Origin of the sequence: Chitinophaga sp. RAB17 (assembly GCF_052114225.1) — a bacterium.
GTDB lineage: Bacteria > Bacteroidota > Bacteroidia > Chitinophagales > Chitinophagaceae > Chitinophaga.
The window spans coordinates 749,456-807,126 of record NZ_JBFREI010000002.1; the positions used below are offsets into that span (position 1 = coordinate 749,456).

49 protein-coding genes (1 of these 49 cut by a window edge) are annotated in these 57,671 nt (G+C 45.3%); 31 read left to right on the forward strand and 18 right to left on the reverse strand.

The genetic code is table 11. The features are described from left to right. Positions 1 to 88: 88 nt before the first annotated feature. The 4 genes from AB4Z08_RS09115 (at position 89) to AB4Z08_RS09130 (ending at position 4,753) form a co-directional block, all read left to right on the forward strand. Complete coding sequence (locus AB4Z08_RS09115; RefSeq protein WP_441573416.1) at positions 89 to 1,456, forward strand: alkaline phosphatase family protein; 1,368 nt, start codon at positions 89 to 91, stop codon at positions 1,454 to 1,456. A 5-nt stretch (positions 1,457 to 1,461) separates the two neighbouring features. Then, a complete protein-coding gene (locus AB4Z08_RS09120; protein WP_441573417.1) occupies positions 1,462 to 2,067 on the forward strand; it encodes a DUF6992 family protein in 606 nt (201 codons plus the stop codon). Between the two features lie 269 nt (positions 2,068 to 2,336). Next, a complete protein-coding gene (locus AB4Z08_RS09125; protein ID WP_441573418.1) occupies positions 2,337 to 3,674 on the forward strand; it encodes a Gfo/Idh/MocA family protein in 1,338 nt (445 codons plus the stop codon). Between the two features lie 296 nt (positions 3,675 to 3,970). Further along, the gene (locus tag AB4Z08_RS09130; RefSeq protein WP_441573419.1) at positions 3,971 to 4,753 is read left to right on the forward strand and encodes a sulfite exporter TauE/SafE family protein; all 783 of its coding nucleotides are present in this window, start codon (positions 3,971 to 3,973) and stop codon (positions 4,751 to 4,753) included. Here the strand turns inward: AB4Z08_RS09130 and AB4Z08_RS09135 are convergent, their stop codons facing one another. The 3 genes from AB4Z08_RS09135 to AB4Z08_RS09145 form a co-directional block, all read right to left on the reverse strand. Next, positions 4,754 to 5,110: an MmcQ/YjbR family DNA-binding protein gene (locus AB4Z08_RS09135; RefSeq protein ID WP_441573420.1), complete on the reverse strand. Its 357-nt coding sequence runs from the start codon at positions 5,108 to 5,110 to the stop codon at positions 4,754 to 4,756. Positions 5,111 to 5,491: 381 nt separating this feature from the next. After that, on the reverse strand, positions 5,492 to 7,282 hold the full coding sequence (locus AB4Z08_RS09140; protein ID WP_441573421.1) for a DUF885 domain-containing protein: 1,791 nt from the start codon (positions 7,280 to 7,282) through the stop codon (positions 5,492 to 5,494). Positions 7,283 to 7,397: 115 nt separating this feature from the next. Continuing rightward, the gene (locus tag AB4Z08_RS09145; RefSeq protein WP_441573422.1) at positions 7,398 to 8,765 is read right to left on the reverse strand and encodes a 3-keto-disaccharide hydrolase; all 1,368 of its coding nucleotides are present in this window, start codon (positions 8,763 to 8,765) and stop codon (positions 7,398 to 7,400) included. A 252-nt stretch (positions 8,766 to 9,017) separates the two neighbouring features. On the opposite strand from AB4Z08_RS09145, the gene AB4Z08_RS09150 reads away from it, so the two are divergent. The 5 genes from AB4Z08_RS09150 (at position 9,018) to scpB (ending at position 16,826) form a co-directional block, all read left to right on the forward strand. Next, complete coding sequence (locus AB4Z08_RS09150) at positions 9,018 to 12,026, forward strand: SusC/RagA family TonB-linked outer membrane protein (RefSeq protein WP_441573423.1); 3,009 nt, start codon at positions 9,018 to 9,020, stop codon at positions 12,024 to 12,026. A gap of 41 nt (positions 12,027 to 12,067) precedes the next feature. Next, positions 12,068 to 13,681, forward strand: a complete 1,614-nt coding sequence (locus AB4Z08_RS09155; protein ID WP_441573424.1) for a RagB/SusD family nutrient uptake outer membrane protein — start codon at positions 12,068 to 12,070, stop codon at positions 13,679 to 13,681. Positions 13,682 to 13,838: 157 nt separating this feature from the next. After that, on the forward strand, positions 13,839 to 14,420 hold the full coding sequence (locus tag AB4Z08_RS09160; RefSeq protein WP_441573425.1) for a DJ-1/PfpI family protein: 582 nt from the start codon (positions 13,839 to 13,841) through the stop codon (positions 14,418 to 14,420). A 168-nt stretch (positions 14,421 to 14,588) separates the two neighbouring features. Further along, entirely contained in the window at positions 14,589 to 15,473 is an 885-nt protein-coding gene (gene atpG / locus AB4Z08_RS09165; protein WP_441573426.1) for an ATP synthase F1 subunit gamma, read from the forward strand. Between the two features lie 120 nt (positions 15,474 to 15,593). Further along, positions 15,594 to 16,826, forward strand: a complete 1,233-nt coding sequence (scpB, locus tag AB4Z08_RS09170) for an SMC-Scp complex subunit ScpB (protein ID WP_441573427.1) — start codon at positions 15,594 to 15,596, stop codon at positions 16,824 to 16,826. Positions 16,827 to 16,899: 73 nt separating this feature from the next. Here the strand turns inward: scpB and AB4Z08_RS09175 are convergent, their stop codons facing one another. The 7 genes from AB4Z08_RS09175 to pheT form a co-directional block, all read right to left on the reverse strand. Then, complete coding sequence (locus tag AB4Z08_RS09175) at positions 16,900 to 17,526, reverse strand: hypothetical protein (RefSeq protein ID WP_441573428.1); 627 nt, start codon at positions 17,524 to 17,526, stop codon at positions 16,900 to 16,902. 106 nt (positions 17,527 to 17,632) lie between these two features. Beyond that, complete coding sequence (locus tag AB4Z08_RS09180) at positions 17,633 to 18,421, reverse strand: SDR family oxidoreductase (protein ID WP_441573429.1); 789 nt, start codon at positions 18,419 to 18,421, stop codon at positions 17,633 to 17,635. 14 nt (positions 18,422 to 18,435) lie between these two features. Next, positions 18,436 to 19,050, reverse strand: a complete 615-nt coding sequence (locus AB4Z08_RS09185) for a 3-keto-disaccharide hydrolase (protein WP_441573430.1) — start codon at positions 19,048 to 19,050, stop codon at positions 18,436 to 18,438. 109 nt (positions 19,051 to 19,159) lie between these two features. Beyond that, a complete protein-coding gene (rny, locus tag AB4Z08_RS09190; RefSeq protein WP_441573431.1) occupies positions 19,160 to 20,725 on the reverse strand; it encodes a ribonuclease Y in 1,566 nt (521 codons plus the stop codon). Positions 20,726 to 20,896: 171 nt separating this feature from the next. After that, positions 20,897 to 21,190: a cell division protein ZapA gene (locus tag AB4Z08_RS09195; RefSeq protein ID WP_441573432.1), complete on the reverse strand. Its 294-nt coding sequence runs from the start codon at positions 21,188 to 21,190 to the stop codon at positions 20,897 to 20,899. Positions 21,191 to 21,206: 16 nt separating this feature from the next. Continuing rightward, a complete protein-coding gene (locus AB4Z08_RS09200) occupies positions 21,207 to 21,515 on the reverse strand; it encodes a hypothetical protein (protein ID WP_441573433.1) in 309 nt (102 codons plus the stop codon). 9 nt (positions 21,516 to 21,524) lie between these two features. Next, the gene (gene pheT / locus AB4Z08_RS09205; RefSeq protein WP_441573434.1) at positions 21,525 to 23,954 is read right to left on the reverse strand and encodes a phenylalanine--tRNA ligase subunit beta; all 2,430 of its coding nucleotides are present in this window, start codon (positions 23,952 to 23,954) and stop codon (positions 21,525 to 21,527) included. Between the two features lie 554 nt (positions 23,955 to 24,508). Between pheT and dnaB the strand changes: the two genes are divergently transcribed. The 3 genes from dnaB to AB4Z08_RS09220 all read left to right on the forward strand — a co-directional run bounded on the left by dnaB (position 24,509) and on the right by AB4Z08_RS09220 (position 28,304). Then, complete coding sequence (gene dnaB / locus AB4Z08_RS09210) at positions 24,509 to 26,083, forward strand: replicative DNA helicase (RefSeq protein WP_441573435.1); 1,575 nt, start codon at positions 24,509 to 24,511, stop codon at positions 26,081 to 26,083. Between the two features lie 150 nt (positions 26,084 to 26,233). After that, the gene (locus tag AB4Z08_RS09215; protein ID WP_441573436.1) at positions 26,234 to 27,580 is read left to right on the forward strand and encodes an MATE family efflux transporter; all 1,347 of its coding nucleotides are present in this window, start codon (positions 26,234 to 26,236) and stop codon (positions 27,578 to 27,580) included. Positions 27,581 to 27,590: 10 nt separating this feature from the next. Then, a complete protein-coding gene (locus tag AB4Z08_RS09220) occupies positions 27,591 to 28,304 on the forward strand; it encodes a 16S rRNA (uracil(1498)-N(3))-methyltransferase (RefSeq protein ID WP_441573437.1) in 714 nt (237 codons plus the stop codon). A gap of 104 nt (positions 28,305 to 28,408) precedes the next feature. Here the strand turns inward: AB4Z08_RS09220 and AB4Z08_RS09225 are convergent, their stop codons facing one another. Beyond that, positions 28,409 to 29,173, reverse strand: a complete 765-nt coding sequence (locus tag AB4Z08_RS09225) for a TerC family protein (RefSeq protein ID WP_441573438.1) — start codon at positions 29,171 to 29,173, stop codon at positions 28,409 to 28,411. Positions 29,174 to 29,203: 30 nt separating this feature from the next. After that, positions 29,204 to 30,229 carry a quinone-dependent dihydroorotate dehydrogenase gene (locus AB4Z08_RS09230; protein WP_441573439.1) on the reverse strand — a complete coding sequence of 342 codons (1,026 nt, stop codon included), beginning with the start codon at positions 30,227 to 30,229 and terminating at the stop codon, positions 29,204 to 29,206. Between the two features lie 179 nt (positions 30,230 to 30,408). Here AB4Z08_RS09230 and AB4Z08_RS09235 point away from each other — a divergent pair, with 179 nt between their 5' ends. The 4 genes from AB4Z08_RS09235 to AB4Z08_RS09250 all read left to right on the forward strand — a co-directional run bounded on the left by AB4Z08_RS09235 (position 30,409) and on the right by AB4Z08_RS09250 (position 35,648). Further along, positions 30,409 to 30,939, forward strand: a complete 531-nt coding sequence (locus tag AB4Z08_RS09235) for an RNA polymerase sigma-70 factor (RefSeq protein ID WP_441573440.1) — start codon at positions 30,409 to 30,411, stop codon at positions 30,937 to 30,939. Between the two features lie 97 nt (positions 30,940 to 31,036). Then, positions 31,037 to 32,014, forward strand: coding sequence for a FecR family protein (locus AB4Z08_RS09240; protein ID WP_441573441.1), 978 nt, complete (start codon positions 31,037 to 31,039; stop codon positions 32,012 to 32,014). Positions 32,015 to 32,143: 129 nt separating this feature from the next. Continuing rightward, positions 32,144 to 34,783: a TonB-dependent receptor domain-containing protein gene (locus AB4Z08_RS09245; RefSeq protein WP_441573442.1), complete on the forward strand. Its 2,640-nt coding sequence runs from the start codon at positions 32,144 to 32,146 to the stop codon at positions 34,781 to 34,783. A gap of 4 nt (positions 34,784 to 34,787) precedes the next feature. Continuing rightward, the gene (locus tag AB4Z08_RS09250) at positions 34,788 to 35,648 is read left to right on the forward strand and encodes a DUF4249 domain-containing protein (RefSeq protein WP_441573443.1); all 861 of its coding nucleotides are present in this window, start codon (positions 34,788 to 34,790) and stop codon (positions 35,646 to 35,648) included. A 60-nt stretch (positions 35,649 to 35,708) separates the two neighbouring features. Here AB4Z08_RS09250 and AB4Z08_RS09255 read toward each other — a convergent pair whose 3' ends face one another. Then, the gene (locus tag AB4Z08_RS09255; RefSeq protein ID WP_441573444.1) at positions 35,709 to 35,969 is read right to left on the reverse strand and encodes a hypothetical protein; all 261 of its coding nucleotides are present in this window, start codon (positions 35,967 to 35,969) and stop codon (positions 35,709 to 35,711) included. A 463-nt stretch (positions 35,970 to 36,432) separates the two neighbouring features. On the opposite strand from AB4Z08_RS09255, the gene AB4Z08_RS09260 reads away from it, so the two are divergent. Then, entirely contained in the window at positions 36,433 to 36,771 is a 339-nt protein-coding gene (locus tag AB4Z08_RS09260; protein WP_441573445.1) for a DUF6686 family protein, read from the forward strand. Here the strand turns inward: AB4Z08_RS09260 and AB4Z08_RS09265 are convergent. Next, complete coding sequence (locus tag AB4Z08_RS09265; RefSeq protein ID WP_441573446.1) at positions 36,768 to 38,156, reverse strand: glutamate decarboxylase; 1,389 nt, start codon at positions 38,154 to 38,156, stop codon at positions 36,768 to 36,770. The two genes, AB4Z08_RS09260 and AB4Z08_RS09265, sit on opposite strands and share 4 nt — an antisense overlap. A 191-nt stretch (positions 38,157 to 38,347) precedes the next feature. Between AB4Z08_RS09265 and aspT the strand changes: the two genes are divergently transcribed. The 7 genes from aspT (at position 38,348) to AB4Z08_RS09300 (ending at position 46,686) form a co-directional block, all read left to right on the forward strand. Further along, positions 38,348 to 40,054 carry an aspartate-alanine antiporter gene (gene aspT, locus AB4Z08_RS09270; RefSeq protein WP_441573447.1) on the forward strand — a complete coding sequence of 569 codons (1,707 nt, stop codon included), beginning with the start codon at positions 38,348 to 38,350 and terminating at the stop codon, positions 40,052 to 40,054. Between the two features lie 96 nt (positions 40,055 to 40,150). Beyond that, positions 40,151 to 41,314: a DcaP family trimeric outer membrane transporter gene (locus tag AB4Z08_RS09275; RefSeq protein WP_441573448.1), complete on the forward strand. Its 1,164-nt coding sequence runs from the start codon at positions 40,151 to 40,153 to the stop codon at positions 41,312 to 41,314. Positions 41,315 to 41,337: 23 nt separating this feature from the next. Further along, entirely contained in the window at positions 41,338 to 42,342 is a 1,005-nt protein-coding gene (glsA, locus tag AB4Z08_RS09280) for a glutaminase A (RefSeq protein WP_441573449.1), read from the forward strand. 126 nt (positions 42,343 to 42,468) lie between these two features. Continuing rightward, positions 42,469 to 43,425 (forward strand): DnaJ C-terminal domain-containing protein, encoded by a 957-nt coding sequence (locus AB4Z08_RS09285; protein WP_441573450.1) that lies wholly within the window; start codon positions 42,469 to 42,471, stop codon positions 43,423 to 43,425. Further along, positions 43,418 to 43,765: a hypothetical protein gene (locus tag AB4Z08_RS09290; protein ID WP_441573451.1), complete on the forward strand. Its 348-nt coding sequence runs from the start codon at positions 43,418 to 43,420 to the stop codon at positions 43,763 to 43,765. Before AB4Z08_RS09285 ends, AB4Z08_RS09290 begins: the two co-directional genes overlap by 8 nt. Beyond that, the gene (locus AB4Z08_RS09295; protein ID WP_441573452.1) at positions 43,762 to 45,183 is read left to right on the forward strand and encodes a DHA2 family efflux MFS transporter permease subunit; all 1,422 of its coding nucleotides are present in this window, start codon (positions 43,762 to 43,764) and stop codon (positions 45,181 to 45,183) included. Before AB4Z08_RS09290 ends, AB4Z08_RS09295 begins: the two co-directional genes overlap by 4 nt. Before the next feature lie 51 nt (positions 45,184 to 45,234). Then, entirely contained in the window at positions 45,235 to 46,686 is a 1,452-nt protein-coding gene (locus AB4Z08_RS09300; RefSeq protein WP_441573453.1) for an ATP-binding protein, read from the forward strand. A 48-nt stretch (positions 46,687 to 46,734) separates the two neighbouring features. On the opposite strand, the gene AB4Z08_RS09305 is transcribed toward AB4Z08_RS09300, so the two are convergent. Beyond that, positions 46,735 to 47,568, reverse strand: a complete 834-nt coding sequence (locus tag AB4Z08_RS09305) for a CvfB family protein (protein ID WP_441573454.1) — start codon at positions 47,566 to 47,568, stop codon at positions 46,735 to 46,737. A 144-nt stretch (positions 47,569 to 47,712) separates the two neighbouring features. Between AB4Z08_RS09305 and AB4Z08_RS09310 the strand changes: the two genes are divergently transcribed. Next, positions 47,713 to 48,549, forward strand: a complete 837-nt coding sequence (locus AB4Z08_RS09310) for a sulfite exporter TauE/SafE family protein (RefSeq protein ID WP_441573455.1) — start codon at positions 47,713 to 47,715, stop codon at positions 48,547 to 48,549. Between the two features lie 3 nt (positions 48,550 to 48,552). Further along, positions 48,553 to 48,945 (forward strand): DUF1634 domain-containing protein, encoded by a 393-nt coding sequence (locus AB4Z08_RS09315; RefSeq protein WP_441573456.1) that lies wholly within the window; start codon positions 48,553 to 48,555, stop codon positions 48,943 to 48,945. 83 nt (positions 48,946 to 49,028) lie between these two features. Here AB4Z08_RS09315 and AB4Z08_RS09320 read toward each other — a convergent pair whose 3' ends face one another. Further along, positions 49,029 to 50,405 (reverse strand): alpha-L-fucosidase, encoded by a 1,377-nt coding sequence (locus AB4Z08_RS09320; protein ID WP_441573457.1) that lies wholly within the window; start codon positions 50,403 to 50,405, stop codon positions 49,029 to 49,031. A gap of 221 nt (positions 50,406 to 50,626) precedes the next feature. Continuing rightward, positions 50,627 to 52,141, reverse strand: coding sequence for a malate:quinone oxidoreductase (locus AB4Z08_RS09325; RefSeq protein WP_441573458.1), 1,515 nt, complete (start codon positions 52,139 to 52,141; stop codon positions 50,627 to 50,629). 212 nt (positions 52,142 to 52,353) lie between these two features. On the opposite strand from AB4Z08_RS09325, the gene AB4Z08_RS09330 reads away from it, so the two are divergent. Both AB4Z08_RS09330 and AB4Z08_RS09335 read left to right on the forward strand, forming a co-directional pair. Continuing rightward, the gene (locus tag AB4Z08_RS09330; protein WP_441573459.1) at positions 52,354 to 53,181 is read left to right on the forward strand and encodes a metallophosphoesterase family protein; all 828 of its coding nucleotides are present in this window, start codon (positions 52,354 to 52,356) and stop codon (positions 53,179 to 53,181) included. 39 nt (positions 53,182 to 53,220) lie between these two features. Then, positions 53,221 to 53,859, forward strand: coding sequence for an SMI1/KNR4 family protein (locus AB4Z08_RS09335; RefSeq protein ID WP_441573460.1), 639 nt, complete (start codon positions 53,221 to 53,223; stop codon positions 53,857 to 53,859). An 83-nt stretch (positions 53,860 to 53,942) separates the two neighbouring features. Here the strand turns inward: AB4Z08_RS09335 and AB4Z08_RS09340 are convergent, their stop codons facing one another. Next, the gene (locus tag AB4Z08_RS09340; RefSeq protein WP_441573461.1) at positions 53,943 to 54,338 is read right to left on the reverse strand and encodes an SRPBCC domain-containing protein; all 396 of its coding nucleotides are present in this window, start codon (positions 54,336 to 54,338) and stop codon (positions 53,943 to 53,945) included. A 58-nt stretch (positions 54,339 to 54,396) separates the two neighbouring features. On the opposite strand from AB4Z08_RS09340, the gene AB4Z08_RS09345 reads away from it, so the two are divergent. From AB4Z08_RS09345 to AB4Z08_RS09355, 3 genes are all read left to right on the forward strand, one after another. After that, complete coding sequence (locus AB4Z08_RS09345) at positions 54,397 to 54,765, forward strand: hypothetical protein (protein ID WP_441573462.1); 369 nt, start codon at positions 54,397 to 54,399, stop codon at positions 54,763 to 54,765. 28 nt (positions 54,766 to 54,793) lie between these two features. Next, positions 54,794 to 55,258, forward strand: coding sequence for a hypothetical protein (locus AB4Z08_RS09350; RefSeq protein ID WP_441573463.1), 465 nt, complete (start codon positions 54,794 to 54,796; stop codon positions 55,256 to 55,258). A gap of 139 nt (positions 55,259 to 55,397) precedes the next feature. Beyond that, positions 55,398 to 57,671, forward strand: the 5' portion of a protein-coding gene (locus tag AB4Z08_RS09355; RefSeq protein WP_441573464.1) for an ABC transporter permease. The gene runs 111 nt beyond the window's last position; 2,274 of the gene's 2,385 nt are visible here — the first part of the coding sequence; the start codon lies at positions 55,398 to 55,400; its stop codon lies beyond the right edge, outside the window.

Below are 57,671 nucleotides of genomic sequence, written 5' to 3' on the forward strand. Positions count from 1 at the left end.
TAACGGCTAAAAGCCAAGGCAACCGCCTCTTGGAATTGTCCATCGGGAATGATAGCTTTATGCCGGAATTGTAACAGCGATTGAATCTATGAGAAAGACAGTAGTAATTGATGTAGTGGGGCTCTCCGCTTCTCTGCTGGAGCACCTGCCTTTTATAAAGGCTTATACGCAACAGCACCACCTGGCTACGGTGAAACCCATGTTACCGGCACTTACCACGTCGGTGCAGAGTACGTATCTTACCGGTCAATGGCCCAGTGAGCATGGAATTGTAGGCAATGGCTGGTACGATAGAACAGATGCGGAAGTAAAGTTCTGGAAACAATCCAACAAACTGGTAGACGCGCCTAAAATATGGGATCGCGCCAGGAAGCTGGATCCTTCCTTTACCTGTTCGCAAATGTGCTGGTGGTATAATATGTATGCCAATGTAGATTACTCTCTCACACCACGTCCCAACTATCTTTCTGATGGCCGTAAAGTACCGGACTGTTATACTTCTCCGGCTACCCTAAGGGATTACCTGACCGAGCAATTGGGGAAGTTTCCCCTGTTTAACTACTGGGGCCCGACAGCGAGCATTAAATCCAGCCAGTGGATAGCTGATGCATCTATTCTCACAGATAAATTATATAATCCTACTCTTACCTTCATCTACCTGCCTCACCTGGATTACTGTTTACAGAAGTTCGGACAGGATCCGGTGCGCAATGCAAAGGAATTAAGCGAAATAGATGCGGTAGTGAAACAGTTAATTACTTACTATCAGCAACAAAATTGTGATCCAATCGTATTGTCTGAATACGGCATCACGAACGTGAATAATCCTATCCACCTGAACAGGATATTGAGACAGGAAGGTCTCCTGGCGCTGCGTGTGGAAAATGGTCTGGAATTGCTCGATGCAGGCGCTTCCAAAGCTTTTGCAGTAGCAGATCACCAGATTGCCCATATTTATATCAACGATCCATCCTGTTATAAAAAAGTACGTACCATCCTGGAAAATGTGCCAGGTGTACAACTGGTGCTGGACAGAGAAGGTAAACGTCAGCATCAATTGCACCACGCCCGTACCGGCGACCTGGTAGCGGTAGCGGATGCCAACAGCTGGTTTACTTATTACTACTGGGTGGATGATGCCAAAGCACCTGACTTTGCGCGTATTGTGGATATCTTCCGTAAACCAGGCTACGACCCGGTGGAAATGTTCATGAATCCTGCAGATCCGCTCATCAAACTGAAGGCTGCCGGCAAGCTCCTGAAAAAGAAACTGGGCTTCCGTTACCTCATGAATGTGATACCGCTGGATGCTACCTTGATTAAAGGCTCCCACGGCCGTCTGGAAGAGAATTCTGATTACCATGCAGTGGTCATCAGCCCTAATCCTGTTTCCAAAACCCAATTGCAGGCAACTGACGTATATGAGGTGATATGGAATCAGTTGACAGGTAAATAACTTGTATGCATAAATATGGTGGTACCCTGATAATCGCGCTGCTATTGGCTGTAAGGCTAATGGCGCAGGATAGTTTGTACCTGGAAAAATTTAACCGGGAACGCATACAAACTACTAAAAACGCTATGATCGTACTGGGAGGTTGGTCTGTTGCCAATATTGCTACAGGATTGATTGCCATGGGGCAAACCAACGGAGAAGCCAAATACTTTCATCAGATGAATGCCATCTGGAATGTAGTGAACCTGGGAATCGCCACCGCCGGTTACCTTGGCAACCGCAAACTCAATCCTGGCAACTATAATATGCAGGGCAGCATTAAAGAACAAAACAAGATAGAAAAGATATACCTGGTAAACGGTGCACTGGACGTTGCTTACATCCTGGGAGGCCTCTATGCCCGGGAATACGGAAAAAACCAAACCGGTAAAGAACAGGACCGCTGGAAAGGCTATGGTACCTCTATTATCCTGCAGGGTGGCTTCCTGTTGTTATATGATGCAGTGAACCTCACGATTCATCATCGTCATGGGAAAGCCCTCTATCAAAAGTTTGATGCCATGCAGGTGACCTTTGCTCCGGGGCGTGTTGCCGCGAGTCTGCGCTTTTAGTAGTTCCAGTGAAGATTGTCTTTCCCAGGATTATACTGATTATACTGATTTTTACTTTTATGATTTTGCAAGATGTGAGCGAAATTATCCGCTGATTTCTTAGCAAATCTTTTTTAATCCTTAAAACAGTATCTGGGAAATCAGTATAATCCTGGGAAAAACAAAATCCGCTTCCTCTCATCAAAATTTCTATAATTCCGGGAATTAATTTTCTACATTCATGCAACCGATTGTTTTTTCGAACAACCAAGAATAAATATCTGTCCGTTATGAAAAGAAGAGATTTTCTGAAAACCGGTAGCATGGCCGGTTTAGGAGCAGGACTCACCATTCTTAATTTTCCTGTTTTCGGGAAAAATGCACCCAGTAATAAACTGGTGCTGGGAGTAATGGGTGTCAACTCCAGGGGAAACTGGCTGGCACAATGCGCGGCTAAGCTGCCTGGTGCTGAAATTGGCTATATCTGCGATGTGGAAGACGGCGCTATTGCAAAGGGACTCAAAGCCGTTGCAGGCGCGCAGGATAGGAAGCCCACTGTTATTAAAGACATCCGCAAATTACTGGAGCGCAAAGATTTTGACGCGCTGATAGTAGCAGCACCAGACCATTGGCATGCACCGGCAGCCATAATGGCTACTGCCGCAGGTAAACACGTTTACGTGGAAAAGCCCTGTGCACACAATCCAGGTGAGGGAGAAATACTGTTAGCGGCCGCGAAAAAATACAATCGCCTTGTGCAAATGGGGAATCAGCGCCGTTCCTGGCCCAACCTTCAACAGGCAGTAAAGGAGGTAAAAGAGCAGCAGGTACTGGGAAAAGTATATTATGGAAGGGGATGGTATGTAAATAACCGGGAACCTATTGGTGTCGGTAAAAAGATCCCGGTGCCGGCTACACTGGATTGGGACTTATGGCAGGGCCCTGCACCACGCCGCGATTACCTGGATAATATTGTGCATTACAACTGGCATTGGCGCTGGAACTGGGGCACCTCTGAAACATGTAATAATGCCACCCATGAACTGGACTGTCTACGTTGGTTTATGGACGTGGAATTCCCTACCAAAGTAACTTCTGCAGGAGGGCGTTACGCTTATCCGAAAGATGATTGGGAAACACCAGATACACAAACCCTCAACTTCGAATTTGAAGGCGGCAAAGCAATTGCCTGGGAAGGCCGCAGCTGCAGCCCTTTTAACCTGGAAGGCAGTGGCCGCGGATTTGCATTGTTCGGTGAAAACGGAAGTCTGTATAATTCAGGTGGCGATAGCTACAAGCTCATCGATCCTAAAGGCAAAGTGATCAAAGAAGTAAAACAGGCAGCCAATCCTAATCAGAGTGTAACCAATACCGTTAGTCCTGCCGGTGAATTCTACGATGCCGTGCATATCAGCAATTTCCTGGAAAGCATTCGTGGTAATGCCTCGCTTAATTCCGAAATCAATATCGGCTACCGCAGCACCCTGCTCTGTTTGCTCGGCAATATCGCACAGCGCTCCGGCCGTATTCTTCATACCGATCCTACCAATGGTCATATCCTCAATGATAAAGAAGCAATGAAAATGTGGGAAAGAGAATATGAAAAAGGCTGGGCTCCCAAAGCATAAATAATGACGGAATTTTGAGTGTCGGTGACTGGAAAGTAAAAGTTGATTTTTGAAAAAATTACTCTTCCTTTCAATTATCGGATCTCAAAATTCCGTATCTTCACATATCTTCAAACCCCTTCTCCTATTACGTTTATAGACTAGCAATAAATATAATATCTTGTTATCTCCCATAACTTTTAGTTATCCATATTATTTGTTCGTGGAATGATGTTAGCCTATTTTTGGTGTACCTGTAATTTTTTATAACCAACCACACCAACCACGAAGTTGCGCGTTCCCGGAGGGATGATTGAATGGAGTTTTTACAACAATCTCAATACCTGTCAGTATTACTGATAGGCTTAGTAGTAGGCTATTTATCTGGTTTGTTGGGTAAAGGAGGCAGTGCCATCAGCACACCTGCCCTGCAGATATTTGCCGGTGTTAATCCTTTTTTTGCACTGGCATCGCCTTTACCGGCGTCTATTACCAGCACTTTATCTGCTACGGCAGTGTATCGCAAAGAGAAGTTATTCAACAAGCGGGTGATCCTGCTGGGGGCTGCTTTTGGCGTACCTGCCACGATTATCGGTTCCTGGCTCAGCAGTTATTTGCCCGGGAAATCACTGATGATTATGACTGCCCTGTTTATTATGGCTACGGGCCTTTCCCTGATGTATTCCTTTATGCGGGGTAAACCTGTTGGAGAGGTACGGGTGGAAAGTGGAGATGTGCCGGCAGGTAAACTGATCATAGCTGCTTTGTTTATCGGCTTTTTGTCGGGATTGCTGGCAAATGCAGGAGGTATCTTATTCAGCTCCTTCTTTATTAAAAAATTGAAAATGCCGATCAAACAGGCACTTGCCTGTGCAGTAGTGTTGTCGGCTGTTTTATCGGTACCAGGTGCATTAACACACTGGTGGCTGGGGCATATAGACTGGAATATTGCACTGCTGTTATCGCTCACTGCTTTGCCTGCTTCTTACCTGGGCGCCAAAACGGCCGTTAAGATGAAAACACCTGCCCTCGAAAAATTATTTGCACTCACCCTTATCGTATTCGGCGTATACGATATCTTCTTTACCATCTGGAAATAATCAGGCGTGTGCCTTCATCTTATGGATAGCTTCCTGCTCAAATGGTGGCAGGGAGCTCACAATGATCTCATAAGCATTATGCAGAAAAGTTTCCAGCTCCGGCTCCGGCAACATATCTTCCTGTTTCAACTGTACCCAGTGATACCGCGCCAGATGAGGTGCAGGCACAATGCCAGGCCTTGAAATCAATTGATGAAATTGCGTTTGACTGCATTTAAATGACACCCGGTGCGGTGGCTCCAGAGAAATCATGCAGAATAATTTTTCGCCTACATAAAAGCGCAGCTCATTGTCCCACTTTTTTTCAGTGATGACCGCCGGGAGTGACCGGCATAAATCGAGGGTGTGATCAAACATAACAGCAGGTTTTAAAGAATATTATATAACGCCGTTTTTTAGAACGACAAGTTTGCCGAATAGTTTACATGCACAGACTAACATATTAAAATATGAAGTATGTGTGGTTTAGGTAAATCTACGCTGTAAATAGTGAATGAAACTGCCTTATAAAAATAGGAAATAAAACGCAATACTGAATGTTAAAAAGTAACAGTTTGCAGGCAAGAGAATAGTGCTCCCCTGAATCAGCGCGCCTTTTGCCGGAATACTGATTTTTTTCTTAATCAAAATTTAATCAGTGATTGGAAGAGCTTAAAGCGTAAAGCATAAAGCAAAAGCCATTGAAGCGGGTTCATTACTCGCTTCAATGGCTTTTGCTTTATCGCTTTAGCGTAATGCTTAGTGTTGTGCTGCTGCCCAGCGAGCCATCTTTTGTTCCAGCACAGAAAGTGGTACACAACCATCTTTCAGCAACTCATCATGAAAAGAAGATAAGCTGAATTTATCGCCTAATTCATTGGTATACTTGTTCCGCAAGCCACGGATCTTCAGCTCACCAATTTTATAGGAAAGCGCCTGCGCCGGAATGGCCATATAGCGCTCTATTTCAGCGGTAGCTTCCTGTTCGGATAATGGCTCGTTGTCCATCATATATTTAATCGCCTGCTCGCGGGTCCAGCCCTTGGCATGTAAGCCAACATCCACGACTAAACGAATAGCGCGGTGTATTTCATCGGTTAACCGGCCAAAGTACATATATGGATCGGTATACAGGCCCAGCTCTTTTCCCAAACTTTCGCAATACAGGGCATATCCCTCGCCATAGGCACCAACCCAGGAGAAACGGCGGAACTTAGGCAGGGAATCATTTTCCTGCTGCAGGGAGATCTGGAAATGGTGACCGGGAATGGCTTCATGCAAAAAGAGACATTCCATCCCCGTGTAGGAAAATGTAGCCGCATCCAGGATCGGCACGTAAAATACACCGGGACGGGTACCATCTGCACTACCCTGCATATATTCAGCAGAGGCAGAAGCAGCCCGGTAGGCTTCCGTTTGACGGATTTCGAATTTTGTTTTAGGGAGATGACCGTACATCTTTTTGACGCCAGGCATGATCTTGTTTTCAATTGCTTTGAAAGAATCCAGTATCGCAGCAGGGGTTTTGAAGATGCGCAGCTTTTTGTCGGAACGCACAGATGCAAAGAAGGCCGGCAGATCTCCCTTGAACCCGGTGCTGTTTTTCACCGTTTCCATTTCGCCACGGATACGGGCAACCTCTTTTTCACCCAGGGCGTAAATTTCCTCTGGCTTCATATTGGTGGTGGTCCAGCTTTTTATGAGAAACGCATAGTATGGCACACCATCCGGAATTGCTTCAATGCCACTGCTGGTACGGGCTTTAGGCAGGTACTCCTGTTGCATGAAATCACGCAGTTTAGCGTAAGATGGCAGGATGTATTTTTCAACCGCAGCGGCATAATCAGTACGCAGACCTGCTTTAACCGCAGCGCCCAGTGAATCCGGGATAGTTTTTATCGGCGCATAGTATACATTGTTGGCGGTATCTTTCTTTGCCAGCTCCGCTACCTGGGGAATCACCTTCACCACCAGACTTTTGGGCAATACGTATCCGGTGGCAATGCCCCGGCGCATATTGGCAATAGCGGTATCCGTCCATATGGCAAATTGTTCCATACGGTGCATGAAGTTGTGATAGTCCTTTTCCGTTTTAAAAGGCTGGGCCGAAGACCCGGAGCCCAGTTGTGCCAGGGTAAGCGGCAAACAGGTAAACTGTTGTACCGGCATCAGGTGATCATGAAAGCGCAGCCCCTCCCGGTTAATGTTGAACTCCCGTTGCAACATGTCGTAGGTAATGCGGTCATTGCCGGAAAGTGCAGCAGTGTCAATGGTTTTAATGACTTGCTGGTAGCTGGCATAGAAGGAATCTGCTTTTGCGCGGAATCCTTCGCTGATGTCTATAGGCAGCTGATCATTGTACTGATTTTCCCCGTTTTGCGTGGCCTGCAAAGGATTGAGGGCCATGTTTTCGTCATAGTAACGGGCGGCCAGTTGGTGCAGGGAGTCCTGCACTGCCGAAGCATTACTATGGCTGCTTTGTTGCTGACATGCACCCGCAAGCAGGGTTCCCAGCAGGAACAGGTAGCCTTTTTGTTGTAACATACTCATGATGATGGGTTGTGAATAAGGAGTAATTTACCGTTTTCTCTAAAGAAAAAAAGCATTCCGAAGAATCGGAATGCTTATTTAGAACAGTGAACAATGAAAAAAAAGATAAAAAATATTATTTAAGAATTTTTATTCGAATACTCTTGAAAGAAACCTCATTGCCATGATCCTGTAAAAGGATATGCCCTTCGGGCCACAAGCCAAAATTCTTCCAGTCTTTATACTTGCTGATCGCCACCAGATCTTTGAAGGCTTGGGAGCCCCGCTCATATTCCAGCACCTTAAACCCGTTTAACCAATGTTCTACGTGATTATTTGGATACACAATAATACGACCTTTGTTCCATTCTCCAATAGGGTTGATGGCACGTTTTTCCTGTTTTCTTGTCATGAGGTCGTAAAGACTTGCTAACGTGCGGTTTCCGTCGCGTCCTAATTTTGCATCCGGGTGCTTTTCGTCATCCAATACCTGGTACTCCAGCCCGATGGCCGACTTCCCCCCCGTTTCATAGGTTTCGCTTACAAAGTATTTTACCCCACTATTCGCACCTGGTGTGAGTTTGAAGGTAAATTCCAGCTCGAAAGCGCCGTATTGTTTATCGGTGATAATGTCTCCGCCGCTGCCTTCTTCATCTCCCGTAGAATGACCAATGGTTAATATTCCATTCTCCATATGCCAGCCTTTGGTAGGGAAATCCTTTTTGTAAACGCCCCTCCAGCCTTTACTGGTTTTGCCATCCCATAATAACTGGTACCCGTTTTTCTTTTCCTGACCGGAAATGGTATTGTCTACATTATTAACTACATAAATGTTGTCATAAGGGGAATACTGAGAAGCTGCGGGATTTTCTATCAGGCGGATATTTTTCCAGTAGATATTTTTGTTGTCATCTGCTGCATTTTTGCCGATACCATGTACCTGTAACGCGATGAAACCCTTTGGTAGTGCAGTATCTACCAGGTGAGCGGTAGGTACACCATTAACCCAGGTACGCATTTCATTGCCCCGGCACTCAATGCGGTATTTATTCCAGCCGTCTTTTTTGAAGGCATTCTGCCCTGCTGGATTCAGTTCCATCGGGTATTGCCAGCCCCTGCGGCCTTCTTCATATATCCCCCCGCTCCATTTACGATCGGAAGGATCTATTTCCATCTGGTAGCCAAATACGCGGCCATTCTGATAATCGGATCTGCTTTGGCTGCGGAATTGTATACCGGAATTAAATTCCTTTCCCAGCTTGAATTCCAGCTCCAGGATAAAGTCTCCATACTCCTTGTCCGTTGCCAGAAAAGAATTCGGTGTGTTCAGTACTGTAGTACCCACAATTTCACCGTTCTGCACATTATATTTAGCTTCACCCCCCAGCTGTTTCCAGCCCTTCAGATCTTTACCGTTGAAAAGCTGCTGCCACTGGGCTTTCTGAGCAAAAAGGCCACCGTACATGCACAGCAGGGAGCCACATAAAAGGATCGTCTTTTTCATAACTTAAACGGAATAAGGTGTCCAAAATAATCAATGAATTTCATTTTTACAACCGATTGCAAAAGATTTTATTTTTTAACTGAATGATAATCCGGCCACTGGGGCATTTGCAATAATTGACACGAAAATAATACATGCAAACGATTGCAATAATCTAAAATTATCTTATTTTGGCTACCAGGAAGAACCTGAAGAGACAGCCAATAATCTAACTTAAGTACCCTTTATTCCACAATCACATTAAACAACGTTATGAAAAAGTATTTTTCACGTATGGTCTGTATGGTAGCCTGTCTGCTATTCCATCAACTTACCATGTCTCAGGGCAACATCATTACTGTAGAAGGCAATGTGCTGGACGCCCAGAAAACTCCACTCGTCGGAGTTACGGTGTCACTGAAAGGCAAAAATACCGGTACCCAAACTGATGCCAAAGGACATTACCGCCTGCAAATTAAAGAGCCAGCCAATGCTGTACTGGTATTCACTTTTATCGGATTTACTTCACGTGAAGAACCCTACACCGGAAACAAAATTATTTCAGTGTTGATGGAGGAAGACCGTAAGAAACTCGAGGAAATCGTAGTAGTGGGCTACGGTTCACAAAAGAAAAAGGACGTAACGGGCTCCATCTCCTCTGTTGGCACAAAGTCTATACAGGATGTACCGGTAACCAACCCCCAGCAGGCTTTACAGGGCCGCGCACCTGGTGTGGAAGTACTCAACAATAGTAGCAAGCCCGGTGATGAGCCCACCGTGCGTATCCGTGGTAGCCGCTCCCTTCGCGCCGGCAATGATCCTCTCTACGTAGTTGATGGTATTCCTTACGCAGGGACCCTTAGTGATATCGGTACAGGTGTAATACAATCGATGGATATTTTGAAAGATGCCTCCGCAACGGCCATCTATGGCTCCAGAGGTGCCAACGGCGTGGTACTCATTACCACCCAGAAAGGCAAGGAAGGAAAACCAGTGGTTTCCTACACCGGTTCCTACGGATATGTACAACAGCTGGGAGAATCAGATATGATGGACGCCAAACGCTTCATTGATATGCGTCGGGAAGCCAACCGCACTATCGGCAAATATGATGATGCCAACGCGGATGCATCAGACAAAAAAATATTTAACACAGTTGAATATGCCAATATCCAGAAAGGTACGAACGTAGACTGGCAGAAACTGATGATCTCCCCGGGATATCAAACCAATCACGGCCTCAGCGTAGCCGGAGGTACAGATAAAACGAAGTACACCGTAGGATTGGGGTACTTCAAAGATCAGGGTGTACTGAAGCTGCAAAGTTATGAGCGCTATAATTTCAATTTTGGGATCGACCAGCTGATTGGCAATCGTGTTCGTGTAGGAGCCACCCTCCTGGGCGCTTACAGTGAACGCAACGGTGAAACCTATAATGGGATCGACAATGCGCTGAAGATGTTGCCGATTGCCACTCCTTACGATGATAACGGAAAACTGATCACCTATCCAACGGGCGATAGTCAGCAACCTAACCCGCTGTTGGATTATGTACCCGGCAACCGTGTTGAATTGATGAAACGCTTCCGCATTTTCACCAGCCTGTTTGCCGAAGTAGAAATCATAGATGGTTTGAAATATCGCCTGAATGTAGGGCCGGATATCCAGAATTACAACTATGGCCTTTTTCAGGGTAAAAACAATACCAACCTGCTGATTGGCGGTGGCGATGCTACGGCTAGCAAAGGAAATGCGTCTACCATGGCGTATACTATCGAAAACATTGTGACCTATAACAAGGAGATCAAAAAACATACGATCGGCTTTACCGGCTTATACAGTGTTCAACGTCAGAACCTCGATTTTTCTACTACCAACGTAAGAGGTATACCGGTAGAATCACAACAGTATTACAATCTGGGACAATCACTCAACGTAACAGGGGTAACCAGTGGTCTCAGTTCCTGGACCATTCTTTCCTACATGGGGCGTTTGAACTATGGCTATGATGACCGCTATCTCGCCACCCTTACCCTGCGCTCTGATGGATCTTCCCGTTTCGCACCCGGTAAAAAATGGGGTTATTTCCCTTCTGTGGCCGTAGCATGGAACATGATCAACGAAAACTGGATGAAAGGTCAGCATATCCTGGATAACCTGAAACTGCGTGCAAGCTATGGTCGTATTGGTAACACCGGTATTAACCCATATGCAACGCAGGGTAACCTGAGCAGGATTCCTTATTCCTTCGGAAATAAAGGCGTACTGGGCTTTGTACCACTCGATCTGCGCAATCCAAACCTTACCTGGGAGTCCACCACTTCTACCGACATTGGTATTGACTTCGGATTCCTGAATGGACGTATCACGGGTGTGATGGAATGGTATAACCAACATACCACCGATCTGCTCATGCCTCAATCACTCCCGTTCAGCAATGGATTTAATGAAGTGCTGATGAACCTGGGTTCTTCCCAGAACCGTGGTTTTGAATTTGGAGTGAGTGCCACCATCATTGACAACCCGAAAGGGTTTAGCTGGAAAATGGACGCTAACCTGTTCTTTAACCGGTCGAAGATTCTTTCGCTTGGCGATGGTAGAACCGCAGATGTTGGAAATGCCTGGTTTGTAGGTCAACCTACTTATGTATACTATGATTTTAAGAAGGTCGGTGTCTGGCAGGATAAAGACGCCCAGCTGGCTAAACGCTATAACCTGAAACCAGGTGAAATCAGGCTGGAAGATGTGAATAACGATACGCTGATCGATGCTAAGAACGACCGGCAGATCCTGGGATCTCCGGAGCCTAAATGGTCCGCAGGTACCACCCAGCGTTTTTCTTATAAAGGATTTGAATTGTCGATCGTTGCCTTTGCACGTGTAGGAAGCATGATTAAAAGTGATTTCTACCAGAATTATAACACCCTGTTTGGACGTTATAATAACCTGAATATCGATTATAATACACCGGCTAATCCTACCAACGATTTTCCACGACCTAATGCCAACCAGGAAAGACCAAGCAACTATCAGTCGTTAAGTTATTTCGATGGCTCTTTCTTTAAGATCAGGAGTATTACACTTAACTATGCCTTCCCGGACGCACTGGTGAAAAGTATGCGGATGCAGGATCTCCGGGTGAACGTGGGCGTTAAAAACCCAATGATCCTGGCGCCCTACCGCCAAACCTGGAAAGGAGTTGATCCGGAAGACGTAAATGTGATCGGTATTGATGCTCCCGCTACCTGGATGTTGCAATTCGGAGTAAGTGCCAAATTTTAAAATCAACCGGTCCTGATTAAACATCTTAAAAAGAAAATGTTATGAGATATATAATTCCTGTCATCATGCTGCTGACCGTTGCTGCTACTTCCTGTAATAAAATGCTGGATGAAAAGATAGTCACCAACGTAACAGATGATTTCTATAATACAAAGGCCGGCTTTCAGACGGCTGTAAACGGTTCCTATGTGTCTATGCGCAATTTTTACAGCACAGAACGGGGCATGACGCTCACCGAAACCGGTACAGATATAATTACAAATGGCTCCGATGGGAATTTCAAATTTACCAGTCAGTATACTTCACAGCTGGATTCCCGTTATGACCATATCCGTGAAGTATGGAACAGTTTCTATCAAACGATCAACGCCTGTAACGTAGCGATAGACCGGGCAGGCAAGATTGCTGACCTGGATGATGCCTCCAGGAAAAAAGGAGTAGCTGAGGCGCTGTTTTGCAGGGCGCATTATCATTTTGTGCTGACGCAACTATTTGGTGCAATACCCTTACGCCTACACGAAAATACCGAAATTTCAAGAGAGGCACATCGTGATTCGGTATCTGCAATCTACGATGCGGTGATCAACGACCTGCTGGCTGCAGAAACTGACTTGCCTGCCACACAGGCGGAATGGGGCCGCGCTACCAAGCCAGCCGCAGAACACCTGTTGGCAAGGGTTTACCTGACCCGGGCTTCTTCTCCGCAGGCAAAGGCAGGCGATTATGCGAATGCGGCCAAATATGCTGACATGGTAATTAAGAACTACGGATTTAAGTTGCTCACCGACGTTGGACAGGTATGGGCACAGGGTAAAGAAAATAATGATGAAACTATTTTTGCCGCGCAATATACCACCGATCCAATTTATGGCTACCCGGATAACAACGCCTGCCGCTTTTTCCTGATGCAGTATGATGTATTGAAAGGAATGAAACGTGATTTGCCAAATGGTACGCCCTGGAAGCGTTTCAGACCTACAAAGTTCCTGATCGATACGCTGTATAAAGACAGGATACATGATGTGCGTTACGAGAAATTCTACACCACACTCTGGAGAACCAATGCGCCTGTTGACAATTTGAAGATGGGCGATACAGCTGTTTACCTGCCCGGTTATGATGTATCTGATGCCGTGATTGCCAGCAAGCCTTATTTGCTGGTACCTCCAAGACAGTATACAGAAAAGCTGTATCCTTCCTTAAATAAATTTGCAGATGCACTGCGTCCTGATAACCAGGCTTCCGGTGTAAGGCCTTTTATAGCAATGCGTTTGGCGGAGACTTACCTGATAGAAGCAGAAGCCCTGATGATGGATGGAAAAAAACAGGCGGCCGCTGATCTCGTAAATGTGATCCGCTGGAGATCTGCCCGTATTGGCGCTACCCCGGCAGAAACACAGGCCAACCGCGATGCCATGACCGTATCCGCAGCAGATATGACCATCGATTTTATTCTGGATGAAAGAGGCCGGGAGCTGGTAGGAGAACAAATGCGCTGGTTTGACCTGACCCGCACCCACAAGCTGCTGGAAAGAGTAAAGCTGCATAATGAGGAGGCCCGGAACAATATTAAGCCAACCCACGTATTGCGCCCTATTCCACAGGACCAGATTGACAGAACTACGAATGAGTTCCCGCAGAATCCGGGATATTAATAGTGCTTTCAGGCATTAGCTTCTAGCCATTAGCCATTAGAAAAAATGCAGCGAAGATCATTATGGATGATCTTCGCTGCATTTTTTCTAATGGCTAATGGCTAAAAGCCAACAGCTAAAAAACCTTATCTTTAATCATAAACTAACCTTTTATCATATGGCACAGAAGAAGATATTGTTACTGACCGGAGACTATGCTGAAGACTACGAAACGATGGTTCCTTTCCAGATGTTGCAGATGATAGGTCATGATGTACACGCCGTATGCCCCGACAAGGCGGCTGGAGATAAGATCAAAACTGCGATTCACGATTTTGAAGGTGACCAGACCTATAGCGAAAAGCCAGGTCATGGTTTTGTGCTCAATGCCACCTTTAATGATATTGCCGGTGCCGATTATGATGCCCTGGTAATAGCCGGTGGCCGTGCGCCCGAATACCTGCGGTTAAATAAAAATGTATTGGAGCTGGTAAAACATTTCTTTTTGGAGGATAAACCGGTAGCAGCTGTTTGTCATGGTATACAGATCCTGACCGCTGCCGATGTGGTAAGGGGCAAAAAATTAACGGCTTATCCGGCAGTAGCGCCTGAAGTCACCTCCGCCGGGGGCACTTATGTTTCCGTGAATGTTTATGAGGCAGTGGTAGATGGTAAGCTGGTAACAGCACCCGCATGGCCAGCTCATCCACAATGGATGGCAGCCTTTTTACAGGTGCTTGGAACGAGCATTACGCTTTAATATTTAGTTATTTATAAAAATATAATTATCAATAGTTTAAAGAAAGTTTAAATTATCTCTCTACGGATTTTCAAATTAAACTGTCATTGCTTACCTTTGCAGCCAAATTCAGGAGGCTATCCCTGCTTTGGCTATTGATAATTCGTAATTCGTAATTGATTTTTATATATGTCCGGACAGCTTAAAGAAGTTCGTAACCGAATCAAATCTATTCAATCTGGTCAGCAGATCACGAAAGCCATGAAAATGGTGAGTGCTGCTAAATTAAGACGTGCACAGGATGCTATCCTGCTGATGCGTCCTTATGCAGTAAAGCTCCAGGAAATGTTGCAGAATATTGTTTCCAACAGTGAAGGCAATATTGATACGCCACTGGCGGCACAGCGTCCCGTTGAAAAAGTACTGATTGTGGTAATTACTTCAGACAGAGGTTTGTGCGGTGCTTTCAACTCCAACCTGATCAAGGCTGCTAAGCGCGTTATCCGCGAAAAGTATGCTGAGCAGTTTGAACAAGGCAATGTAGAAATCCTGCCAATCGGTAAAAAAGGTTACGATCATTTTGTACAGAACGGATATAAAGTAAACGATAAATTCTGGCAGATCTTTGGTAGTCTGACTTTCGATCATGTGAAAGAAGCAGCTGCTGTGGCCCTGAAAGGTTTCACAGACGGTACCTATGATGCAGTTGAAATCGTGTACAGCGAATTCAAAAATGCAGCTACCCAGATATTTGTTACTGAACAGTTCCTGCCAATTGCCAAAGTAGAAAACCAGGAAAATAGCGGTCTGAAAGCAGACTTCATTTTCGAGCCTGAAAAAGATACATTGATTACAGAACTGATGCCTAAGATCCTGAATACTCAGTTCTTCAAAGCCATCCTGGATTCTCATGCTTCCGAGCATGGTGCCCGTATGACTGCGATGGATAAGGCAACAGAAAACGCCAGCGAAATGTTGCGTTCCCTGAAAATCTCTTACAACCGTGCACGTCAGGCAGCCATTACCACCGAGCTGACGGAAATCGTGAGCGGTGCTGCTGCATTAGGAAGTTAAGTACTGTAAGGCAATTTTTAGCACTAAGTCAACAACTGAATTAATATTTTCAGATTAGGGTCAAAGACTGTATTTTCGGTCTTTGACCTTTTTTGTAACATCCACACCTCCTGTTAACGTATGGAAATATCACAGATCATCCCGCACGTGGAAGCATTAATTTTTGCGGCCGACAGGCCATTGCCTTTGCTGGAAATAGTGGATCTGCTCAACAATGCATTGGCTTTCCTGGAAGACCGCACTACCCTGGATCAGGTAGAAGCTGCTATGGAGGCCATCAGGGAAAAATACAGCTCTGAATTTTATGCATTTGAAGTGCGTAGCAGTGGCGGCGGCTATCAATTCCTTACCAAAAAAGAATATTATCAGACAGTAGCCCAGCTGAATGGTGACAAATTCCTGAAGCGCTTATCAACAGCTGCGCTGGAAACATTGGCCATTATTGCTTACCGTCAGCCTATTTCCAAAGGAGAAATAGAATATATCCGTGGTGTCAGCACCGATTATTCTATTCAAAAACTCCTGGAAAAAGAACTCATCGTTATCACCGGCCGTAGTGAAGATCAGCCCGGTAAACCCCTGCTATACGCCGTTTCCCGCTCCTTTATGGATTATTTCGGTATCAGCTCCGTAGCAGATTTGCCTAAACTGAAGGAACTGTTTGATGAAGAAATGGTACAGCCTACTCTCATCAGTGACGAAACAGCGACCCTGGGTCGTGGAGAACACAGCACCCATGCCGCTGAAACAGCGCATTCCCTGATGGTGTCTGAAGATGGAGAACTACTGGACCCTGATCATAAACTGGATATTACCCTCACACCATCTGAAGAAGAACAACCTGCCTCGGAAGATGAAGAAGTGGAACCCGATGACGAAATCGTTCGCTTTGATGATATTATAGAGGAAGTAAACGAAGAACTCGGCGGTGAGGAAGATCCGGACGAAACTACAACAGATACCATTTCAGCAGAACAAGATACGGTCGAAGATAACATCACAACTACAGAAGATCCGGCCGAACAGGCAGTGGATACTGTGTCGGCCGAAAACAATGATACAGAAGATGAAGATCCGGATGGCATCGTAGAGAACAGCATCTCCGGAAAAGAAACAGAAGAAGCAACACTGGAAGAAGAAGCCGAAGAAGATGACGAAGATGATGACGATAAGGACCCGGATGACATGGTAGAAGATGCCATCCTCGGAGAGAACCTGCTGGTAGTAGGAGGTGGTGAAGCGGATGATGAGGAAGAAGAAGAGGAGGAGAAAGAGGAAGATAAGAAAGAAGAAGATGATAAAGATAAGAACGGAGAAGATGATGATGAGGAAGATGAAGGCTTCTGGAAATAGTGAATTACCATATTATAACTAAAAGCAACGGCTGCACTGATTTCAGGTGCAGCCGTTGCTTTTAGTTACTGATTTATTGCAACTTATAAAAGGTAGTATCGTTCCTGAAGGCAAGCGCCAATACGCGGTAATGCTCCTTTGGCGCCTTATACACGCAGGTGCTCCAGAAACTATTTACCACCGCAGACGATCCATCGGAATTGTTTGTAGGGCGGGATGTTAAGGAAAGAAAAACCGTATCCCCCGGCCGGTGTTCCTGTGAAAGAATATCGTAATAGGACAGTTCTCCGGAAGGCGGATGTGTGACAACCATTGTGAAATATCGGCTGAAATCTATGGCAGCGATACTGTCAAGGTCCGCCTGTTTTCTAAAACTGCCACTGCATGCTTTTGCCAGCGTGTCTTTATTTTGCACCGGAAAAAAGGAGATATCGGGATATACCGGAACCGCACCAGTATTTGCATCCTTAAACACTACGGCACTGTCTTCCCGGTTAGCCGCCGCACGGTTCATACTGCCGGTATTAAACACTTTTAAAATAGTAGTTGAAATGTCCTCTTCATAAGGGGGAAGTGTACTGAGGAAAGAAAAAGCCATGGGGACATCCGTTATCTGTTGTGCTTCCGTGGCGGTACTATTGCTATTACAGGAAAGCAAGATCGTAGTTAGCAATAACAGGATATTCTTCTTGGGTAACATATTTACTTTTTATTCAGTGGATAAATGATGAATAAGGAAAAGGGGGGCAGATATGCTGCTGTTACCTGTCCAGGTCCATACAATACCTGATTGAATCCGCTGCAAATTAATTTCCTTTGCGTGCAATCACATAAAACAGGGGAGGAAAATATCTTTTGAGCCACAATAATATCCGCTCTTCCCTGGCAATCAGCACTACTTTTTTTCGTTTATGCATGGCCTTTAGTATACGTCGGGCGCAGAAAGCAACAGATAATCCTTTTGCCTGCTTAGGATCCATTTTCCCATATGCGTCACCGTTAGCCGTGATGGCAGAATAGGTAATGGGTGTGTGTATCCTTCCCGGACAAACGATGGTGGTATATAAATGGGGAATAGGTTGTTCTGTTTGCAGGGTTTCAAAGTATCCCTGCAGCGCATGTTTGGCTGCATTGTAGCCGGAACGCCAGGGGTATCCCATTAATCCGGCCATACTACTGATAATAATGATTTGTCCGCCTGCCTGTTCCCTGAAATGGGGTAACAATGCCTGGGTGAGCATGACGGCGCCAAAAAAGTTCACTTCCATCAGTTGTCTGACTGCGGAAACAGAGGTATCTATGAGCTTTGACCGTTGGGTTACGCCGGCATTATTTACGAGTACATCTATCTTCCCGAAAAATTGTAAAGCGCGGTGGGCACCTTCATTTACCTGGGTTTCATCTGTTACATCCATCAATACAATTTCGCAGTAAGGGGTGTATAACAGGCATTGGTTGCGGACTGCTTCCAGGGCGGCCTGGTTACGGGCAGCCAGAATTAGTCTGGCTTTTTCTTTTGCCAGTAAAAGCGCCAGCTCATGGCCTATACCCGAGCTGGCGCCTGTAATAAGTATTACTTTATCCGTAAAATGCATTTAAGCAGTTTGATCTACGATTTCAGTGGTGTCAGCCTGATGTTTTTCCATCTTACCTTGATACCACCACCGGAATGGATCTGCAGGGCGATCTGGCCATTGGCAGCGCCTATTTTATCGTCTTTCAGGGTGATCATTTCCTGTCCATTAAGCCAGGTCGTTACGTTGTCGCCCTGTACCCGCACTTTCATGGTATTCCATTCTCCCATTTTCAGGTATTTTTCTTTTTCCTTGTCGGGTTGTATCAGCCATCCACGACCATAAGATTCATAAATACCGCCGGTATGCATGCCGGGAGGGGCTACTTCTGCCTGCCAGCCGGTAATTTTAGTTCCATCCAGGGAGGAGTGGAAGAATACGCCGCTGTTGCCATTAGCTTCCTGTTTGAATTGTACCGTCAGTTCAAAATCTTTGTATTGACCATCGGTGCCCAGGTACCCGTATTCTTTGTCAGGGCCGCTTTCACAGATGAGTTCCCCTTTTTCTACATACCACTTTTCGGTACCATAGATTTTCCATCCATCCAGGTTCTTGCCATTGAATAATGATTGCGTTTTTTGTGCAAACACCTGGCCGGTTCCCAGTAACAAGGCGGAACCCAGCAGGAATTTAAGGAAGGTTTTTTTCATAACACTGCATTTATTGATTGAATACCAGTTTAATTCATAAAAAAAGTCCCCCGGTAAAACCGGAGGACTCCAATATAAGTTCAATTTCCTGGATTTCTAAATCAGAAAATTATCTCGCAATGTTCACTGCTCTTTTTTCACGGATGACGGTTACCTTAATCTGGCCAGGATACTGCATTTCAGTTTGTATCTTATTGGCAATTTCGAAGGATAAACGATCTGCGTCGCCATCAGATACCTTATCACTTTCTACGATAATACGCAGTTCTCTACCAGCCTGGATAGCGTATGCTTTTTCTACGCCATCATGAGCCAGGGCCAGGTTTTCCAGGTCCTTGATACGTTGCAGGTAGCTTTGCATGATTTCACGACGCGCACCTGGGCGGGCACCGCTGATCGCATCACAGGCCTGAACGATTGGGGAAATGACATATTGCATTTCCATTTCATCGTGGTGAGCGCCGATGGCATTAACTACCGCAGCGTGTTCACCATATTTTTCAGCGAGTTTAGCACCTAAGAGGGCGTGGCTCAGCTCAGTTTCTTCATCAGGTACTTTACCAATATCGTGCAGTAAGCCGGCACGTTTGGCCAGTTTAGGGTTTAAGCCCAGCTCAGCGGCCATCACGGCGCAAAGATTCGCCGTTTCTTTGGAGTGCATGAGCAGGTTTTGTCCGTAGGAAGAGCGGAAACGCATCTTACCTACCAGGCGCACCAGTTCTTTATGCAGGCCATGGATACCCAGTTCTATCACCGTTCTTTCACCAATGTCCATTACCTGTTCTTCCAGTTGTTTCTTGGTTTTTTCTACCACTTCCTCAATACGGGCAGGGTGGATACGTCCATCCTGTACCAGGCGTTGCAGTGATAAACGCGCTATTTCGCGGCGCAATGGATCGAAGGAAGATAATACAATAGCTTCAGGGGTATCGTCTACGATCAGATCCACACCGGTAGCCGCTTCAATGGCACGGATATTACGGCCTTCACGACCAATGATCTGACCTTTGATTTCATCACTTTCCAGGGTAAATACAGTGATGGTATTTTCAATGGTTTGTTCAGCAGCAGTACGCTGAATAGATTGTATGATGATTTTTTTGGCTTCTTTGTTCGCTTTTAATTTAGCGTCTTCAATGATTTCCTGTATGTGAGAGAGGGCCTGCGAGCGGGCTTCTTCTTTCAGACTTTCTACCAGTTGGTGTTTCGCTTCATCTGCAGTTAATCCGGCTACTTTTTCCAGGCGGCGGATATGTTCTTCCTGGTGTTTTTCGAGTTCTGTGCGCTTAATGGTCACCAGTTCCATCTGACGGTTCAAGCCTTCTTTGATAGCATCGTTTTCGTTTAATTGCTTCTGAAGTTGCTCGTTTTTGAGGCTGATGGCCTGTTCCTTCTGTTTGATGCGATTTTCCGACTCCCCCAGTTTCTGATTGCGTTGCAGTACATCTTTCTCGTACTCGCTTTTTAATTGCAGGTATTTTTCTTTTGCTTCCAGCAGTCTGTCTTTCTTGAGATTTTCCGCACTAATCTGTGCATCTGCAATGATTTTTTTAGCCTGGTTTTCAGCTTCATCTATTTTATGCTGTGTATTTTTGGCAAAAATCACCTTACCTAGCACAATCCCAATGATCAATGCCACTACTGCAGCTATTGTCGTGATAAGTGTAACATCCATATGAATTATTTATACTTGATTTATGTAGTATCCTCATACCCATGTCGCTGCTAAAACACAACAGGGGCGAGAACTGACCCGCGAAAATACAAAAAAATAGCAGTTAAAGCGTCTTTGATACGTGATAATTAGCCAATTAGCTAATTCATTGTTTAGCAATGGGTAACGTGATCAACCCAATGCCTGGTTGATAATTTCTTCCAGCTTTTCCAGCTTTTCCTGCAAAAAGGGTGCAGTGCTTGCCTGGGCTTTTCCGCCGCTGGTTACAGGGTGTGTGGCGTACATGATAAGGGCCATAGCGATATAGTCCTGCAGGTCTTTTCCTGCATAAGAAGTTTTAAAATCGACAATTTTCTCATTCACTTCTTTCATAATACGGCGTACTTCCGCTTCTTCTTCCGGTTTTATCTTTATCCGGTAAGAGCGGTCCGATACGATTATGTTAATAGGAATGAGTTGTTCCATCATGTATGATTTTATATCAGCTGTTCAGCAAGGCGATACAGCGGTCAATTTCTTTAATGTAATCATTGATCTTGCCGCGGATCTCTTTTTTGAAAGCTTCGTCTTCTGTTGCTATGGCGGTACCTCCCTGGGCGGTGGATGCAATTTTCATGAGTTGCAGCCTGTCCTCCAGTACCTGTAACGATTGTTGCTGCTGTTGCAGCTCCTGTTGTTGTACTTTAACTTCGTCTTTCAGCAATACATTCTCCGCCTGCACCTGCTGGAGCTTTTTTACCAGCAGGTGCAGTTTCTCTTCTACGCGTTGAATGTATTGCTCTAAAACCATTTCAATATCTTATTTTCTAATCTCTGCCTGTAACTGCGTTTCGAATGTTTTGATGAGTTTTTCCATTACACCATCAATTTCTTTATCAGTGAGTGTTTTTTGAGCATCCAGGAAGGTAAAGCTTACCGCGTAAGACTTCTTGTTAGTGCCTAGTTTTTCGCTCTCAAATACATCGAACAGATTCACCTGTTGTAGCAGGCCGGATTTCACGCTGCGGGCAGCTGCTTCTACTGCGGCAAACTTCACCTGTTTGTCCAGTACCAGTGCCAGGTCCCTGCGAACTGCCGGGAAACGCGGGATTTCTTTGTAAAAGTTATCACTTTTTTGCAAGAGTCCCAGTATTTTATCCCAATTGAAGGTAGCAAACCATACGGCCTGCCTGATATCAAATTGCTTGAGTTTCGCTGTGGGAACGCCTCCGAGGGTAACTACCACCTGGTTTTTTACTTTGATTTCCCAGGCCGGTTGTAAGCCTGGTTCGGTGCTTTCCGCCCAGGTTAGCTGCTTGTAACCCAGTTGTTTGAGTATGTTAATAACAAAACCTTTCAGGAAGTAAAAGTCTACCGGTCTGGATGCATGCATCCAGGTTTCGGCTGTTTGTTTACCTGTCAGGTACAGTACCAGGTGATTGTTTTCACCATAGCCTTTTTCCAGCACCTGGTAAGTTTTACCGAATTCGAAGAACATCAGGTCTTCGTTTTTGCGGTTCAGGTTATGTGAAATGCTTTCCAGACCGGTTTCCAGCATGGAAGGGCGCATGATGTCCAGTTCTACAGTGAGACTGTTCATCATTTTTACCGCAGTTTCCAGTACTTCCGGCGTATAGTATTTGCTGTTAGTAATGGAATTGGTGAAAATTTCGTTGAAGCCGTTGCCAGCGAGATAATCGGCCACTTTTTCCTTTACACTTTCTGCATCCGGTTGGGCAGAAAGGGCGGGAGAAATGGCAATTTTAGAGGGGATCTCGATATTATCCAATCCATCTATCCTCATAACTTCTTCTACCAGGTCGGCAGGGAGACTGATATCCGGTTTGCTGAATGGTACGGATACACGAAATCCTTCCGCAGATTCAGACAGGATCTCAAAGCCGAGGCTGCGCAGGATGTTTTTGATTTTATCTTCCGGATAGTTGCTGCCGCTGAGCTTACGGATATAGCTATACGTAGTCTCTATCTGTGTTTTTACTTTTACGGCAGGGTATATATCAATGATATCGGATGCGACCTGTCCGCCGCCGAGTTCGCAGATGAGACCGGCCGCACGTTGCAGAGCAAACACGGCATTAGAGATATCTACTCCTTTTTCGAAGCGGGAGGCCGCATCGGTACGTAATCCATGACGGAAAGAAGTGGTACGGATGCCACCAGCGCTGAAAATGGCGCTTTCCAGGAAAATGCTGTGGGTGGTATCGGAAACGCCAGAATGTAAACCGCCAAATACACCGGCAATAGACATGCCTTCGCCTGCACCATTGCAGATCATCAGGTCTGTAGCGTCCAGTTTCCTTTCTTTTTCATCGAGGGTAATAAATGGTGTGCCGGTTGGCAGGTTCTTTACAATCACAGCATTGCCTTTGATCGCTGCCACATCAAACGCATGGAGCGGTTGCCCGGTTTCATGCAGGATGAAGTTGGTGATATCCACGATGTTGTTGATAGAACGAACGCCGATCGCGGTCACTTTGGCTTTCAGCCATTCAGGAGATGGCGCCACCTGTATACCGGTAATGGATATACCACTGTAACGGGGGCAGGCATCTGTATTTTCAACGGTAACGCTGATGGGTAAAGGAGTAGCTGCTTTAGGCAGTGCTTTTATTTCCGGCAGTTTTACCTGGTATTTATGCGTGTTTTCTATGTTATTGAGGAAAGCGCATACATCTTTAGCTACGCCTATATGGCTCATAGCGTCCATACGGTTAGGCGTGAGTCCAATTTCGTAGATGTAGTCGTTAGCAGGTTTAAACACTTCGCTGGCAGGGGTGCCGGGTTGCAGGGAGGCATCGAGTACCATGATGCCGTCATGACTGTTGCCCAGTCCTATTTCATCTTCGGCGCAAATCATTCCCTGGCTTTCTTCTCCACGGATTTTTGCTTTTTTCATGGTCAGCGGTTCCCCACCGAGTGGGTAGATGGTGGTACCAATGGGTGCTACCACCACTTTCTGGCCTACTGCTACATTAGGAGCGCCACATACAATGTGCAGGGGCTCACCGTTGCCGGTGTTAACGGTGGTCAGTCTCAGTTTATCCGCATTGGGGTGCTTTTCCGCCGTCAGTACTTCTCCGATCACCAATCCAGCCAGGCTTCCCTTTACAGCTTCAAATTTTTCCAGGTGCTCTACTTCCAGACCAATTCTGGTTAAAATGGTAGATAGTTCCTCCGGTGTAGGCTTCACCGGTAAATAATCACATAGCCAGTTGTATGAAATCGTCATTTATCTGCTCGGTTTATATAAGTGGCGTAAAGTTAACAACTAATGAGCAAAGGATAAAGCATAAAGGATAAAGCAAAAAGCTATTGTAGCGGAGATTTGAGCGAATATTCCTGCCGGCTAAAGTTTTCTGTAATCCCCTTAAATCTCCGCTACAATAGCTTTTTGCTTTATCCTTTATGCTTTATGCTTTGCTCGGGTGCGATGTTTTTGCAGTATGTGGAAAATCTTTTTACACAATGTGTGTGAATAATCGGACCTTTGCTTGGGAATTTCTGGTGTTTTGGTGGATAACCATGATGCTGTCAGTGGATAACTGACATTTTGCTTGTGGATAACCTGTGTATGAGGCTTAATAAATTTAATAACTAAAGGAAGGGTGTTAATCAAAAAAATGCCTTTACCTTAGTTTGTACGGCTTGCAAAAGTTTACAATTTCTTAAAGTAGCTATCACCCTGATGAATGCGGGAAAAATGCAGATATCGATTGTAAAAACAACTGGAAGGGCCCATTGACAGTAACCTTTTATTAACTTTTTTTAATACACTAACCATAAATGGATCTCAATCTTAAGAAGGACCGCAATGTGCGTAGAAAACCGTCCATTGATGTGTCATCCTTGGTGTATGGCAAGATACCACCACAGGCTAAAGAATTGGAAGAAGCTGTTTTGGGAGCCGTAATGCTGGAAAAAGGAGCTTTTGACTCCGTAATTGAGATATTAAAAGGGGAGTGCTTTTATGTAGAAGCACACCAGATTATATTTAGCGCCATGACTCGCCTGGCAGGTAAGTCAATGCCCGTAGATATCCTCACCGTAACAGAAGAGCTTAAATCAATGGGCTCCCTGGAACAAATCGGTGGCCCGTTTACCGTGATGAAACTCACGAATATGGTGGTGTCTTCGGCCAACATTGAAGCACATGCCCGTATTATCCTCCAGAAATTTATTCAGCGTGAACTGATCCGTATTTCCGGAGAAATACTGACGGAGTCTTATGAAGACACGGCCGATGTATTTGATCTGCTGGACAGTGCGGAGTCTAAACTATTTGAGGTAACCAATAATCACCTCCGTAAAAACTATGATTCTATTGACCGTGTATTGGTAAATACCATGAAGCGTATTGAGGATCTGCGTAACAAGGGAGATGATATTACCGGGGTGCCTTCCGGCTTCCCTTCATTGGATAAGGTTACCTATGGCTGGCAATCTACGGATCTGATCATCATAGCTGCCCGTCCTTCTGTAGGTAAAACCGCCTTCGCGCTGAACCTTGCGCGTAATGCGGCGCTTCACCCCCGCTTCCCGAAAGGAGCAGCGGTATTCTCATTGGAAATGTCTTCCGGTCAGATTGTACAACGTATTCTCTCGGCCGAGTCAGAAATAAAGCTGGAAAAGATTTCCCGTGGTAAACTGGAAGAGTATGAAATGAAGAAGCTGATGACCCACGGTATTGAACGCCTGGCAAAAGCACCTATCTTCATTGACGATACCCCGGCACTCAACATCTTTGAGTTGCGCGCCAAGTGCCGCAGGCTGGTACACAACCACGGCGTAGGCGTTATCATCATCGACTACCTGCAGCTGATGAGTGGTAGCAGTGATGGTAAAGGATCCAACCGTGAACAGGAAATCAGTAAAATTTCCCGTGACCTGAAGGGATTGGCAAAGGAGTTACAGGTACCTATTATCGCCCTCTCGCAGTTGAGCCGTGATGTGGAAAAACGAAAAGACGGCAACAAAATGCCGCAGCTGAGTGATCTCCGTGAATCCGGGGCGATCGAGCAGGATGCGGACATGGTAATGTTCCTCTATCGTCCTGAATATTATGAAATCAATACCAATGAAATGGGCGAATCCAATAAAGGTGAAACCCACGTTCGTATAGCCAAGCACCGTAATGGTCAGCTGGATACCATCAAACTGAGAGCTGTACTGGAATACCAGCGATTTGAAGATGATGGAAGTCTTGAAAACCCTGGCGGTGGTGGCAGTCCTTTCGCAGGTATCAGTCGCTCGCAGCAAGGCGGCGGTGGTGGCAACGATGAAGCCAAACTGTACATACAGAAAGGATCCAAGATGAATGATATGAACTTCGATGAAGGCTTTGAAGATGCACCCTTTTAGCGTATAAAAGATTTTGCTAAAAAGCCGGCATCGATATCGATCGCCGGCTTTTTAGCTTTTATCCCTCCCGTAACTGTCAGCATAGTAAATACCGCAGAAGTATTTACTTAAATGGGAACCTAAATACATAAAGAATAATAAGATTAATCAATGAAACAGCTGTACTTAAAATACAAAGGTCATTACAAAGACAATTTCAGTTTAGCCTACCCCGTAGTTATCTCTCAATTGGGTCATACCCTGGTAGCATTATCGGATAGTATTATTATCGGACATACAGGAAAAGTACCGCTGGCAGCGGTATCACTGGGTAATGGTTTGTTTTCCGTTTTTATGGTGGCAGGCATCGGCATGTCCTATGGCCTTACACCGCTGATTGCACAGGAAAACGGGCGAGGCAACAAAAATGCCATCGGGTATTTACTGAGTCATAGCCTGATCATCAATATGGTGGTGGGCGTATTATTATCTGCTGTCATTTATATAGGCAGCAGCCATTTGTCTCTCCTGCACCAGGAAGGCGATGTAGCTGAACAGGCCAGGCCCTTCCTGCGTTTCCTGGGGTTTTCGTTTATTCCGCTGATGCTGTTCCTATCCTTCAAGCAGTTTGCAGAAGGGCTTGGATTTACACGACAGGCGATGAACATCAGTATCATTGGTAACGTGATTAATATTATCATTGGTATTACCCTGGTATACGGCTTGTTTGGTATGCCCAGAATGGGCGTGATAGGGGTGGGTATTGCCACGTTCACAGACAGACTGATCATGGGAATTACCATGATGTTCTATGTACTGCGGGCGCCACGTTTTAAGCCTTACCTGCAATCATTCGGGTTTAAAAACCTGAAGGCCGCTGCGGTTAAAAAAATATTGGGCATCGGTACGCCGGTAGCCATGCAATATTTATTTGAAGTGAGCGCCTTCAGTGGTGCCGCCGTAATGGTGGGTTGGATGGGCGCAGCCGAGTTGGCTGCTCACCAGATAGCGCTGAGTTTAGCTTCGATGACCTACATGATGGCCAGTGGTATTTCTGCTGCTGCCGGTATTAAAAGCGGTAATAATTTTGGTAAGAAGAATTTCGGGGAACTGCGTTTATCCGCTATCGCCAGTTACCATATGGTGCTGTTACTGATGGGGGGCGCTGCGCTGTTATTTACACTGGGTAATCACCTGCTTCCTTCGTTTTATATTCAGGACCCACAGGTAATAAAGATTGCTTCCGGATTATTGATCATTGCCGCCTTCTTCCAGTTATTTGATGGGATGCAGGTGGTAGGGCTGGGTATTTTGCGTGGCATGGGTGATGTACGTATACCTACGTTGATTACGCTGCTGGCATACTGGGGACTGGGTCTTCCTCTGGGTTACCTGTTGGGTATTAAGTTAGGTTTTGGTGTAGAAGGTGTATGGTGGGCACTGTTATTGGGCCTGCTGGTAGCTTCGGTATTACTGTTTGTGCGGTTTCACATCAAAACAAAAAAACTTTCTGCTTAACTTTGCGCGCATGGATCTGCCAGTTTTTTACGCACCGGATATACAACCGGATGCCATTGCATATACAATGAATGAGGATACGTCCAAGTACTGTATCCAGGTGCTCCGTCATGAAAAGGAGGATAAAGTGTTGCTGGCAGACGGCCGTGGGCATAAGTTTACGGCTGCTATTACCGATGATAACCGCAAGAAGTGCGTAGTGAAAATACTGGATTGCGAAACGGTGTCACCACCTGCCCGGGCGCTTCGTATAGGGATCTCCTTTACCAAAAACGCTTCGCGCATTGAATGGTTCCTGGAGAAGGCCACGGAAATAGGTATTCAAACTATTATTCCCCTGGTAAGTCAGCGTACAGAGAAGGAGAAAATAAAAGCAGAACGGCTGCAAAATATACTCGTATCAGCCATGCTGCAATCGCAACAATTTTATTTACCGGAATTACAGGAGCCGCAGGCATTTGATAAACTGGTAAAAAGCAATAAGGACCCACAGCGGTTGATCGCGCATTGCTTGCCGGAACAAAAGCAGGAATTACAACACACTATGCTGCCTGGAAAAGATACGCTGATACTGATAGGACCAGAAGGTGATTTTACATCGGACGAAATTAAACTGGCGCTGGAACAGGGTTTTGTGCCCGTATCATTGGGTAATACCCGTTTACGCACAGAAACAGCTGGTATGGTAGCGGTAACGCTGATGAATAACACGTTTAGCAGTTAGCCATTAGCTTTTAGCTTTTAGAAAAAATGCAGCGAGTATGAACTTATATATTGTGTTCATACTCGCTGCATTTTTTCTAAAAGCTAAAAGCTAATGGCTAAACGCTAGTGCGGTTCCCTCAATTCTACCGGCTTTTCTTTAGATGGTTTTCTTACCCGCATATTCAGCATTTCTACACCAAAGGAAAAAGCCATCGCAAAATATACGTAGTTTTTAAGGTGCATATCATGTGCTTTCTCTGCATCCCATCCTTCAATAATGAGGATTGCACCTACCATTACGAGGAATGACAGTGCCAGCATTTTGAGCGTAGGGTGTTTGTGGATAAAGTCACTGATACGTGGTGCAAAAAGGAACATCACAATCATGGCAATGATAACGGCCACAATCATTACAGGTACCTGTTTGGCGAGTCCCACAGCGGTAATGATACTATCGAAAGAGAAGATAGTGTCTATCAGGATAATCTGGCCCACGATGTTCAGGAAAGATGCGGCAGGTTTGCCCCCGTTTTTAATTTCAGTGGATTCCTCCTCTCCTTCCAGCTTATGGTGGATTTCGAGAGTGGTTTTGATCAGCAGGAAGATACCGCCTCCCAGCATGATAAGGTCACGGAGACTAAAGCCATGGCTGCCGATGCTGAACAGGGGATTTACCGCTTTTACGATATACCCGATGCAGAGCAGGAGAATGATACGGATGGCCATACCGGCAAACATCCATACGCGGCGGGCTGCTGGCCTTTTTTCAGGGGTTAGTCTGTTAAGTACAATAGAAACGAAGATGACATTGTCGATGCCCAACACGATTTCCATGAGCACCAGTGTCAATAAACTGATGAGCGATTCCGCTGTTAGAAACTGTTCCATATAGGTTGAATAGATAGAGATGATGCGATGTTACTGACGTAATCCGGCACAGATCTTTTTCACAATGGTAGGGCCTTCATAAATGAAGCCCGTATATACCTGTACCAGGGAGGCCCCGGCATCCAGTTTTTCCTGGGCATCCTCGGCTGTGAAAATGCCACCTACCGCAATAATAGGTATGCTGCCCTGGCTGTGGGTGTGAATATAACGGATTACTTCTGTGGCTTTGCGTTTCACAGGTAATCCACTCAAACCACCGGCGCCGATATCATTCACTTCCGCCGCAGGCGTTTTTAATCCTGCCCGGCTGATGGTGGTATTGGTAGCTACAATGCCTGCCAGCTTCGTTTCTGTCACAATTTCGATGATATCATCCAGCTGTTCTGTTGTCAGATCCGGCGCTATTTTAAGCAGGATAGGCTTGGGCTTCACTTTCTGTGTATTCAGCACCTGCAGGTGATGCAGGAGTTGTTTTAATGGTTCTTTTTCCTGTAAGGCACGCAGATTGGGGGTATTAGGTGAGCTTACATTTACAACAAAGTAATCCACCACATCATATAGTGCATGAAAACACTTTTCATAGTCGCTCACGGCTTCTTCATTCGGGGTGATTTTGTTTTTCCCGATGTTGCCCCCTACGATGATATTGGATTTTTTGCGTTGTAAGCGTTTGGCGGCGGCCACTGCACCTTCATTATTAAAGCCCATACGGTTAATGAGGGCTTTATCTGCCGGCAGGCGGAACAGTCTTGGCTGTTCGTTACCCGGTTGTGGCTGTGGCGTCACGGTACCTATTTCTACAAAGCCAAAGCCCAGACAGGCCAGTTCGTCAATGTACTTTGCATCTTTGTCAAAACCGGCTGCCAGCCCTACCGGATTGGAAAACCTCAGTCCAAACAGTTCACGTTCCAGTCCTTTGGTTTTTACACCGCAGAAGGCGTTCAGCACAGTTTTGCCCAGAGGCAAAGAATAAATTGTTTTCATACCACGCATTACGCTGTGGTGAATGTTTTCCGGCGGATAGCGGAAAAGGAAGTTTTTGATCAGGTTGTACATTGCGGGGACAAAGATAATCAGGATTTATGTGATTTTGATGATTCTCCTGACGCAGAAAGTGGTATTTACCCCCTATTCAATTTTCATATAATGGCCGTAGATGGCATTTTTCAGTATTTGTACGTAAAGATTTTTACCTATGTGCAGAATGGTAGAAATCAAATAAATCATAGCTATATTTGCTGCTTATCATGCTGGAGCTGCAAACATTTGAAGCATTATTCAGGGAAAACCATGCTCATTGCCTGGCGTTTGCCACTCACTACACGGGGGATTCCCATGTAGCGGAGGAGATCGTACAACAGGTATTCCTGCGTTTGTGGGAGAAACGGGAAACCATTACCATTACAGGACCCGTGAAAGCATATTTGTTTTCTGCTATTCGTAATACCGCCATTAGCCAATGGCGGAAGGATGTTGTGCGTACGGAAAAGGAAACCGGTTATGGAAAGGTGTCAGAAACAACGATTGGCGCCGGGGAAGAGGTGAAGGAGCTGGAAAGACTTTACCGGCAGGCATTGGAACGGTTACCGGAACGTTGTCGGGAGGTATTTGTGCTCAGCCGGCAGCAGAATATGAAATATGCTGAAATAGCAGCGGCCATGAATATTTCCGTGAAAACGGTAGAAAATCAGATGGGGAAAGCATTAAAGATCCTGCATCAGGAACTGAAGGAATACCTGCCATTGCTGACAGGTTTTTTGTTTTAAAAAAATTTCGGGTCGCATGGGGGCATTGATATTTCCCATGCGTCTTATTATTGTATAATCGCCTTAAGGCGCAGACTGTAAAAACTTACAACAACTAATGACACCATCTTTTCCCAATGAGGCAATGCCTGATGAGGCACTGTATACCTTGCTCTGCAAGTACCTGCTGAATGAAGCGGATACGGAAGAGTATGCGTGGGTGGAAGCATGGAAAGAAACGGACCCTGGTAACCAGGCCCTGCTTACCTCACTGGCTAAAGTATTGGATACTGCAGCAGCCAACGAAAAAATAGTGGCAGCAGATACCGACTTTGCCTGGTCTCAGCTGAGCGAAAAAATGGATGACAAACCGGCATTAATTGCCATCAGGCCTAAAAACCGCTTTATCTGGCTGAAAATTGCCGCGGTATTGCTGGTCGTATTTGGCGCCGGATGGTGGTTCCTGGCAGGTAATCATCCGCAACAAACATATTCAGGCCCTGTAAAGGCTACGCTGCAGGATGGCAGCAGTGTGCAGTTATCGGCTGCTTCCAGGCTGGAAGTAGCCAGGGGCTTTAATGACCGTAACAGGAAAGTAAGTCTCACCGGTACCGCCACATTTGATGTAAGCGGTAGTGCTGCCAACCCATTTGTAATTACATTGGGCCGTACAGAAGTGAAAGTACTGGGTACCCGGTTCATGATCAATTATCAGCCCGGCACTGCCATGTTGAAAGTACATGTAAGCAGTGGTAAAGTAATGGTGATAGATCATGATAAAGAGGATAGCGTTATTCTCACGGATGGGATGCTGTTACAGAAAGATAATGAAAGACCCGCATTTCGTATAGCTTCCCACATTACTGATATGGGAAAAAGATCACTGTCATTTTATGATACACCACTGGAAGAGGTATTACATACCATTACAGAAGTGTACGACATAAAAGTAGAAGTCATGAACACCGACCTGCTTAAATTGCCGGTTCGTGCTGACTTTACAGGAGAGTCTACAGATGATGTGATTAAAACGCTGGCACTGATGCTGAATGCGGGATACGAAAAAACGAACGATAGACAATACAAATTGAAATAGCCATTAGCCGTTAGCTTTTAGCTTTTAGGAAATGCCGTGAAGATCACAAATGGTCCACACGGCATTTCCTAAAAGCTAAAAGCTAACGGCTAATGGCTGCTACTGTCACCCTTTCAATTTAACTATACTATGTCGTTAGCCGGAAAACTGCTGACGGGAATATTTATATTATGTTTCCCACTAAACGTTTTTGGGTGGGACTGGCAAACAAGAGTAACCGTAGTAGTAAAGGACCAGCCGATAGAAATGATATGTGGATTATTGGAAAGAGAGTATGGTATTCATTTTTCATATAGCAGGGAACTTGTCAACTTGTCACGGAAAGTTACGTTAACAGCCCATAATCAGCGCCTTAAAAAGGTACTGGAAGAACTGTTTGCCCCCGATGGTATCAGGTTTGCCCGCGTGGGTGACCAGGTAGTGCTATTGCCGGACCAGCGCACTACACGCACGATCAGCGGTTATATAAAAGATGCAGTGAGTGGTGAAAACCTGATTGGCGCCACTGTATATTCACCTGCACTAAAACAGGGTACTACCACTAATCAATATGGTTTTTTTAGTTTCACTACCGTAAAGGATTCCAATAGCCTGGTCATCTCCTATATTGGCTATGCTTCCCGTTTACAGCCTGTTCCGCAGAAGGGAGATCAACTGCTCAACATCTCCTTAAAGCCGGTGGGCAGTTTAAAGGAAGTGGTGATCAGTGGCAGGGAAAAAAGTAAGCTACAGGAACAAACCCAGATGAGTAAGGTGACCCTTTCCGCTTCGGAATTGCAGGCTATGCCGAGACTGCTGGGAGAGGTAGATGTAATGCGTACGTTGCAGTCGATGCCGGGAGTAAGTGGTGGTATGGATGGTGCCGGCGGATTGTGTGTAAGAGGCGGTAGTCCCGACCAGAACCTGGTGTTAATGGATGGAACACCGATATTTAATTTTTCTCATTTTTTTGGTGTGTACTCTTTGGTAAATGCCAATGTGGTAAAAACGACCGACCTGTATAAAGGCGCGTTCCCGGCGCGTTTTGGCGGGCGCTTATCTTCCGTGGTGGATATTGCCATGAAGGAAGGAGATATGAACAATTATCATGGTGATGTGTCTATAGGGTTAATTGCGGCCAAATTCAATGTAGAAGGTCCTATTGTTAAGGGTAAAACTTCCTTTATGTTATCTGCCCGCCGCTCTTATCCGGACCTGCTGCTGAATGCAGCGATGAAGTCGGAAAATGCGCTGGGAAGTGGTGGTGATTTCAGGGCTTATTTTTATGATATCAATGCAAAAGTGAATCATATTTTTTCTCCCAAAGACAGGGTGTTCCTTAGTTTTTATAAAGGAGAAGATAATCTTTTGGTGAAAGAAACGCCCTCCGACAGTGTGCTGGCAAACGATCCTGCGAAAAGCGGTGAAAGTTCAAAATTTCAGCTGGGCTGGGGGAATACGATTGCAGCTTTACGCTGGAATCATATTTACGGCCCCCGCTTATTTTCCAATATTACCCTGAATTATTCGCAGTATTCTTTCTTCACACAGTATGAAAATAAGTCTGTAGTACCTCCTGCCGCAGAGCTGTCGGATGTATATGGAAAATATAGCTCCAGGATGGAAAACAGTGGTGGAAGAATTGACTTTGATTTCCGTCCTAATCCTAAGCATTCTTTCAGGTTTGGCGCCATTACCACCATGCATTATTTTAAGCCCGGGAACTCCTCTTTTCAAGATAAGGGCAGCCCCGTAAAACCGCTGGATACGTTACAGTCGGTGCTGCGGGTAACCGGGGCCGAATTGTCGATGTACGCGGAGGATGACTGGCAGCTGCGGCCCAACCTGTTCACCAATATTGGTGTGCATGCTTCTGGCTTCCTGGTGCAAGGGCGATTTTATTACTCTGTACAACCCAGACTGGGACTGCGTTACGTATTGCCACGCAATTGGGCGGTAAAGGCGGCGTATACACATATGAACCAGTATATTCACCTGTTGTCGAGTAATGGAACTTCGTTGCCTACAGATATATGGGTACCTTCTACCCAGCGTGTAGCGCCTATGTTTTCGAAACAGGTGACATTGGGGGTAGCTAAAACATCGGCTAACAACATGTACGAATGTACGCTGGAGGGCTATTTCAAATCCATGCACAACATGATTGAAAATAAGGAGAGCAATAGTATTGTTAACCAGTTGGGCCCACATTGGGATGAAAATGTGACTGTAGGAAAAGGCTGGAGCTATGGTGCAGAAGTGATGTTGCATAAACGCAAAGGAACTACTACCGGTTGGATTGGATATACGTTGTCGTGGTCTACACGCCGTTTCCCAGGCGTGAACAACGATGAAATTTATCCTTATAAATATGATCACCGTCACGACCTGGAGCTGGTACTGATGCAACGTTTAGGTAAACACTGGGAATTCTCTGCGTCCTGGCATTATAACTCCGGTACGCCTATCACCATACCTGTTTCCAGTTATGCCGGTGTTGGCGGGGCATCGCCGTGGGATCCCAGTGGTGGTCATACTTCCATTGATCGTTATGACAACTGGAATAATTACCGCGGCGCAGATATACATCGGTTGGATATAGGAATTACGCATACCAAACAGAAAAAGCATTGGAGCCGAAGCTGGAACCTGAGCATATTTAATGTGTATAACCGGAAGAACCCATTTTTTTATACAATGATGGATGATGCCTCAGAGCAGAAGAGATATCTTTCGCAGGCCACCATTTTGCCCATATTACCCAGTGTCACATACGCTATTAAATTTTAAAGAGATGTGCAGGAAACTTTTTTTCGTAGGTACGGTACTGTTAGTCATGCTGTTAAGTGCATGTTCCAAAAGAGTAGAAATTAAGTTGCCTTATGAAGGCGACAAAATAGTGGTGAACACACTTATCCAACCGGATAGTGTGGTATATATCCGTGTAACCCGTAGCATACCATCCAATGTATTGGATGATAACGGCTATAAAGATATTCCTGGTAGTACAGTAACGTTATCGGCTGATGGCGTGTCGCTTACCCCATTACACGTACAGCAGATCAACGGCTTTTCCTATTTTGTATCTGAGCAGAAAGCGGTGAGAGGCAAACAATATACAGTACAGGTAGCTGCACCAGGGCTCACGTCAGTAACGGCTACGGATACACTACCGGTAGCTCCCGATGTGAAAAATGCCGGCGCACAAAGAAATAGCAGCCGCGTACAGTTTACATTAAAAGATGGCCGTGGCGCGGGAGATTATTACCGGATACGGATCTATGTAGCTGATGATATGGGTGGACAGGGAGCTTACCGGCTTTTCCGGTTAGATCCTGCCTTCAATAATAACCTGGTGGATTTCTTCACCAAAAGCAGTTATAACAGCCTTGTCATGAGTGATGAACGCTTCGATGGTAAGGAAGTCAACTTTGTATTGCAAACAGCAGAACCTATCGCCGCCCTGAGCCAGGTGACCGTGGAAGTGAGCACCCTCACCCGTGCTTCCTATGAATATTTCAGTACTATTACGGCACAAAAGGAAGGCGGCAATGTTGTGATTGGCAACCCCGTACGCGTCTTTACCAATGTGACGAATGGCTATGGCATTGTAGGTGGCATCAATACACGAAAAATGCTGTTTAAGGTTGAATAGCTGTTGAACAAGTGAAGCCCTCACATTATCTCAGCGGTACATGGTAAAATGGCATAGTTATTAAAACTGGAAATCCTCCGCTTCTCCTCCTGCGATGGCGTTGTTAATGTCTACTGACATCGTAATGGAATGCTTGATAATTACGCTGTTTAAAGCTTTGTGAATACCTGGTGTGGCGGTGCTGAGCGCCGGATAGTTTTCCGCTGCGAGCTTTTTAGCAGCTTCAATGAGTCCATCTTGTAAGTTTACAATTTTGATTTGTTCCTGCATAGTGTCTTTATACATTGGCGATAGTGGGTCCAGTAACTCTTCCCAATCCATGAAAAATAATTTTATTGCAGTTATAAACACCTAGAAATCGATTTAGTTGCACTACGAACTAATTTTTTTTAGATTTTCCCGGCTTATCATAGCCTGTTCGGATTTGAACTGTATGACTATGGCTCGTTGACACTGAAGAGCGGGCAAGACATTTATTAGCAAAGCTTTAACACGAGCTACGCTAATATCTTCGCTGCATTTTGCTAAAGGCTAAATACTACCGCCTAATAGCTGAATCAATACTTTTCCCTTTTGCGTAACTCGTTTTCCTGATCCGAGCATTATCCCCGTTTTTCGTGCTTTACTTTTGTGCCATGTAAATAATACCCCGGAGTAATTTATAGCGAAACATAAAATACATCCGTTGTTTGCACCACAAAATTCAGATAGACAGTTAAGAGTGATGAATTAAGTCCTGACAGCGGCCGTTACGTGGCCGCTGGAGGCACAAACCCATAGGCCCATGTGTAATTACCAGACATTGTATCACGGTTCGGCAGGATATGTTATCCGTTGCCCCCATTGTAAAGGAATTCAGCTTGCTTTTGGTACCACGGTTGTTAACCTTGATATTACAGAGTTTGAGTGCTTCAAAAAGATGGTCACCCGACTGGCAGATGACCATTGTTATTCAACAGAAAATGAAAAGATGATTTGTTTACCCCTTCCAGCTGATCATGTAATGATGCTGGTAACTCCCGCTGAAATATGTACCCTTGCGAATATGACAGCGGAGGTGCAGGCGTTGCTGAACACATATGATATCCTGGAAACATCTTCCGGATTCCTTAGCGCTGATTAGTGATGGAAGCCGCCGCCTTCTTTCTGTGTCAGCGGTTTTCTTACAGGATTTTCTTCGAAGTATTTTACACAACGGGTGTAATCCTGTATAAGCATATCTGCCATATCCCGGCTAAACCCATGGCGTATTAATACGCGTTGCACCACTATATCCCTGGCATCACCGGTGAGGGGATAGGATGCGATCTGCCAGCCACGTGAGCGGATCTTATCTGTAATGTCATAGAGCGTAAACCCATGATCGCCCGGCTTTAATGTCCAGCAGGCGCCTGGTAATCCTCCTTTGCCATTGTAGAGGATATCGAAATGCCCCAGTTTTTCTATGGCTTCCGCTATGTAGGAAGCATGATCCAGACAAGCTTGTTGCAACTTTTTATATCCCTCTCTGCCATGACGCAGGAGATTATAGTATTGTGCTACTATTTGTCCACCTGGTCTCGAGAAATTCAACGCAAAAGTAGGCATGTCGCCGCCCAGGTAATCTACCCGGAAAATCAATTCTTCCGGCAGATCTTCTTTTTCACGCCAGATAACCCAGCCCACCCCTAATGGACTCAGCCCATATTTATGACCAGATGCATTAATGGACTTTACACGTGGAATACGGAAATCCCACACCAGGTCCGGCGAAACAAATGGTGATATAAAAGCGCCACTGGCGGCATCCACATGGATGGGGATGTCCCAGCCTTTTTCCTGTTGCAGTTTATCCAGTGCCTTCGCAATGTCTAATACCGGCTCATACATCAGCGTGAATGTAACACCGAAAGTAGGCACTACACCAATCGTATTTTCATCTACCAGTTCCAGTACTTTTTCCGGCGTTAAATTATAACGGCCATGTTCCATTCCTACTTCACGCAGTTCTACATCAAAATATCTGGCAAACTTATGCCAGCACACTTGTACCGCACCGCAAATAAGATTGGGTTTATCAGTAGATTTACCTTCTTTCTCTCTTCTTTTTCGCCATTGCCATTTCAATGCAAGACCGCCCAACATAGCGGCTTCGCTGGATCCTGTAGTGCTGCAACCCATAGTGCTGGCACTTTCCGGTGCATTGAACAAATCAGCTAAAATATGTACACACCTGTCTTCAATCTCGGCAGTCTGTGGATATTCATCCTTGTCGATCATGTTTTTATCCAGGCATTCATCCATTAATTTATGTACATATTCATCCAGCCACGTCTGACAAAAAGTGGCAAGGTTCATCCTGGAATTGCCATCCAGCATTAATTCATCATGTACCAGGTGATATACCGTACGCATGTCCTGCGCCTCGCCGGGTATCTTGTATTTAGGGATACTTTCCCTGCTATCTGCAGATGCGTATAACCCTAAGCGGGAATTTTCATTCTCTTTTTTCTTGGTGAATAATGGCATAACAATATGGGCTTAATTGTTAGAAATTCTTTTGATGTCTAACAACGGGATRGAGTACTTGTTCAGCTACCAATGAAAAATAGCGTAGGTGCTATATAAATTGAATTTCACTGAACAAATGGGGAATGACCTGTGTTACCTATTACGACCGAAATTATGACCATTTTCTTCTTCTTATAATACAGATATCAATGAACTGGTTACATCATACATTTCAGGAATACCCTGAGCTGGCCGTGTTCCTCACATTGGCAGCAGGCTATTTTATAGGCAGTATCAGGATCGGAAAATTTTCGTTAGGATCCGTAACTGGTGTATTGCTGATGGGCGTACTGGTGGGGCAGATGGATATACAGGTATCAGCCAACGTGAAATCAGTTTTTTTCCTGATGTTCCTGTTTGCAGTAGGGTATGCCGTAGGTCCGCAGTTTTTCCGTGGCCTCAAAAAAGATGGATTGCCCCAGGTATTGTTTGCAGTTCTTATGTGTGTGGTATGCCTGATTGCTCCCTGGTTATTGTCTATCCTGATGGGCTATAACGTAGGACAAGCGGCCGGTTTGATTGCCGGCTCGCAAACTATATCAGCTGTAATGGGTGTGGCCGCAGATACCATTAACCAGGTAAATCTTTCCCCTGATCAGAAACAGTTGATGATAAATGCAATGCCTGTTTGTTATGCAGTGACTTATATTTTTGGTACTGCCGGTTCTGCATGGTTGCTATCAAGTGTGGCGCCTATGATGCTGGGTGGTATTGATAAAGTAAGAGCGGCCTGCAAAGAGTTGGAAAAAACAATGGGCGCCGGAGATCCTTCGCAGGACCCGGGGATGCGTTCGGCATTTATTTCCGTCACCTTCCGGGCTTATCTCATCAGCGAAAAATCTATTGCTGCCGGGAAGTCTGTAAAACAACTGGAAGATGAATTAATGGGACGTGAACACCGGTTGTTTGTAGAACGTATACGTCAGGCGGCAGATAAGAAAATAATGGATCCGACTCCCGAATACGTGATTAAAGCCGGTGATGAAATTGTACTCAGTGGCCGCAGAGAGTTTATCCTGGGTGAAGAAGAAAATATTGGCAAAGAAATTATAGATGTAGACCTGCTGAATTTTCCGGTAGAGAATGTAATGGTATTTGTGATTAATAAGGAAGCGATTGGCAAAACGATCAGGGAACTACGTACAATGGATTATATGCACGGCATACCGGTACAAAGTATACGGCGTGCGGGCATCGCGATGCCTGTATATCCTGAAGCGGTGTTGGAAAGAGGCGATAATATACAGTTGGTGGGGTATAAAAGGGATATGGACAGGGCGGTTGCGCATATTGGTTATGCCGATATTCCTACTGACAAAACAGATATGATTTTTGTGGGACTGGGTATTGTGTTGGGTGGCTTGATTGGTGCGATGAGTATCCGTGTGGGAGGAGTGCCGCTCAGCTTAAGTACCAGTGGTGGCGCGTTGATCATGGGGCTAGTGTTTGGCTGGCTACGTTCCCGGCATCCGGCCTTTGGCAGAATTCCTGAACCGGCTTTGTGGGTGATGAATAATGTAGGACTGAATACCTTTATTGCTGTAGTGGGTATTACTGCCGGACCCAGTTTTGTGGCTGGTTTCAAAGAAGTGGGCTGGGGATTATTTTTGGTTGGTATTGCTGCCACGAGCATTCCGCTGATTGTGGGTGTGTTAATGGCTAAATATATTTTTAAATTTCATCCTGCATTGATCCTGGGATGTACCGCCGGCGCCAGAACAACTACTGCGGCGCTTTCTGCTATACAGGATGAGGTACAGAGTAACCTTCCTTCGCTGGGATATACTATCACATACGCAGTAGGAAATACGCTACTGATCATCTGGGGGGTAGTGATTGTGATACTGATGACTTAAATCAGCTGTGAAAACTATTCATCATAAATGAGATATACCGTGATAGCAAAATCTACCCGTTATTTACGTGTATTCATTTGCGTTATATGTATGTCTATGGCATCTTTGTATGTCATGGCGCAAAAGGATACTGCAGAAAATGGTAAGGGGCTGACCCGTAATATGATTGAAGGTGGAAAGTATCAGGGCTTCCTGTTCACCGATGTAAAAGGCATTCGGTTGCAATTCAGTGGCTATGTGCAGGCAGATTACATCCACGACTTTATGCAAATAAGCAACATACATGCGATGCAGCCTTCTACGATTACGGTACCTACGGTTACAGAAGGTAACACCGCCTTTACGGTTCGCCAATCACGCTTTGCATTTACGGCTTTCGGCGCACCCGATGCAAAAGGACGAGCATTAAAAGCTGTACTCGAATTTGATTTATGGGGTAGTCTTTCCGGCGCACCCAGGTTGCGCCACGCTTATATACAACATGGTAAATGGACATTCGGACAATACTGGAGTAACTTCATGGATGATGATAACTGGCCTAACATCATGGACTACTGGGGCCCTAACTCCTATGTATGGACGCGACAGATACAGTTGCGGTTTACACAACAGATCAGTACTTCCATGAAATTTTCTGTATCTGCAGAACAGCCCGGAGGGGATTTGTCCATACCGGATACCTGGAAGAGCAGAACGAACTTTCCGGATGTAACAGCCGCTTTTCAAAAGAATTTTGGCAAAAATAATGGCAGTCATATACGCTTATCCGGTTTGATGCATCCGATGGATTACAAGAATGCTGACAAAGACAACAAAACCACTATCGGTGGTGCTTTTAACCTATCAGGTAATATTGATCTGGGTAAAAATGATGACGTGAAATTCCAGTTTGCCTACGGTAGCGGCTATGCGAAATACAGCGAAGATATCAGTGGACAGGGATATGATGGGTTTGCAGGTACGAATGATAAGAGCATCAAAAATATCAATATGCTCGCCACCTGGCTGTATTTTGATCACTTCTGGACTAAAAGTCTGGGATCTACTATCGGATATGGCTATCTTCGCCTGAATACACCGGATCTGGCATTACCCGATGCGGCCATTAAAGCCACACACTATGCATCTTTCAATACCACTTACTACTTCACCACTTTCTTTAAAATAGCAGGTGAAGTATTGTATGGGAAAAGGGAAAACAGGGATAATACCTCCGGAGAAGATGTTCGCGCGCAGTTCAGTGCGTTCTTCAAATTCTGACCATCTGCATAAAATCATACACCATGAAAATTATAATTGGATTAACCATGCTGCTGACACTGGGTGTTACAGCTGCTTATTCCCAGAAGCGTGCAAAACCAGTTGATTACAATGCTGTCATTAACGAGGCATTTAATTTATATAAAAATGAAAAGGGTGGGAAGAATGCAGATTATATTCCTTACCTGGACAAAGTAAATTCCGACATGTATGGCATTGTGCTGGTGACCACGGAAGGACAGGTATACCAGGTAGGAGAAACAAAGTTTGAATTTGGTATTGAGTCGATAGAGAAAGTATTTACACTTTGTATGGCGATGGAAATTGTGGGCGATTCCGTAATTCTGCAAAAAGTGGGCGCTGATCAAACGGGTTTGCCTTTTAACTCCGTACCAGCTATAGAACTAAATGGACAAAAGCCATCAAATCCGCTGGTAAATGCGGGCGCCATGGCTACTTCCAGTTTGCTCACCAGTCACTTCGGTCATGCGGATGCCTGGGATAAGGTGAATGCATATTTCGCCAGGTTTGCCGGTCGTAATCTAACAGTGCTGGATGAGCTGTATAAATCAGAAGCCGCTACCAATCAGCATAATCAGGCTATTGCCATGTTGCTGAAATCGTATGGATATATGTATGATGATCCTATATATGCCTGTGATTTTTATACCAAACAATGTTCTTATGGCGTAAATACCCGGGATCTGGGTATTATGGCGGGGACGCTGGCAAATGGAGGTGTGAATCCCATCACCAAAGAACGGTTGATCCGCGAAAAATATGTTCCCAAAGTATTGGCAATTATGGGGACAACAGGATTGTATGAAACTACGGGTGACTGGATGTTTAAGGTAGGCTTACCCAGTAAAAGCGGTGTTGGTGGCGGTATTATATCCGTAGTGCCCGGCAGGTTTGCGGTTGCTGTTTTTTCTCCTCCGCTGGATAAAGCCGGTAATAGCGTACGTGCCCAGCAGGCGATCAAATATATTTCCGATAAGCTGGAGGCTAATGTGTATTTAGGAAAATAATTATCATCTCTGTATGGCAAATTTGGTGAACAGTACCGGGAGTTCCGGTGGCTGTTCACCAATTATTTTTCAAGGTTAATTCGTAAATTCATAAAACAAGTTATCACATTAACATGTTTTAGAGCTATGGATGTCAAGGATTATTACAAGGTACTGGGAGTCGAGAAAGCGGCAACAGCTGAACAGATTAAGAAGGCGTACCGTAAACTGGCGGTGAAATATCATCCGGATAAGAATCCCGATAATAAAGCCGCGGAGGATAAATTTAAAGAGATCAATGAAGCCTACGAAGTGTTGAGTGACGCGGAGAAGCGTAAGAAATATGATCAGTTCGGGGAAAATTATAAATATTACGAACAGCATGGTGGCCGGCCGGAAGATTATGACTGGTCGCAGTATGGTGGTGGTGGCGGACAGGGCCGCACGCATTCCTATAGCAGTGGCAATATGGATGATATGTTTGGCGGAGGGGAGGGTAATTTCTCTGATTTTTTTGAACAACTTTTTGGTAGCCGCTTTTCCGGCGGTGGCGGTGGTCGCCGGCAACAACAGGGGCCCGGTCGCGGCCGGGATGTACAGGCCACTATGGAAGTATCACTGGAAGATGCTTATGCCGGCGCTACGCGACAGGTAGAAGTAAATGGCAGCCGGCTGAACATTAAGCTGAAGCCTGGTTTATACGAAGGTCAGGTGATCCGGTTGAAAGGGAAAGGTAATCCCGGCCGCAAAGGCGGAGAAAATGGTGATCTGCTGATCAGTATTCATCTGGCGCCACATCCTAAATTTGAACTGAAAGGACAGGACATTTATACAGATCTGGCCTTGCCTTTGTATACCGCTGTATTGGGTGGTAAAACGATCGTATATACACCTGGCGCCGACCTGAATATGAATATTCCGGCAGGCACAGACAGTGGTAAAGTATTTCGCTTAAAGGGTAAAGGAATGCCTGCCTACGATAACAGCGGAACGGCGGGAGATCTATATATCAAAGCAATGGTACATATACCAAAAAACCTTTCCGCAAAGGAAAAAGAACTGTTTCAGCAACTTTCACAATTAAATGAGAATGGCGATGCTTAAACTTTTTGATTACCTGGAAGAAGTCATGTCTACTGAGCGGATTTCGCAGCTAAACAACCCAAAACTGCTATATACCGCCAGCGAAATCATGCAGGAACTGGGCTATGGYCAGTCCGGAATGGAACAGGAGCCACTGGACAGGGCAATGCACGCCTGTGCAGCATTGAATATCCCGGTGGACTTTAATTTCAAGAAAGTATTTTGTTTTAAAGACGGTGAACTAACCACGGACTGGCAATTGTCAGAACTGGCTACTTACCTGTTTATGATCAATTGTAATCCATTGAATCCTTTTGTGGCTAAAGCACAACTGATCTTTATGATGAAAGACCGAGTATGAGAGATATCAACCGGACCGGTATCCTGATAGTGGTTATTATGGGCACTACCATGGCCGGAATAGATTCCAGTATTGTAAATATATCCCTTCCCGTTATGAGCAAGCAGTTTAACTGTACGCTGTCGGAAATAGAATGGGTGATTACAGTATACATGCTTAGTTTTTCTGTGTTAATGCCATTGACCAACTGGCTGAAAAACAGGATAGGTTTTTTTAATCTTTATATCGGCGCCATTTCCCTTTTCACATTAGGCTCGCTGATGTGCGCTTTGTCTACCAACCTGGATTCCCTGCTAGTCGCACGGGTGGTACAGGCGCTGGGGGGCGGTGCTATGGCGCCCACGTCCATGGCCATCATTTCTTATGTATTTCCAGCCAGGGTGCGCGGCACTGTATTAGGTTGGTGGGGGCTGGGTAATCTCGTAGGGCCTGCGCTGGGACCTACTTTAGGGGGGATTCTTACGGAGAAATTCGGCTGGCCTTCCATCTTTTATATTAATCTGCCTATAGGTATAATAACGGTGGTCCTGGCTTTCCGGTACCTGGGCGTATTGCGTAAGCAGCCCAAGCTCAAGCTCCCCTTTGACCTGACCGGTTTTGTGGCCCTCACCATCTTCCTGGTATGTTTGCAGTATGGCATTGCCAGGGCGGAAGTAGTGGGAATTACTTCTCCCGAAATACTGGCTACACTGGGAGTGTCGCTGCTGGCATTTGCATTTTTTATATGGATAGACAAACAGAAAAAGGATCCGATTATGGACCTGACACTGTTTACCAATTATTCTTTTGTGAGTTGTATCCTCGTCACTATTTCCCGGTCTGCCGCCTTGTTTGGCGGCCTCTTTCTGATGCCTTTCCTGCTACAGGAACAAATGGGCTTTTCTGAAGGGATATCCGGGTTGCTTATATTACCCAACTCCGTTTTTATGGCAGCATTGATGCCTTTTGCCGGCCGCTGGTCCGATAAACATGGCTCCAGGGAAATTTCTATCCTGGGCATCGCCTTGCTGGCTGTTTCTATGTACCTGTTTTCCATACTGGACCGGGGAAGCAGCATCAGCGGAGTTATTACTGCGATGGTCGTACGGGGACTTGGTATGGGGCTATTACTCGCGCCGTTGAATGCCGCTACCCTGAGTGCGGTGAGACCCAGCGAGGTTACGATGGCTTCCTCCATCAGTACGCTGATGCAGCAGGTGGGTGGTGCCATTGGCATCGCTGTACTGGCCATTATTACACAGGCCGCTTATAATAAGCATGTATTGGGTGGCATGTCCAACATGCCTGCGCACCACCTGGCGTTACGGGAAGGATTTCATATTTCCCTGATCATATTGTTGGTAACCCTGATCCCAGCCTGGTTCCTGCCACGTAGAAATGTGGTATTAAAAGATACCGATGCGCATATAGATACCTGATTTTTTTACTGCATGATTATTGGGTAATATCGGTGAACTTTTTCGGTACTTATGGCAACAATTGGTAAGAAGCATATCCTGATGATTGATGATGATGAAGATGATTTTTTCCTTGTAAATTCTTTGCTACAGGATATTTCACCGGATCAATATGTACTGCAATGGGTATCTTCCTATAAAGAAGGGTTGCTGGCGATAGAAGCACGTTCACACGATCTTTACCTGGTAGATTACCGCCTGGGAGCGCATACGGGGATTGATGTGTTGCATCATTTCCGCAATCTGGGATATAAAGCCCCGGTGATCCTGTTCACCGGAAAAGGCGATTATCACATAGATAAGGAAGCTATGCAGGCTGGTGCGGCAGATTATCTCGTGAAAAGCGAAATCAATGCCGCCTTGCTGGAAAGAGCCATTCGTTACACCCTGGATAAGTTTAATCACCTCCTGGCCATTGAAAAAAGTGAAAAACGCTACTTCAGCATTTTCGAAAAATCCAATGATCTTATTCTGCTGGCAGACTGTGAACACAAAATTGTGGCCGCCAATCCGGCTGCCCTTCAGGTGTTGAACTATAATGAAGAGGAGCTGTACAACAGTCATCTCCAGGGTTTGTTTGCGGAAGAACTGGTGATTAAGGATTTTCTGGAACAGATTTGTTCTGAAGAGGGGGTGGTACAAAAGGAATATGTTTTTCGCGGAAAGTCAGGCCAGCAGCTGGATGTAATGATCAATGCATCTTTGCTGGATGAGAAAAAACAGCTGTATTTATGTATCATCCAGGATATTACTGCCCGTAAACGCAAGGAACGGGAGAAACAGCAACAGGAAAAGTTTGCGATTACCGGTCGTATAGCCCGCTTAATAGCCCATGAAGTACGCAACCCGCTCACTAATATTTTACTGGCGGTATCCCAGATTAAAATGGAGCCACTGGCCGAAACGGAAGATGCGCAGTTGTACCTGGATATCATGGAACGCAACTGTCATCGTATAAATCACCTGGTAACAGAACTGTTACAGTCTACCCGCATGTCTGAGTTAAACATGTTGCCATTGGGATTGAATGTACTGGTGGAAAAGGCATTGCACCTGGCAGCTGACCGCTTGCAACTGAATAACATTGCGGTGGTAAAGGAGCTCTGCGAGCCGGATTGTAAGATCCTGGCAGATGAAGACAAAATCCTTATTGCATTTCTGAATATTATTATCAATGGTATTGAAGCCATGAAGGCCGGAGAAGGCCGCCTTGGTATTCATTCCTGGCAGGATGCAGAACGTGTATTTATTCGTATATCCGACAACGGTAGCGGTATCTCTGAGCAGAATCTGGCTAAATTATTTGAACCGTTTTTTACCAATAAAACGAAAGGTACAGGGCTTGGACTTACTGCCACCCAGAATATTATTCTACAGCATCATGGTAGCATTACAGTGGACAGCGCTTTGGGAGAAGGCACCAGTTTCCTGATTAGTTTCCCGATAGAAGAAAAACAGTCATAAAAAAACGGCGACCTTATACAGGCCGCCGTTTTTGCTTTATAAATAGATTTATATATTTTCTTCTGCCTTAATACCTGTTTGTGTAAAGATGATCTTGCGTTGTTTGTACAGGTTGCCGATGGTCATTTTAAATGTTTTTTTACTCATACCAAAGAACTCCTGGATTTCTTCAGGGGATGATTTATCATGGTATGGCAGGTAGCCATCATTTTCCTGCAGGAGCCGCAGTACTTTCTCTGCTTCGTCTTCTACCCTTTCAAATCCCGGCTTGCCGATGATCAGGTCTATTTTATCTTCTTTGATCTGACGGATAAAGCCTTTCATTTTGTCGCCAATTTCCAGGGAGCGGAATATTTCGTTGTGGTGCAGGATTCCGGTGTGCAGATTATTGATGATGGCAACAAAACCGATGTCGGTGCGGCGGTAGATGACCAGGTCTACGGGGTCTTTTTCTTTTACAGTAAGGTTTTCATTGCTGAGGAACCTATCCAGCTTTTCGGTGGCAGCGAGGCGACCGGTTTGCTCATCGATGTATATTTTCACCAGGTATTCCTGTCCTGGCGCCATACGGGTCAATTGCTGAGAGGTGGCAACAAAAAGGTCTTTCATGAGTCCCCAGTCGAGAAATGCACCTTGTTTAGTGACGCTCACGGTTTTCAGCAGTACAATATCTCCTACAATACCGAAAGGACGCTGGGTGGTGGCAATAAGGCGGTTTTCAGAATCATGATACAGGAACACTTCGAGCTCATCGCCCACCCGTGTACCTGCCGGTACAAACCTTGTAGGGAGCAGGATTTCCTGATCTACTCCTTCCAGGTATACACCAAAGTCAGCTTCCTTTTTTACCCTTAACTGGTTGTATTCACCCACCTTTATCATAAAAATTCGATTAATTGTCAGGGTGCAAGTTACTTATAGATTGCCGGATTGCGAGAATCATATTCTCCTTACTTTTGTAATCATCAGCTATTCAGTGAGTACTGTAATTCCGGAATGACTGATCTAAACCAACCAAACCATCTTATGACGATTTTATCATTCACCCTGATCCTCCTATGCGGGGCCTTTATGGCTGGACTGCTGGGGTCGCTGACCGGTTTAGGGGGCGGCGTAGTGATCATACCCTTGCTAACCCTTGTATTTCATGCAGACATCCGCTATGCCATTGGTACCGCGTTAGTGGCTTCTATTGCCACTTCTTCTGGATCGGCTTCTGCCTATGTAAAAGAAGGAATTACCAACATCCGGCTAGGCATGTTCCTCGAAATTGCCACTACCACAGGTGCTGTGGTGGGTGCGCTGATAGCGGTGTACATGCCAACCAATGTGGTAGCGATTATTTTTGGGCTGGTACTCATTTTCTCCTCGCTGATGTCTTTCCGCAAAAAGATAGCCGTACCTACAGAGGAACAACAGAGTAAACTGGCAGCACAGCTACGGCTTAACAGCAGCTATCCTACCGGGGAAGGAACGGTTAACTATGAGGTACACCATGTGCCGGGCGGTTATTTTATGATGACTTTTGCCGGCGTGATGTCGGGCCTGCTGGGCATTGGTTCGGGCGCGTTAAAAGTACTGGCAATGGATAACATCATGCGTATTCCATTTAAAGTATCTACCACCACCAGCAATTTTATGATTGGGGTAACAGCAGCTGCCAGTGCGGTTGTGTATCTGCAGCGGGGTTACATTTCCCCCGGATTATGTATGCCGGTGGTACTGGGCGTGCTGGCAGGAGCTTTTGCCGGCTCTAAATTGCTGACCCGTGCCAATGTGAAGTGGTTGCGTATAGTCTTTAGCGTAGTAATCGGTTTCCTGGCGCTGCAGATGATCTATAATGGTGTTACCGGAAAATTATAAACGATGAAACAACTTTCAAATTATTTCCGGGACAAGGATATTCAGCAGCTGATAGGAAAACAATTACGCGTGGGCGTGATCGCTTCCAGTATCATTGTATTTATTGGTGGCATCATTTACCTGAGCCGTCATGGGCATGAACAGCCCTCCTATGGCGATTTTACCGGCGTGCGGGAAGGATTGACCAATCTGCCGGGTATCTGGCGGGGCGTGATGGAAAACAGAGGAATGAATATTATTCAGCTGGGAGTGGTATTACTGATTGCTACCCCTATTATTCGTATAGCCTTTTCTGTTATAGCCTTCCTGATAGAGAAGGATTACCTGTATGTGGTGATTACGTTGATCGTGCTGGGGATTATTTTATTCAGTATGCTGGGAGGATTGGCGGGATAACCTTTCGTAATTAGCCGTTGACTGTTAGTAGTTTCAGATAGCATTGCTCATCTGAAAACACTAACAGCCAACGGCTGTTTTAATTATCCGGCATTAGAAATTTCCAGTTTTATGACGGTAGATATAGCATCAGGTGCCTGTGTAGGCACGTTGATCAACAGGTCATCTGTACCGGTGGTAGTGATGAGCTTTTTACCGTTTGCGAGCAACTTCGCACTATTCACTTTTCCTTTTACACCTGGTACATGCAATTGACCATTGGCGGGCCAGTTAAATACATGCAGGTACAGTGTGGTGTTGTTGCCATTTTTCTTCTGGGTGCAACGGCCCCAGTCTAAGGTTGGCAGCGGACTGCCTTGTGTGGCATAAATGGCTTCCCCATTTATCTTCATCCACTGTCCTATGCCTTTTAGGGCAGTGAGACTGCCTTCCGGGAATTGACCGCTGGCATCGGGGCCTACGTTCAGCAGGTAGTTACCATTTTTAGAGGCGATGTCTACCAGGTTACGTATAAGCGTTTCCGTGCTTTTCCATTTATTATCAAAACTTTTATATCCCCAGGTACCGTTCATGGTCATGCAGGTTTCCCAGTCACGTCCGTCCAGCTCTGATTGGTTGGGGATTTTTTGTTCCGGTGTTTTATAGTCGCCTGCGAAGTTGGGACGTTTCAGGCGGTCGTTGGTGATGATATTGGGTTGCAGTGCGAGTACGTCCTGCAGCTTTTGTGCATATTCATCTGTCATATTGGTAGGAGTATCCCACCATAATACGGCTACTTCGCCGTAGTTGGTCAGCAGTTCCTTTACCTGCGGTACTGCTACTTTATCAATGTAATCAGACATGGTAGCACTGGTTTGCAGTGGATCCCAATGCCCGCTGTGTGCTTGTGTGTAAGCATCTATTTGTGCGGAATCCGGATTAGGCCAGCCTTCAGTTGCTACTTTGCGGGCAACAGCGCCACCGGGGTTGTTCCAGTCCTGTGCCTGTGAATAGTAGAAGCCCAGTTTAATACCATATTTTTTACAGGCAGCGGCCAGTGGTGTCAGCACGTCTTTGCCATATGGGGTAGCATCTGCGATATTCCATTTGCTGGCATTGGATTTAAACATGGCAAATCCGTCGTGGTGTTTGGCTGTGATTACAATGTATTTCATACCTGCATCCTTCGCTGTTTTCACCCAGGCGTCTGCATCATATTTAACAGGGTTAAATTGTTTGGCAAACTGCTGATATTCAGTAACGGGTATTTTAGCGCGGTTCATAATCCATTCGCCGCCGCGGGCTACCTGCTGTCCTTTGTAGTTGCCGGCCAGCTGAGCGTAATCGCCCCAGTGAATGAACATACCAAAACGGGCATCGCGCCACCATTGCATGCGCTGATCATGGGTCAGTGTATTTTGTGCGAATAAGATGGATGCCGGAATCAGCAGCGCCACCAGGAACAGAATCCCTTTTTTCATAAACATAATGTGGATGTTGCATATTATGCAATCGTTTGCATAGTACGGGTAAAAAATAAGCGCAGGGCGCTCTTATCTTCCTAATTACCTACTAATATCTATAAAAAAAACGGACCAGAATGGATTGATTTTACCAGAAGCTAATATTTTTTTATGTAGATATTTTGTTTGGGAAGATGGATGCTTCAAAAACAAAATATCTACATAATATATACTTATCATCAGGCCATTTCTACTTCACGCAGTTCCAGCATCTGGGTGGTCCATACACGCAGTTCATCTACCAGTGCAGGATTGTTCAGCAGGGACTGTCCGTAGGAAGGGATCATTTTTTTCAGTTTGATCTGCCATGCTTCTGTTTCCACTTCTTCCTTGAAGCAGCGTTTCAGCAGGTTGAGCATGATAGAAACGGCAGTAGATGCACCGGGAGATGCTCCCAGCAGTGCAGCAATGGAGCCATCAGCAGCACTCACTACTTCTGTACCGAATTCCAGGATGCCACCATGTTCAGGATCTTTTTTGATTACCTGTACACGTTGTCCGGCAATTTCCAGTTCCCAGTCTTCCATCTTAGCTTCCGGGAAATATTCGCGTAAGGCTTCCAGTCTGTCTTCCGGCTTCTGTCGTACCTGTGCAATCAGGTATTTGGTCAGCGGAATATTATCCAGGCCGGCAGACACCATAGGGCGTATGTTATTGGCTTTGATAGATAAAGGCAGATCCATGAAAGAACCATTTTTCAGGAACTTGGTGGAAAACCCGGCATACGGTCCAAACAGCAGGGCTTTTTGTCCGTCGATCATGCGGGTATCGAGGTGAGGCACCGACATAGGAGGCGCGCCTACAGAGGCTTTGCCATATACTTTTGCACGGTGTTGTTCAATTATTTCCGGATTGTTGCAACGCAGCCATTGTCCGCTTACCGGGAAACCGCCAAAACCTTTTCCTTCCGGAATGTCTGACTTTTCCAGTAAAGGCAGAGAACCGCCACCAGCACCAATAAATACGAATTTTGTTTTGACGCTTTGCTTTTCGCGGGTTTCCCGGTTTTTCACCTTGATCACCCAGCTGCCATCCGCTTCTTTTTTGAAATCACGTACGTCATGATTGAAGTGAAGGGATACGCCATCCAGTTTTTCCAGGTGGTTAAACAGGGCGCGGCTCAAAGCACCGAAGTTCACGTCTGTACCCATTTCCATATGGGTAGCCGCCACTTTTTGAGTCGCATCACGACCTTTCATCACCAGGGGCATCCAGCTATTCAGCTTTTCGGGATCTTCCGAATACTCCATGGTTTTGAAAAGATGACACTGCTGCAGGGCTTTGTATCTTTTTTTGAGATAATCCACATTCTCTTCTCCCCAAACAAAACTCATGTGGGGAACACTTTGTATAAAGTTGTGCGGATTGGAAATGATGTTATTTTCTATCAGGTAGGACCAGAATTGACGGGACACTTCAAATTGCTCTGCAATGTTCACCGCCTTTTTAATGTCTACTGATCCATCCTGTTTCTGTGGCGTGTAGTTCAACTCGCAAAATGCAGAGTGACCGGTACCGGCATTGTTCCAGGCATCGGAACTTTCTGCTGCAGCCACATCCAGTCGTTCAAAAATTGCAATGGTTAACTCAGGTTCCAGCTCTTTCAGGAGCATTCCCAGTGTGGCGCTCATGATTCCGGCGCCGATTAAAACCACATCCGGACCTGTTCCAGCTGTACTCTTGCTTCTAAACATAACCCCATTTTTATTCGAGGTGCAAAGTTACAATCAAAACAATTATGCAGGGTGATTAAATTGCTCGTTTGCTACACTTTAACAATACTATTACAATTCTTTCTGAACGGATTGAAAGTTTTGAATGCATGGAGAAGTATATATTATTTTATATTTTGGTTAAGCATCTGGTAATTAAATAAATGACTGCCGGGAAATATTATTTTTATTTTATGATGAACAGACGTGCATTTTTTAAGGGAATATCCGCTGCCGTAGTCATATCTGCCTGTGGTAAAATAGTATCCGCCGTTACTCCCCGGCATTTCGACAGCAAAACCATTTTCCGCTTTGCGGTAGGGTCTGACTGGCATTTTGGAGAACCCAAAACGCCGTCAGAGCAATATTTCCAGGACCTGCAACAGGCTTTTAACCAGTATCAGCAACAGTATCCCTGCGAATTTTTTGTGCTCAACGGCGACATTATCCACAATGACCCCGCCCTCCTGTTGCCAGCTGCCGCCAAATTAAAGCAATTGCATCCTCAGCTGTTTGTTACCCATGGTAATCATGACATGGTAACGGCTGCCGCCTGGGAACAAGCCTGGGGCTATCCCCTGAATCACGATGTGGTAGTGGGAAACCAGGTAATTTTGCTGGGAAACACCGCGGATGAGAAAGGGAAGTACCTCTGCCCCGATGTGCCCTGGTTTGCCCGTAAACTGGAGCAATACAGGGATGCCGCCAATATATTCATCTTCTTACATATCACACCGGTAAAATGGACCGATAACGGGTTGGATTGCGCCGAATTCCAGACACTGATTAAGAAGTACCCGAATATCAGGGCGGTCTTTAACGGACATGACCATGACCAGGATAGCGTGAAAATGCTGGACGACTGTAAAATACCTTTCCTCTTCGATGGACATATTGGCGGTAGCTGGGGCGTCGGCTATCACGGCTTTCGCGTAGTGGAATTAAAGGAAGATGGTAGCCTCCTCTCCTTTATCATGAACCCGCTTACGCGCCAGAACGAACGCGTATTTCCGAAAGTTTAGCTATTTTGCCGGTACATTCGGGATGCTAAAAGAAAAACTATGCTGGAGGAACTTGAAAAAGACTACGGATTTACCTATCCAACGCTCTATAAACAATTATATAAAGATGGAATGCTGGACTGGGGAGAGTTTGGTGAAGACTGGCTGGACAAAGTATATCCAGCTATAAAAACAGCTCCACCCTTACTGCTCTATGCCAATGACCTTGAAATGATGGCGCTGACAACAGTGGATGAAGAAATGGATGAAGGACTGCTGTTTGCTGATCCTGTTCATAAGTTTGTTCCCTTTGCTATGAGCGGTGCCGGCGACTGGTTTGCGTTTTACTTCAATTTGCAGAATGGCGAAGATGTACCTATTGTACAGGTATTTCATGATGTGAATGAAGCTTGTATACTGGCTAAAAACCTGCAGGACTTTATATTTCTTCAAATGCTGGAAGCGGTAACAGACCTGGATCCCAAATACCCATCCCTGATAGTTCATGGAAATATGAAAGAGAATTGCGCGAACTTTCTGCGTACACATGCTCCCTATCTTACGTCCCATCAGGCGCAGATCATTGAGGCGGTGTATGATTTTGGAAGGCTCACCAATGTAGCCTTACATGAAATCGTAGAGAAGGAAATGAATTTCGAATGGTTGGATAGCAGTTTCCCTTACCAGGTGAAAGGATAGCCGAAAGCAGAAGGCATAAAGCAAAAAGCTATTGTAGCGATTAAATATCCGCTGCAATAGCTTTTTGCTTTATGCCTTCTGCTTTATGCTTTATAAAAATCAATCAGTGATCCAAAATACTGTTCATTCCAGCCGGAAGTAATATCTTCATAAGCCTCGTCCGGAATATTGGTATGCTTTAATTCCACATCGGTGCCTTTGGGCGAAGGATGCAGTTTAATGGTAACAATAGAAGGATTTTCTGCTTCCTCTTCTTCATCTTCCCCAAAATACCATTGCTGCACAATTTTCTTGTCCTGCTCAAATTCCAGGTTTTTGCCTACAATACTTGCTTCCCATAAAGCAAACTCAGAACCGGGTTCTGTAGACATTTCTGCTACTTCACCTGTCCACAGCTGAATGGTAGCGGGATTGGTGAGGGCGGCGTATACTTCTTCCGGCGGAGCAGACAGTATAAAATGTTTTTTATAATCTTTCATGGTTTCAAAGCTACTGAATTGATGAATTATTATTTACTTTTCTATAAAAATTGAGTGTATGCAATTTACCAAACTGATCCCAAATATATTTTATTCGGATATGAATGTGGGTTTGCAACTTTTTGTAGACACACTTGGTTTTATAATCGCTTACAGAGATGATAGCGGCGAACAGCCATTCTGCATCATCAAACGGGATACCCTGGTGATTCACCTGATAGAGAGCCATGAATGGGCGATTAAAGACCGGCCTGAAATACGGCTGGAAACAGATGATATTGAAGCCGCTTATGCACAGGTGAAAGCAGCTCATCCGGAACTGCTGCACCCCAATTTACCAGAAGTTCGCCCGCAACCATGGGGAGCATTGGAGTTTGCCCTCAGAGACAGTGAAGACGTGTGTGTGATTATACAGCAACCGGAATAAGATCGTATTTAATGGTTATCTATCCTATATGATTAAAGTATCACAGAAACTGTACAATGAAAAACTAAGGAGCCCTTCCGAAAGAATCATCAGACTGGCAGGCTTTTTTGCTTTGCTGTTCCTGGTGCTGGGAGTGGCGGGCTTTCTGGGGGCCCGTAAATTTAATGATGATGTAATTACCTGGATCTTCTTTGGCTTGCTGGCGGTTTATTTTTTAGTAAAAACAGTATTTGATAAAATGCTGGTGTGGATCTGCTTCGATTACCAGTTACAGGTAATGGAGATCACTACTGTTACCTTATTCTCCAGGGAAAAAACACAACATATTCCACTCACGGAGGTAAGGTATAAAAGCGGGAAAGAAGGCAAAAGATTTATTCCTTACATCGACTTATACAACGGCCGGGAAAAAATAATCCACCTGAGCCGGGACGGAATCGGAGAACATACTTTTGACATGATTGCTGAAGAGCTCACGGAACTCGTATGCTGATTGTTCATTTCCGGCCATTTCCTGTTCACTTATGAACAAACGGTAATAACAAGCTGCAGGTAAACCTTTACCAGACAAGCCATGCAACTATGGCAGTTTTCTTGTGTCTTTACCACATTCATCCCTAAATCCAGTTGCTATGGTAAAGAACTACCTGAAAATTGCCATCAGGAATATGTTTAAGAACAAAGGAATTTCATTTATCAACATCTTCGGTTTATCTGCCGGCATGGCTGTTACTATGCTGATAGGACTCTGGATATGGAATGAACTGTCTTACGATAAATACCATGTGCATTACGACCAGATAGCCCAGGTCTGGCAGCGGGAAACAACGGGTGAGCAATCAGATGCCTATAACGCCATGCCCATACCTCTGGCAGCAGAACTAAGATCTTCTTATGCCAATGATTTTAAGCAGGTAGTACTCGCCTCTCTCGGTACACATACGGTATCATTTGGAGATAAGAAGTTTACCAGTATGGGGGCTTTTATGGAAAGTGGTGGTCCTGCACTGTTTTCCCTGAAAATATTGAAAGGCAGCCAGGCAGCTCTGAAAGAACCAGGGAGTGTGTTGTTATCGGCTTCTTTTGCCAGATCTCTCTTTGGCGATAAAGATCCGATGGATCAGCTGATCAAACTGGATAATAATAGTCAGCTGAACATCAAGGTAACTGGTGTATATGAGGATTTACCGGATAATACCACGTTAGCAGGCATGAACTACATTATCCCCTGGGAGCTGTTTGTTTCCAGGTGGGATTGGGTGAAGAATTCAAAAGACAACTGGTCTTTTAATTCGATGCGGATTTTTGTACAGCTGGCAGATAATACAGATTTCGAGAAAGTTTCCCGGAAGATAAAGGATGTTAAAACCATACATGCTAAGCCGGAACGGGGTTTTAAGGTGGACCTTTTTTTGCATCCAATGAGTAAGTGGCATCTTTATTCCACCTTTGAAAATGGGATAAATACGGGTGGACAAATCCGTTATGTGAGATTGTTTGGTATCATCGGCATATTTGTATTGTTGCTGGCCTGTATCAATTTTATGAACCTGAGTACTGCCCGCTCAGAAAAACGAGCCAAAGAAGTGGGTATCCGCAAAGCGATTGGATCTATGCGCAGACAACTGATCTCGCAGTTTTTAAGTGAATCAGTAATGGTGGCTGCCTTTTCTTTCGTGCTGTCTTTGTTGCTGGTGTTAATAGTATTGCCCTGGTTTAACCAGGTGGCTGATAAGCATATTGGTATCCTGTGGAGCAGTCCTGGTTTCTGGTTATGTGGTATTGGTTTCAGCCTGTTCACGGGTTTGCTGGCGGGGAGCTATCCCGCGCTTTATTTGTCTTCTTTTCAGCCATTGAAAGTGTTGAAAGGAACTTTCCGTGTAGGCCGCCTGGCAGCAGTTCCCCGTAAAACATTGATAGTAGTGCAATTCACAGTATCTATTATTTTGATTATCGGCACTATTGTCATCTATCGGCAAATACAGTTTGCAAAGGATTTGCCCGTTGGGTATACCCGGAACGGTTTGCTTTCTATACAAATGACAACGCCGGAAATCTATAGCAACTATAATATTATCCGTACTGAATTGCGGAGCAGCGGCGCTATCACAGAAATGTCGGAGTCGCAGGGACCTGTAACAGACATATGGTCCAGTGCCGGCGGATTTGAGTGGAAAGGGCGTAAGCCCGATCAGCAGCAGGGGTTTTCTGTTATTGGCGCAAAATTCGGCTACGGCAAAGTGGTAGACTGGCGCTTTGTAGCTGGTCGTGATTTTTCGGAACAGTTCGCAACAGACTCGATGGGCCTGATATTAAATGAAGCGGCGGTAAAGTATATGGGCCTGGAAAATCCGGTAGGTGAAATTATCAGGAAAGATAGCATGGATTATCATGTACTGGGTGTTGTGAAAAATATGATCATGACATCTCCCTATGAGCCGGTGCGTCCGGGTATTTACTACCTGCTGAAAGAAGGAGGTAATTTTATTAATATGCGGGTTAATCCGCAAATGAGCACCACCATGGCTTTGGCAGCTATTGAACAGGTGATGCAAAAGTATAATCCTGCTGCTCCTTTTGAATACAAATTTGCTGATCAGGAATATGCCAGGAAATTCAGCGAAGAAGAACGTATCGGGCAACTATCTACTTTCTTTGCAGTACTGGCCATTATGATCAGTTGCCTCGGACTATTTGGGCTGGCTTCTTTTTTAGCAGAGCAACGAACCAAAGAAATAGGTATCCGCAAAGCGCTGGGAGCATCTGTATTCCAGCTATGGCAGATGTTATCCAAAGACTTTGTCATACTGGTCAGTATTTCCTGCTGTCTCGCTATCCCGGTAGCCTGGTATTGTTTGCATAAATGGTTGATGCAATATTATTACCATACCACCATCGTATGGGAG

Bases quoted from the DNA above. Each gene is read 5' to 3' on its own strand.
- AB4Z08_RS09115 (WP_441573416.1), top strand. From the start codon at position 89: ATGAGAAAGACAGTAGTAATTGATGTAGTGGGGCTCTCCGCTTCTCTG.
- AB4Z08_RS09120 (WP_441573417.1), top strand. From the start codon at position 1,462: ATGCATAAATATGGTGGTACCCTGATAATCGCGCTGCTATTGGCTGTA.
- AB4Z08_RS09125 (WP_441573418.1), top strand. From the start codon at position 2,337: ATGAAAAGAAGAGATTTTCTGAAAACCGGTAGCATGGCCGGTTTAGGA.
- AB4Z08_RS09130 (WP_441573419.1), top strand. From the start codon at position 3,971: ATGGAGTTTTTACAACAATCTCAATACCTGTCAGTATTACTGATAGGC.
- AB4Z08_RS09135 (WP_441573420.1), bottom strand. From the start codon at position 5,110: ATGTTTGATCACACCCTCGATTTATGCCGGTCACTCCCGGCGGTCATC.
- AB4Z08_RS09140 (WP_441573421.1), bottom strand. From the start codon at position 7,282: ATGAGTATGTTACAACAAAAAGGCTACCTGTTCCTGCTGGGAACCCTG.
- AB4Z08_RS09145 (WP_441573422.1), bottom strand. From the start codon at position 8,765: ATGAAAAAGACGATCCTTTTATGTGGCTCCCTGCTGTGCATGTACGGT.
- AB4Z08_RS09150 (WP_441573423.1), top strand. From the start codon at position 9,018: ATGAAAAAGTATTTTTCACGTATGGTCTGTATGGTAGCCTGTCTGCTA.
- AB4Z08_RS09155 (WP_441573424.1), top strand. From the start codon at position 12,068: ATGAGATATATAATTCCTGTCATCATGCTGCTGACCGTTGCTGCTACT.
- AB4Z08_RS09160 (WP_441573425.1), top strand. From the start codon at position 13,839: ATGGCACAGAAGAAGATATTGTTACTGACCGGAGACTATGCTGAAGAC.
- atpG (WP_441573426.1), top strand. From the start codon at position 14,589: ATGTCCGGACAGCTTAAAGAAGTTCGTAACCGAATCAAATCTATTCAA.
- scpB (WP_441573427.1), top strand. From the start codon at position 15,594: ATGGAAATATCACAGATCATCCCGCACGTGGAAGCATTAATTTTTGCG.
- AB4Z08_RS09175 (WP_441573428.1), bottom strand. From the start codon at position 17,526: ATGTTACCCAAGAAGAATATCCTGTTATTGCTAACTACGATCTTGCTT.
- AB4Z08_RS09180 (WP_441573429.1), bottom strand. From the start codon at position 18,421: ATGCATTTTACGGATAAAGTAATACTTATTACAGGCGCCAGCTCGGGT.
- AB4Z08_RS09185 (WP_441573430.1), bottom strand. From the start codon at position 19,050: ATGAAAAAAACCTTCCTTAAATTCCTGCTGGGTTCCGCCTTGTTACTG.
- rny (WP_441573431.1), bottom strand. From the start codon at position 20,725: ATGGATGTTACACTTATCACGACAATAGCTGCAGTAGTGGCATTGATC.
- AB4Z08_RS09195 (WP_441573432.1), bottom strand. From the start codon at position 21,190: ATGGAACAACTCATTCCTATTAACATAATCGTATCGGACCGCTCTTAC.
- AB4Z08_RS09200 (WP_441573433.1), bottom strand. From the start codon at position 21,515: ATGGTTTTAGAGCAATACATTCAACGCGTAGAAGAGAAACTGCACCTG.
- pheT (WP_441573434.1), bottom strand. From the start codon at position 23,954: ATGACGATTTCATACAACTGGCTATGTGATTATTTACCGGTGAAGCCT.
- dnaB (WP_441573435.1), top strand. From the start codon at position 24,509: ATGGATCTCAATCTTAAGAAGGACCGCAATGTGCGTAGAAAACCGTCC.
- AB4Z08_RS09215 (WP_441573436.1), top strand. From the start codon at position 26,234: ATGAAACAGCTGTACTTAAAATACAAAGGTCATTACAAAGACAATTTC.
- AB4Z08_RS09220 (WP_441573437.1), top strand. From the start codon at position 27,591: ATGGATCTGCCAGTTTTTTACGCACCGGATATACAACCGGATGCCATT.
- AB4Z08_RS09225 (WP_441573438.1), bottom strand. From the start codon at position 29,173: ATGGAACAGTTTCTAACAGCGGAATCGCTCATCAGTTTATTGACACTG.
- AB4Z08_RS09230 (WP_441573439.1), bottom strand. From the start codon at position 30,229: ATGTACAACCTGATCAAAAACTTCCTTTTCCGCTATCCGCCGGAAAAC.
- AB4Z08_RS09240 (WP_441573441.1), top strand. From the start codon at position 31,037: ATGACACCATCTTTTCCCAATGAGGCAATGCCTGATGAGGCACTGTAT.
- AB4Z08_RS09245 (WP_441573442.1), top strand. From the start codon at position 32,144: ATGTCGTTAGCCGGAAAACTGCTGACGGGAATATTTATATTATGTTTC.
- AB4Z08_RS09250 (WP_441573443.1), top strand. From the start codon at position 34,788: ATGTGCAGGAAACTTTTTTTCGTAGGTACGGTACTGTTAGTCATGCTG.
- AB4Z08_RS09255 (WP_441573444.1), bottom strand. From the start codon at position 35,969: ATGGATTGGGAAGAGTTACTGGACCCACTATCGCCAATGTATAAAGAC.
- AB4Z08_RS09260 (WP_441573445.1), top strand. From the start codon at position 36,433: ATGTGTAATTACCAGACATTGTATCACGGTTCGGCAGGATATGTTATC.
- AB4Z08_RS09265 (WP_441573446.1), bottom strand. From the start codon at position 38,156: ATGCCATTATTCACCAAGAAAAAAGAGAATGAAAATTCCCGCTTAGGG.
- aspT (WP_441573447.1), top strand. From the start codon at position 38,348: ATGAACTGGTTACATCATACATTTCAGGAATACCCTGAGCTGGCCGTG.
- AB4Z08_RS09275 (WP_441573448.1), top strand. From the start codon at position 40,151: ATGGCATCTTTGTATGTCATGGCGCAAAAGGATACTGCAGAAAATGGT.
- glsA (WP_441573449.1), top strand. From the start codon at position 41,338: ATGAAAATTATAATTGGATTAACCATGCTGCTGACACTGGGTGTTACA.
- AB4Z08_RS09285 (WP_441573450.1), top strand. From the start codon at position 42,469: ATGGATGTCAAGGATTATTACAAGGTACTGGGAGTCGAGAAAGCGGCA.
- AB4Z08_RS09295 (WP_441573452.1), top strand. From the start codon at position 43,762: ATGAGAGATATCAACCGGACCGGTATCCTGATAGTGGTTATTATGGGC.
- AB4Z08_RS09300 (WP_441573453.1), top strand. From the start codon at position 45,235: ATGGCAACAATTGGTAAGAAGCATATCCTGATGATTGATGATGATGAA.
- AB4Z08_RS09305 (WP_441573454.1), bottom strand. From the start codon at position 47,568: ATGATAAAGGTGGGTGAATACAACCAGTTAAGGGTAAAAAAGGAAGCT.
- AB4Z08_RS09310 (WP_441573455.1), top strand. From the start codon at position 47,713: ATGACGATTTTATCATTCACCCTGATCCTCCTATGCGGGGCCTTTATG.
- AB4Z08_RS09315 (WP_441573456.1), top strand. From the start codon at position 48,553: ATGAAACAACTTTCAAATTATTTCCGGGACAAGGATATTCAGCAGCTG.
- AB4Z08_RS09320 (WP_441573457.1), bottom strand. From the start codon at position 50,405: ATGAAAAAAGGGATTCTGTTCCTGGTGGCGCTGCTGATTCCGGCATCC.
- AB4Z08_RS09325 (WP_441573458.1), bottom strand. From the start codon at position 52,141: ATGTTTAGAAGCAAGAGTACAGCTGGAACAGGTCCGGATGTGGTTTTA.
- AB4Z08_RS09330 (WP_441573459.1), top strand. From the start codon at position 52,354: ATGATGAACAGACGTGCATTTTTTAAGGGAATATCCGCTGCCGTAGTC.
- AB4Z08_RS09335 (WP_441573460.1), top strand. From the start codon at position 53,221: ATGCTGGAGGAACTTGAAAAAGACTACGGATTTACCTATCCAACGCTC.
- AB4Z08_RS09340 (WP_441573461.1), bottom strand. From the start codon at position 54,338: ATGAAAGATTATAAAAAACATTTTATACTGTCTGCTCCGCCGGAAGAA.
- AB4Z08_RS09345 (WP_441573462.1), top strand. From the start codon at position 54,397: ATGCAATTTACCAAACTGATCCCAAATATATTTTATTCGGATATGAAT.
- AB4Z08_RS09350 (WP_441573463.1), top strand. From the start codon at position 54,794: ATGATTAAAGTATCACAGAAACTGTACAATGAAAAACTAAGGAGCCCT.